Source organism: Hafnia sp. (genome assembly GCF_036648275.1).
GTDB classification, from domain to species: domain Bacteria; phylum Pseudomonadota; class Gammaproteobacteria; order Enterobacterales; family Enterobacteriaceae; genus Hafnia; species Hafnia alvei.
The window spans coordinates 1-42,843 of record NZ_JAVXIQ010000031.1; the positions used below are offsets into that span (position 1 = coordinate 1).

Consider the following 42,843-nt stretch of genomic DNA (forward strand, 5'->3'; position numbering starts at 1 on the left):
GGGAGATCGGCCTGTTGGTCAATATCGGTTATTTTTCCCAAAATCATAAAGCCATCCTTTTAATGTTTATTCTGGTTCTGTTCGGCAGCAAATAACGCGGCGCCAATCAGGCCTGCGTCATGTTTGTAGTGGGCAGAAAACACAGGGATATGAAACGGCGATGGCAATAAGGCAAGGCCGTTCTCGACCTGCTGACGATAATCTTGTGCCAAACCAACGCTGCCGCCTAGAACCACGCATTCCGTATCCAAAATGGCTTTAAGATTGGCGATCAGCTGGCAAATAGCCTGAGCTGAATGGGCTATAAGCCGCTGGGCTTGGTAGTTGCCGTTTTGTGCTGCGCTAAAAATCTGGCGCGCATCTTTTCCCAGCAATTCATTTTGAGCCGCGGCGGCAATCGCTCGGCCTGAAGCAATCGACTCTACGCATCCGGTGCGACCACAGCCGCAGCGAGGGCCGTTAGGATCGGCCTGCGTGTGACCGATGTGTCCTGCAAAAGCGTGAGGTCCGGTTAGGAGCTGGCCGTTGATAATCACGCCGCCGCCGACGCCGGTGGAAACCGTAATAAACGTGATGTGCTTAAATCGGTCTGCCAGATAGTGATATTCAGCCCATGCGGCGGCCTGCGCATCGTTTAATACCACACAGGGAAGTGCAGTTAATCGCTGTAGGGTTTGCTGCAATGGAAACTGATTGAGTCCACCGAGATTGTCGGGGTTAAGCGCGGTCAATATGCCTTGATCAATGATGCCGGTTGAGGCCACGGCCACGCGCTGCGCTTTACCTTGATAAGGCGCAACCAGCTGCGCTAAGGCTTCTTCCAAAGCCTGTGGTGATGAGCTGGCTGGTGTCGCGATTTCAAGACGCTGCGATATCTGACGGTTTACATCAATCAGCGCCGCGGCCAGTTTGGTTCCACCAATATCAATGGCGAGTATGTTCATCGTGCGCTCCGTCTAGCGTTTAACGGCGTGACTAAACCATTGGCATATATGCTCAATACGGGTAATCGCTGAACCTACGGTAACGGCCCACGCGCCGTGCTCAACGGCTTTAGCTGCAAGAGCAGGGGAGTTGTAACGACCTTCGGCGATCACTCGACAGCCTGCATGGCTGAGTGCTGACACCATCGTCAAATCCGGTTCCTCCGGTATGACTGGGCCGGTATAGCCAGATAGCGTGGTGCCAATAAACTCAACGCCTTTTTGCTGGCAGTTGAGTCCTTCCTCTACGGTTGAGCTGTCTGCCATCGCCAATAAACCATGCTGGTGGATGCGTGCAATAAGCGCGTCGATATCCACCGGGCGTGAACGGAAAGTGGCATCAAAGGCGATGATATCGGCTCCAGCCTCTGCTAGTGCATCGACGTCTTCGAGAAAAGGAGTAATGCGCACCGGTGAGTCGATGAGATCGCGCTTAACGATCCCGATGATCGGTACTGCAATATGCGGACGCACGGCATTCAGATTTTCAATTCCTTCAATGCGTATGGCAACCGCGCCCGCGGATACGGCGGCTTGTGCCATGGCCGCTACGATCTCTGGGCGATCCATTGGGCTGTTGGGCACTGGCTGGCAAGAAACAATCAATCCGCCCTGATCGCGCACGCATTGTTCTAAATCGGTTAAGAGTGACATTCTGCTCCATCCTGAAAATTTTTTTTGAAGTTAAACTCCAAAATACAATATGAGATGGAGCTATGCCGCTTCAAGTAAAAGGTGACTAAAACGTGAACAGCGTCATAAAGCAGAGGACAGACAGAATAAAAAACGGAGCCGAAGCTCCGTTGGGTTATGGGGAATTATGCGCTGATGACGTTCTACACTTCTAAATAGCTCATGATCCCTTCAGCCGCTTTACGGCCTTCCGCAATGGCGGTGACCACTAAGTCAGAGCCACGAACCGCATCGCCACCGGCGAAGATTTTCGGGTTGCTGGTCTGGAAGGCGTTATTGCTGCCTTCTGGTGCCACGATGCGCCCTTGTTTATCCAGAACTACATCATGTTCAGCCAGCCAGCTCATGGCGTGAGGACGGAAACCAAATGCCATTACCACGGCATCGGCATCCAGTATGTGCTCAGAGCCTGCGATAGGTTGAGCGCTACGACGACCCGCGGCATCAGGAGCACCCAGTTCAGTACGTATCATTTTCACCCCGCAAACGCGGCCAGCGCTGTTAAGCTCAACGCTGAGTGGTTGCAGATTGAACATGAACTCCACGCCTTCTTCTCGCGCATTTTTTACTTCGCGCTTTGAGCCCGGCATGTTTTCTTCGTCACGACGGTAGGCGCAGGAAACCTGCGTTGCACCTTGGCGAATAGACGTGCGCACGCAGTCCATCGCCGTATCGCCGCCACCGAGCACGACTACGCGCTTGCCTTCCATGCTAACGTAAGGTTCTTCTTCCGTGGCGGCGTAACCCATAAGCTGCTTGGTATTCGCAATCAGGAACGGTAGCGCATCGAATACGCCGCTGGCGTCTTCGTTCTCCAGACCGCCACGCATCGATTGATAGGTACCCACGCCAAGGAAAACGGCATCGTATTCATTGAGTAAGTCGCTAATCTGTACGTCTTTACCCACTTCCGTGTTCAAGCGGAACTCGATACCCATGCCGCTGAAGATTTCACGACGTTTGGTCATCACTTCTTTTTCCAGTTTGAAGGCCGGAATACCAAAGGTAAGTAGGCCGCCGATTTCTGGATGACGATCGAACACCACCGCCTGAACGCCGTTACGGGCGAGGACATCGGCACAGGCCAGCCCCGCAGGACCTGCGCCAATCACGGCAACGCGCTTGCCGGTTGGCTGCACGTGTGACATGTCGGGCTTCCAGCCCATCGCTAAGGCTTTGTCATTGATATAACGCTCAATGTTGCCGATGGTCACTGCGCCAAACTCGTCGTTTAAGGTGCATGAACCTTCGCACAAACGATCTTGCGGACAAACGCGGCCGCACACCTCAGGTAGGCTGTTGGTTTGGTGCGCCAGATCGGCGGCCTCCATAATCCGGCCTTCATTCGCCAGCTTCAGCCAGTTTGGTATGTAGTTATGAACCGGACACTTCCACTCACAGTACGGGTTGCCGCAAGACAGGCAACGATCGGCCTGCGATTTCGCCTGTGTTTCAGAAAAGGGTTCGTAGATTTCCACGAACTCGATCTTACGGATCTTGAGCGGTTTCTTTGGCGGATCTACGCGCTGTAGGTCAATAAATTGATAAACGTTCTGGCTCATATTCTTCTCCGCCCTTACTGCGCCTGTACCCGCAGCTCGGCTGCGGAACGACTACGGTGACCTAACAGTGCTTTTACATCGCTGGATTTTGGTTTGATCAAAGCAAACTTTGGTGCCCATTCAGGCCAATGTGCCAAGATCTCCTCGCCACGACTCGAACCGGTCAGTTGCACATGCTCGGTGATTAAACCGCGCAGATGCTCTTCGTGGATTGCCAGCTGTTCCATACCCAACACTTCAACCAGTTCTGGGTTAACACGTTTGCGGAATTCACCGTCCTCATCCAGTACGTAAGCGAATCCACCGGTCATGCCTGCGCCGAAGTTGATACCGGTGCGCCCCATGACGCAGACGATCCCGCCGGTCATATATTCACAACCGTTATCGCCGATACCTTCAACCACGGTAATAGCACCGGAATTTCGTACCGCAAAACGCTCACCGGCGCGGCCTGCTGCAAACAGCTTACCGCCGGTTGCACCATACAGGCAGGTGTTGCCAATGATGCTGGCTTCATGGCTACGGAAGGCGGAACCCACCGGAGGGCGAACTACGATCTTGCCGCCCGCCATGCCTTTACCAACGTAGTCATTGGCGTCGCCCGTTAGCGTTAGCTCTACGCCACCGGCGTTCCACACACCGAAGCTTTGACCGGCGGTGCCGGTGAACTGCGCCTTGATCGGATCGCTTGCTAGACCTTGATCGCCATGTTGTTCCGCAATGGCACCAGACAGCGATGCGCCAACGGAGCGGTCGGTATTGCGGATATCAAAGAAGACGGTTTTGCTTTGTTTGGCTTCGATATTGGCCTGTACCTGTGCCAATAATTCTTTGTTGAGCAAGCCCTTATCAAACGAGGGATTGCTTTCGGTGCAGTACACCGCTTTACCCGGTTTAGGTTCTGCCGTTTTCAGCAGCGCGGACAGATCCAGCTTGTTTTGCTTGGCGGTGAAACCGTCGAGCTCAAGCAGCAGATCGGTACGGCCAATCAGATCGACTAAACGGGTGACACCCAGCTCGGCCATCAGCTCACGGGTTTCGCGGGCGATGAATTGGAAGTAGTTCGCTACGCGCTCTGGCAAACCATGGAAGTGGTTGCGGCGTAGTTTTTCATCCTGAGTTGCCACGCCGGTTGCGCAGTTGTTGAGATGGCAAATACGCAGGTATTTGCAGCCAAGCGCCACCATCGGCCCCGTACCAAAGCCGAAGCTTTCTGCCCCTAAAATTGCGGCCTTGATAATATCGACGCCGGTTTTTAGCCCACCGTCGACCTGCAAGCGAATTTTATGACGCAGACCGTTGGCCACTAACGCCTGTTGAGTTTCAACCAACCCCAGCTCCCACGGGCAGCCAGCATATTTCACCGACGATAACGGACTTGCGCCTGTACCGCCGTCGTAGCCCGCGATGGTGATGAGATCCGCATAGGCTTTGGCAACGCCGGTAGCGATAGTGCCAACGCCTGGTTCAGACACCAGTTTGACGGAAATCAGCGCCTTTGGATTCACCTGTTTTAAGTCGAAAATCAGCTGGGCCAAATCTTCGATCGAGTAAATATCATGATGCGGCGGTGGTGAAATCAACGTTACGCCGGGAACCGAATAGCGCAGTTTGGCGATGTATGGTGTCACTTTGTCGCCCGGTAACTGGCCACCTTCGCCCGGTTTTGCGCCCTGAGCGACTTTGATCTGAATAACGTCGGCGTTGACCAAATAAGCAGGGGTTACGCCGAAACGACCTGAAGCCACCTGTTTGATTCGGGACACTTTATTGGTTTTGTAACGCGCAGGATCTTCGCCGCCTTCACCGGAGTTAGAAAAACCGCCTAAGCCATTCATGGCTTCAGCCAGTGCTTCATGGGCTTCTGGGCTTAGTGCGCCGATAGACATAGCCGCGGTATCAAAGCGTTTAAATAGCTCATTGGCAGGTTCAACGCTTTCGACGGGAACCGCATCGCCTTTCGGTGTGATTTTCAGCAGGTCGCGCAGCGTGGATACCGGACGTTCGTTCACCAACTTGGCATATTTTTGGTAGTCGCTGAACTCGCCGCTTTGTACCGCCGCTTGCAACGTATTCACCACATCAGGGTTGTACATGTGGTATTCGCCGTCATGAACGAATTTCAGCAGCCCGCCCTGATCTAACGGTTTACGTTTCAGCCATGCGCGTTTAGACAGGTTTTGCAGATCTTGCTGGAAATCACCGAATCCAGCGCCGCCGATACGACTAACCACGCCTGGGAAGCACAGGTTGCTAACGTCACGATGTAAGCCTACGGCTTCAAACAGTTTAGAACAGCGATAGGAGGCGATCGTTGAGATCCCCATTTTCGACATGATCTTGTACAGACCTTTGTTGATACCGTTGCGGTAGTTCAGCATCACTTCACGGTATTTTTTGTCGATAGCGTGGGAGTCAGCCAGCTTAGCCAACGTTTCATAGGCTAAGTAAGGATAGATAGCCGTGGCACCAAAGCCTAATAGAACGGCAAAGTGGTGCGGGTCACGTGCGCTGGCGGTTTCAACAATGATGTTGGCATCGCAGCGCAGATTTTTTTCGACCAAACGCTGTTGGATAGAACCCACGGCCATCGGCGCGGGTACTGGCAAGCGTTCTGCACTGATATTTCTATCTGACAGCACCAACAGTACGGCACCGTGGCGAACTTTTTGCTCGGCCTCTTCGCAGAGTGCATGAATTGCCTGTTGCAAATCGGTTTGCTGCGGATCGAACGTGAGATCAAGAGTATCCGCGCGATAATGTTCACTATCCTGCGTGGTGAGCTGAGTAAAGTCAGAGTACAACAGGATCGGCGATTTGAAGTTCAAGCGATGTGCCTGACCTTCCGCTTCGCTGAACACGTTCATTTCGCGGCCAATGCTGGTGGACAGCGACATCACATGCGCTTCACGCAACGGATCGATTGGCGGGTTGGTCACCTGCGCAAACTGCTGGCGGAAATAGTCATAAATGATGCGCGGACGGCTCGAGAGCACGGCAAACGGGGTATCATCGCCCATCGAGCCGGTGGCTTCTTGTCCGTTTTCGCCCAGCACACGCAGGATTTGATCTAACTCTTCGCTGCTATAGCCAAACTGTTTTTGGAACGTCAGCAGCTCATCGTCGCTCAGTTCACGTTTGCCGACCTGATCGTCTGGCAGATCTTCAAATGGAACGAGGCGCTTAACGTTGCGTTCCATCCACTCTTTATATGGATGGCGGCTTTTTAAATCATCATCGGTTTCGGCTGAATGCAGAATGCGTCCGCTACGGGTGTCGATCACCATCAGCTCGCCGGGGCCAACGCGGCCTTTTTCCAGCACTTCGTCTGGCTGATAGTCCCAGATCCCCACTTCCGACGCACAGGTGATGAGCTTATCTTTGGTGATGACATAGCGAGCAGGGCGCAGGCCGTTACGATCGAGGTTGCAGGCAGCAAAGCGGCCATCGGACATCACTATACCGGCAGGGCCATCCCACGGCTCCATGTGCATGGAGTTGAAGTCGAAAAATGCGCGCAGATCGGCATCCATATCTGGGTTGTTCTGCCATGCCGGTGGAACCAGCAGGCGCATGGAACGCACGATATCCATCCCACCGCTGAGCAGCAGCTCGAGCATGTTATCCAGCGAGCTGGAGTCCGAGCCGGTTTCATTAACGAAAGGCGCAGCGTCCTGAAGGTCTGGGATCAGCGGGGTTTTAAATTTATAGGTTCTGGCACGTGCCCATTGGCGGTTACCGGTGATGGTGTTGATTTCACCGTTATGGGCCAGATAGCGGAACGGCTGAGCCAGCGGCCAGCGCGGAACGGTATTGGTGGAGAAGCGTTGGTGGAACAGACAAATCGCCGATTCTAAACGCAGGTCAGCCAAATCGAGGTAGAAGCGCGGCAGGTCGGCAGGCATGCACAGACCTTTATAAATCGTCACCAGATTAGACAGGCTGCAAACGTAGAAATCTTTATCTTCAATACGCTTTTCAATGCGGCGACGAGCCACAAACAGACGGCGTTCCATATCGCGTGGACGCCAGCCCGCAGGCGCGTTAACAAATATCTGTTCGATGCGAGGCATGGAGGAAAGGGCGATTTCGCCTAACACATCCTCGTTGATAGGAACTTCACGCCAGCCGATAACCGACAGCGTTTCGTTTTGTAGTTCTTCCTCAACAATCCGGCGGCTGGCACGGGCTTCGTTTTCGTCTTGGCTGAGAAAGATCATGCCGACGGCGTAATTTTTGGCTAAACGCCAGCCACGCTCTTCGGCCACCATACGGAAGAAGCGATCGGGTTTTTGCAGCAGCAGACCGCATCCGTCGCCGGTTTTGCCATCTGCCAAAATCGCGCCACGGTGTTGCATACGCGCGAGCGCATGGATCGCGGTACGGACGACTTTGTGGCTTGGCTCACCTTCTATATGGGCGATCAGACCGAAACCACAGTTGTCCTTTTCAAGGGATGCATCGTATAGCATTTCTGTGAACCTCCCGAGGCTCTGCATTACTTTCCATCTTACTGCGAGTTGGATAGTGCATAACCATTCGGCACGCGCATCCGCCTCGGTTATTGCACTTTTGGCGTCTTTCCAGCAGTGGTCAATAACGTGTTTCGAGGGAGTCGTAAATGACTACATAAAAATGACGAGACATTAGCCCGTCTAGAAAAAGTCGTTAAAAAAACATTTAGCTTCCAGCGGTCTTTCAACTTATCTAGAAAGAGTACGTAGGTCAAATGTGGGGACGCTCACACTTTAGGAGATGCTGTTTTAATCCAATTACATGATTTTAAAATAAAAAACAGGTGTTTTTGCTGTTTCTGGAAGTCAAGCTAGGCCTAGCAAAATGTGAGCTGACTCACTGTAGTGCAAGGCTATTATTTATGCACCGTGCTAGAGCAATTCAGTTTAATAGTGAATTATATTGTAAAATTAAGTTTTCGCGTTGGTTATCACTATTTTTCATCTCAGCAACATCATTGTGTCAGTTGCTTGAAAATAATAAGAATTCTTTATTACCGATGCTTTGAATTTATTATCGTTAATAGTGATTTTTTATTCTCAATGACGATGGGGGATGGGATTGATCTCTATCAGCGCAGGCTATCGCGGTATGCGGTAGGATCTGCGCCCTCAGTTTTTTCGTGATGTGTACAGGCGACCTCCTAGATTATGCAGTTGCAGCAACTCGTGAATATGTTCGGTGCCGATCTTCAGCGCCGCTATGGTGAAAAAATTCATAAACTTACCCTTCATGGCGGTTTTAATTGCCCAAATCGTGACGGCACTTTAGGGCGCGGTGGCTGTACTTTTTGCAACGTCGCTTCTTTTGCCGACGAACAAATGCAGCGCCAGAGTATTGCTGAGCAGCTTGCCGCGCAGGCACGCAAGGTAAACCGAGCGAATCGTTACTTGGCTTATTTTCAGGCCTATACGAGTACTTATGCAGAAGTCTGTACGCTGAAGAACATGTATGAAGAGGCATTGCAGCAGGCAGATATGGTTGGGATTTGCGTGGGCACTCGCCCAGACTGTGTGCCGGATAGCGTGCTGGATTTGCTGAGCGAGTACCGTGATAAAGGCTATGAGGTGTGGCTCGAGCTTGGCTTGCAGAGCGCACAGGATAAAACCCTAAAACGCATCAATCGCGGGCATGATTTTGCCTGTTATCAAAAAACCACGCGTGCAGCGCGTGAGCGTGGTTTGAAAGTGTGTAGCCATCTGATTGTTGGTTTGCCCGGTGAAGCGAAAGATGAATGTATGCAGACGCTGGAGCGCGTGGTTGAAACCGGCGTTGATGGAATTAAGCTGCATCCGCTGCATATCGTTACCGGCAGCACCATGGCGAAGGCTTGGCAGGCGGGGCGCTTACGTGAACTCCCGCTGGAAGAGTATGTGAATATCGCGGGAGAAATGATCCGCCATACGCCGATGGATATCGTATATCACCGTATTTCCGCCAGCGCCCGCCGCCCAACGTTGCTAGCACCGTTATGGTGCGAGAATCGCTGGACGGGAATGGTGGAGTTAAATCGCTATATGCTGGAGTTTGGGGGGCAGGCTTCAGGTTTATAACGTGAGCGTCTTTAGGGCTACTGTGTAATATTCCGCCCGCCTGTTCATGCCGAGTTTCAATATCAGTGCTGTGTAGGCGTACGGGCAGAGACCACCAGCGCGTGGTCTCTGCACTCGCGCGCTTTTATCCGAGATGGCATCTTCGCTCCGGTTTGGTATCGCCCATCCAGGGCGCCCCAAACTCCGTCACGACATCCCTGTCGTGCCGGCTCTCCCTACGAATGCTTAAACTAAAAGCCGTCCACGCTTTTTGTTTTGATTTTGACCTTTCCGGCACGTTGTTCTTCAGCCGAAGGGAGGAATGTAGGCTAGGATTCGCCGACAGGGACGTCGGCGAAAGAACGGAGGAGCCAGGATGGCGATTGCCGTTCGTTCCGTTAAAGCCGGAATGACGATATGAGGGAACCTGCGAAGCAGGCTGAAAAACGGTGCCAAGCCGGGATGCAAGGCGGCGGCGATTGAGCCGCCTTGCTCGTACGCTTGCACTGTACTGATGTAAAAATTATGGCTTTTAAGCGTACGAAACCTTACACCGCTTTGGCAAAGTAGAACTTAACTTTTTGATATCCCATTTCAATCTCAGAAATCTCCCTTAACAATCGTTTTACGGTATGATTTAAAAGACCGTAATCCTAGGGAGTTGCACATGAAGCAAATTCGGGTATTAGCCCAGTACTACGTCGATTTAATGGTAAAACTGGGGCTGGTGCGCTTTTCCATCCTGTTGGCTTCGGTGCTGGTTATATTAGCTATCGTGGTGCAGATGGCTGTGACTATGCTTTTGCGCGGGCAAGTTGAGAGTATCGACGTTGTCCGCTCGGTATTCTTTGGTTTGCTGATCACGCCATGGGCCGTTTATTTTCTTTCCGTTGTCGTGGAACAGTTGGAAGAATCACGCCAACGCCTGTCTAAATTAGTGAATAAGCTGGAAGAGATGCGCTATCGCGATCTTGAGCTTAATCAGCAGCTAAAAAATAATATCGTTCAACTGAATCAGGAAATCGCCGAGCGTGTCAAAGCTGAAGAAGCGCGTTTGCAGGTGCTCGATACTTTACAGCACGAAATCGATCAGCGTGAACAAGCGCAAATCGAATTAGAACAGCAGTCGGCGCTGCTGCGCTCTTTCTTGGATGCTTCGCCCGATTTGGTTTACTACCGTAATGAAAATGAAGAGTTTTCTGGCTGTAACCGTGCCATGGAACTGTTGACGGGCAAGAGTGAGAAACAGCTGATCGGTTTACAGCCGGGTGATGTTTACGATGAAGATATCGCCAAAAAGGTCATTGAGACCGATGAGAAGGTATTCCGCCATAACGTCTCGCTGACCTATGAGCAATGGCTCGTTTATCCCGATGGACGCAAAGCCTGCTTTGAGCTGCGCAAAGTGCCGTTTTATGATCGCGTCGGCAAGCGCCACGGCTTAATGGGCTTTGGCCGTGATATCACCGAGCGTAAGCGTTATCAGGATGCGTTAGAAAACGCCAGCCGTGACAAAACCACTTTTATCTCCACCATCAGCCATGAGCTACGTACCCCGCTGAACGGTATCGTCGGCCTGAGCCGCATTTTGCTCGACACCGAGCTGAATCAAGAGCAGCTTAACTACCTTAAAACCATTCATGTCAGCGCCATTACCCTTGGCAATATTTTCAACGACATTATCGAAATGGATAAGCTGGAACGACGTAAGGTTCAGCTTGATAACCAACCAATAGATTTCACCGGTTTCCTGACAGATTTAGAGAACCTCTCTGGGCTGTTGGTACAGCCGAAAAAACTGGACTTCACCTTAGAGCCACAGCCTAATTTACCGCATAAAATTTTGGCAGACGGCACGCGACTGCGCCAAATCCTGTGGAATCTGATCGGTAACGCAGTCAAGTTTACCCAGAAAGGCGGCGTAAACGTGAAAGTGTGGCGTGAAAACGATGGGAAATTGTTCTTTGAAGTGAAGGACAGCGGCATCGGTATTCCGCAGGATGAACAAGATAAAATCTTTGCCATGTACTATCAGGTGAAAGATCAGAATGGTGGTAAACCCGCAACGGGCACCGGTATTGGTCTTGCGGTTTCCAAGCGTTTAGCGCAAAACATGGGCGGCGATATCGTGGTTCGCAGCACTCCGGGAGAAGGCTCATGCTTTACGCTCTCGATCGATGCACCTGTGGTCGAGGAAGCGCTATCGCCACAGCCGGAAGATGCTGAGTTACCGCTGCCGGCTCTGCATGTGCTGTTGGTGGAAGACATTGAATTAAACGTTATCGTGGCGCGTTCCGTGCTGGAAAAATTAGGCAATAGCGTTGATGTTGCGATGACGGGACAGCAGGCGTTGGATATGTTTACGCCGGGTGAATACGATCTGGTGCTGCTTGATATTCAGTTGCCAGATATGACGGGGTTGGATATCGCTCGCAATTTATGTGAGCACTACGATGATTTGCCACCGCTGGTGGCGTTAACGGCTAACGTGCTGAAAGACAAGAAAGAATATCTTGATGCTGGTATGGATGATGTATTGAGCAAACCGCTATCGGTTCCGGCTCTAACCGCCATGATCAAGAAGTTCTGGGATGAGGCGCCGAAGGCTAAGGAGAAAAAGGTGGAGAGTAAAAAAGTGACCCACAATACCGAAGACCTTTTAGATACTGACATGCTGCAACAGTACATTGATTTAGTCGGGCCGCAACTCATCTATCAAAGCGTTGAGATGTTTGAAAAAATGATGCCAGGCTATTTGGCGGTTCTTGAGTCCAATATGACCGCTCGCGATGAGAAAGGCATTACTGAGGAAGGTCACAAGATCAAAGGCGCTGCGGGGTCTGTGGGTTTACGCCATTTACAGCAGGTTGCTCAGCAGATCCAAACCTCATCATTACCTGCATGGTGGGACAACGTTCAGGAGTGGGTTGATGAGCTCAAACATGAATGGCGTCATGACGTGAAAGTGTTGAGAGATTGGGCGGATAAAGCGACCAAGAAATAGAAAAAATGACCCCAGCCTAGGCTGGGGTGCGCAACGACTGCGCCAACACCAGGGAAACAGGGTGTCTACGCTTAAGTTTTTCTAAAGGTATTGCCTTGAAGCAATTGCGTAAACATAACTTATGAGTTTCACGCGAAGCCGAACCAACATACCAACATGTTTTACTGCGTGTTAGTTGATTCATTAAAATGTGTGATGCAGCCTAGTGTTTCCTAATACAAACGTTTTAAGGATTGACTTAACTCTAGATAGTTACTAGGAAAATTCCAGTAAAAATGTTCCTTTGCATTGAGAAAAAGCAAACTGTTAAATATTTCTAATGCTTAGCATGCATACCTTTAACTTTGTTAAGTGTTGAATAAGTATGCTGAGTCACCATTTTTGGAGAAAGAAATGAAAAAAGTCGGTGTGGTTTTGAGTGGCTGTGGTGTTTTTGATGGTGCTGAAATTCATGAGTCGGTTTTAACTCTGCTGGCCTTGGATCGCGCAGGCGCTCAGGTTCACTTTTTTGCTCCGGATAAGCCTCAAATGCACGTGATTAATCATCTGACCGGTGATGAGAGCCACGAAAGTCGCAATGTGTTAGTGGAATCTGCGCGTATCGCACGAGGTGATATCAAACCGCTTTCCCAAGCTAACGCAGAAGAACTCGACGCGTTGATCGTTCCCGGCGGTTTCGGTGCGGCTAAAAACCTGAGTACGTTTGCCGTGCAGGGCGCTGAATGTTCCGTTGATGCCGATCTGCAACGATTGGTTCAACAGCTGCATCAGGCGGGTAAACCGCTGGGCTTTATGTGCATTGCACCAACCATGCTGCCTAAATTGTTAGGCGTGCATGTGCGTTTAACGATTGGCAACGATCCTGATACCGCTGAGGCCATCGATAAGATGGGCGGCGAACACGTTGTTTGCCCGGTGGATGATATCGTGGTTGATTTAGAGCAGAAAGTTGTCACCACACCTGCCTACATGCTCGCAAACTCTATCAGCGAAGCGGCAGCAGGGATTGATAAACTGGTTGCGCGGGTGCTGGAACTGACTGAATGAAGAAGCGGCGCAGGCAGGGAAATGGCTTGCTGATGCGACTGCGCTTTTGGGCGGTCAGAGCAGTTCTCGCCGTGGTTGGTCTGTGGGCTGCGGGGATTGTTATCTTTGCTTTTTTGCCGGTTCCATTTTCCGCGGTGATGGTTGAGCGCCAGTTGGGCGCTTGGCTTAGCGGCGATTTCGGCTACGTTGCCCATCAAGACTGGGTGCCGATGGATGAAATATCTCCCTATATGGCGTTAGCCGTGATTGCGGCTGAGGATCAAAAGTTTCCTCAGCATTGGGGTTTTGATCTTGGCGCGATTGAATCTGTGATCGACGGCGGCGACAAAGGGGATAAGCCCGTGCGCGGCGCATCAACGATTTCTCAGCAGACGTCTAAGAATCTGTTTTTATGGGATGGCCGCAGCTGGGTGCGTAAAGGATTAGAGGCTGGTCTGACGCTGGGCACCGAAGTGGTGTGGACTAAACGCCGCATATTAACCGTTTATTTGAATATAGTGGAGTTTGGCCCCGGCGTTTTTGGCGTTGAAGAAGCCGCCAGACGCTATTTCCATAAACCAGCCAGCCGCCTTACCGCATCTGAAGCCGCTCTTTTAGCCGCCGTATTGCCCAATCCGCATCGATTTAGTGCCAAGGCACCTTCCGGCTATGTGTTACGCCGGCAGCAGTGGATTTTACGCCAGATGAGACAGCTTGGCGGTGAAGGTTATCTGAAACAGAATAAGCTGTATTAGGATTGAGTTAACCGATCCGAGCCGACAAATAAAAAACCCCGTATCAACGGGGTTTTTTATTATTGTTTTTTTGACGTTACTTCAACACGGTAAATGCCGTGGTCACATGTTTAACGCCGCTAACCTGACTGGCGATTTTCGCCGCTGCTTGGCCTTCTTCCTGCGTGACCAAGCCCAGCAGGAACACTTCACCATTTTCCGTCGTTACTTTGACGTTAGACGATTTAACCGCATCGCTGGTTAACAGCTGGGAGCGAACCTTAGTCGTGATCCATGTATCGCTTGAGGCCGTGCCTAAGCTCACCGGTTTACCGGTACGGATTTCGTTGTAGACAGATGTTGTGCCGTCAACGCCCATGGCTATCTGTTTGGCTCGGGCGCCGAGATCTGCCGTTGGTGCCTGACCGGTTAAGAGAACGGTGCCTTGATAAGCGGTGGCAACAATACGAGCTTCTTTCTTCAGCTGTGCATCTTTGCCTAGCGCATTCGATACGCGAGCTTCGAGCGTACCATCATCGACCTGTGTCCCTACGCTGCGGGGATCGGTGGCGGTTTTCGTGGCCACGGCAGCACTGCCAACAACGGCAGCGGCGATACATCCCTGGAGCAATAGCGCACTCATTACAACGAATGCGATAGGAAAACAGCGGGTGAACGGGGAACGCTTAGTCATCGAGACTCCTTCAATCATCCTGATGGGGGAACAACGTATTATCAATTAAGTCACAAAGGCAGTTAACCGTAAGCATATGCATTTCTTGTATGCGTGCGCTACGGTGTGAAGGGATGCGGATTTCCACATCCTGCTGACCAAGTAAACCGGCCAGCTCGCCGCCGTCATAGCCTGTCAGTGCCACAATCGTCATATCGCGGGTTACCGCGGCTTCTACGGCTTTCACGATATCGCGGCTATTCCCGCGCGTTGAAATTGCCAGTAACACATCACCTGCATGGCCGAGTGCGCGAACCTGTTTGGCATACATTTCATCATGCAGTCGATCGTTGCCTATGGCAGTTAAGACCACGTTATCGGCATTTAGTGCAATCGCCGGTAAGCTTGGACGCTCGGTTTCGTAACGGTTGATCATGCTGGCGGCAAAATGCTGGGCGTTTGCGGCAGAGGTGCCGTTACCGCAGCAGAGAATTTTATTGCCGTTCAGTAATGACTGTACCAGCGTCATTGCTGCACGCGAAATAGCGTCAGGCAAGGCTTCAGCCGCAGCAATCTGAGTTTGAATACTTTCTGTAAAACAGCCTTTGATTCTTTCCAGCACGGTAAAATTGTCCATTGGTTCAAGGCGCGACGGGCGAAATTATTCGGCCGCTGCAAATGCGTTTGGCAACCATTGTAACTGGCTACCGGTGATTGCCAAAACATCAAAGCGACAATCCGTGGTGTCGAAGCTGCCACCGCGTTCCGCCAACCAGATTGCTGCGCTGTGCAACAACCGGCGTTGTTTGGTGTAACTGACTGACGCAGCAGCGTCGCCATAAAGAGAGGTGCGGCGATAGCGAACTTCAACGAAAACCCACGTTTCGCCATCGCGCATAATAAGATCTAACTCGCCGCCACGTAGCGTGACGTTGGCGGCGTAAAAATGAAGTCCGGCACGTTCAAGATATTGGCGCGCAATCATTTCATACTGCGCACCAATTTTGCGTCGGTCTACTTTTTTCCTACTTATTGCATCGGCACTATGCTTCCTGCACGGTACTGGAGCCATGGCAACTTCCTGTTGATGACGCAGTTGCTGTCTGCACTGAGAACACCGGTGGAGCCATTCAATTGGAAACCACCAATCTGGCGCATCTGCGAGAAGTGATTTGCCAGCACCCAAGCATCGGCACCCATGGCATACAGGCGAACCAGAGAGTAGTCATTTTTGAACTGAGCTGCGGCTTGCTGCAACAACGCTGGGTTGCTTCCCGCCAGCAACGGAATATCGCTGAACTGCAATCCGTCCATTTCTAAACGGAAATCAGGGCCAGAACCTGCTTGGTAGCTGCGTGAGCTCGCGTACAGGCCTAATCCGCTATGCGAACCGTTAGCCAGATCAATCATCGGCTTAATTAACGTTAGCTCTGCAGGCGTAGCGATGATGTATACCGCATCGACTTTACCGCTGGAGGTGGAAACCGCGCCAGCATCAGCCGGAGGCGCAGGAATAGTTAAACCAGCAATGGTAACGGATTGAGGCTGTGAGGCTGAGGCCACCATCACGGGTTGCCCAGTCATGCGAATACCTGTGCCGCCGTTAATCGACTGACGCAGTTCACCTGTTGAGCCAAAGCCCTGTTGTAACACGGTTGAACCACCCAGTTGCTGCCATTCCTGAGCAAAGGCTTTCGCTACGCGATCGCCTAATGAGCCACGTGGGGTCAAAATGAGCGGGGTACGTTTGCCTTGATCCCAAATATGTTTAGCCGCATCACGAGCTTCATTTTCAGGAGACAGCGCGAAGTAGCAGATATTGGGATTATTTTGCACCTGTTCTGGCTGATTCAGCGCCAGTACGTTTAACGGCGTGCTGCCAGCGGAGAGCTGATCGACGTTTTCTTTCAGCAGTGGACCAACGACTAACGTCGCACCGTCTTGCTTAGCCTGAGCTAGCAGGGCGGGCAGTGGCTGAGAGCTGGTGTCATACACTTTAATCTGCGCATTGCTGGCAGACGGCGGCACGATAGGGGCAACAGGCATGCCGTCAGCGTCGGTTTGTGCAGCAGCAGGCGTAGCTTCTGCTACGGGCGCGGCTCCGCTGGTGCTGACTGCGCCGTTAGCGTTAGGATCAGTGCTGGTTGGCTGGGCGGCGTTGGCATCGTCTGGGGCTGCCGCTGGCTGTGGCTGACTTGGCGCGCTTTGGGTGATAACGCCATTTTTAGCGGCGTTAAAACCTGCTTGGATCGCGTTAGCGAAAACCTGTGCCTGACCGTTTAGTGGTAACAGCAGGGCCACGCTTGAAGTTGATGCCTGTTTAAAATTCAGCACATTATCCAGCGCGGTTGGTAAGACTTTGGAGGCCGGATTGTTTGGATAGCGAGTTTGCCAATCTTTGATCGCGGCTTTTAGTAGGCTTGGATCTTGCTTGTTGTCTTGATACAGACGCAGCAGATCCAGCCAGCCTTGCAGAATATTTTCGTCGGCGTTAATCACCAGACTATTCAGGTCTGCCTGCGTTAGCTTAGTTAATGCAGCCCAAGTACCATTGATATTTTGCAGACGTTGTTTGTCATTGAGCAACGGCTCTTGAGCAATATAGGCGCGAATAACCGGCAATGAGGCTTTGCCTTGGCTGGCGTCGATCACCGCTTGGTAGTAGCGGGCTTTCTGGCTGTTAGACAGCGCGTCGACGTTTAACTTGGCTAAAATCGCCGAAGCGTTAGGCATGTTTTTTTGCGCGATGCTGAGCTCAGCGCTAACTAACTGCTGTTCCTGACGTTGGACATCAGTTAGCTCTTGCGGTAGTTTGCCCAGCAATTCCACCGCTTGTGGGAGCTTTCCTTCGCGGATCAGGGAACGAATGGCGAGTAATTGCCAGTCAGCCTTGTTATCATCGCTGCTCTGCTGCATTTGTTGCAGGTAGTATTCGGATGAAGACGTTGCTTCAGCCTGAATATCTGCCGCTGGTGTCTGTGGAGCTCGTCCCGGGCAACCCGCCATTAACATAGCGGCGAGTACGACGGGGATAATGCGTCCGGACTTGGTACGGACAATGAGTGAGGAAAGCATACTGTATCCAGTGCAGTTTTTTCAAAGATGCTCAATATTAAATCGGTAAACCGGATGAAACAATGAATCAAGACGATCAAGCTGTAATTTCTGCTGCAACGCTGTATGTCGTTCCTACGCCAATCGGGAATCGCGGTGATATTACCCAGCGAGCGTTGGATACTTTGCAAGCGGTCGATTTGATAGCAGCAGAAGATACGCGACACACTGGCCTACTGCTACAGCATTTTGCTATTAATGCCCGACTATTCGCTTTGCACGACCATAACGAACAACAAAAAGCAGACCAGCTTATTGCAAAACTTCAAGAAGGTCAGAGCATTGCGTTGGTTTCTGATGCGGGCACGCCACTGATTAACGATCCGGGCTATCACTTGGTTCGTCGCTGTCGTGAAGTGGGTATTCGCGTAGTTCCGCTGCCGGGTGCCTGTGCCGCAATTACCGCGTTGTGTGCGTCTGGCATTGCGTCCGATCGCTTCTGCTATGAAGGTTTTCTGCCTGCCAAAACAAAATCGCGTAAAGACACGCTTCAGGCTTTGTTAGAAGAGCCTCGCACGCTGATTTTCTATGAATCAACGCACCGTTTGATTGATAGCCTGAAAGATATGGTTGAAGTCATGGGGCGCGACCGCTACGTGGTGTTAGCGCGTGAGCTGACCAAAACGTGGGAAAATATCCACGGTGCGCCAGTCGGTGAGCTACTCGACTGGGTATTGGAAGATGATATGCGTCGCCGCGGTGAAATGGTGCTGATCGTCGAAGGCCATAAAGCCGATGAAGATGCATTACCAGCCGATGCACTACGTACATTAGCATTGCTGCAAAAAGAGCTGCCGTTGAAAAAAGCCGCGGCTTTAGCCGCCGAAATTCACGGCGTGAAGAAGAATGCGCTGTATAAATACGCGCTTGAGAATGCAGAGGGTGACAAATAGGGCGTAATGCCCTATTATCCGCCGCGGAGTTGACTAGACAGTCGCCGCTTCATTGCCGTCCCCTTCGGGGAGACAGATGGAGGGGAGGAAAGTCCGGGCTCCATAGGGCAGGGTGCCAGGTAACGCCTGGGAGGCGCAAGCCTACGACAAGTGCAACAGAGAGCAAACCGCCGATGGCCCACGCAAGTGGGATCAGGTAAGGGTGAAAGGGTGCGGTAAGAGCGCACCGCGCGGCTGGTAACAGTCCGTGGCACGGTAAACTCCACCCGGAGCAAGGCCAAATAGGGGTTCACAAGGTACGGCCCGTACTGAACCCGGGTAGGCTGCTTGAGCCAGTGAGCGATTGCTGGCCTAGACGAATGACTGTCCACGACAGAACCCGGCTTACCGGTCAACTCCCTCATTCGTTAAAAAGCCCCGTGAAGCATATGCTTGGCGGGGCTTTTTGCATTCAGAGATTTAATTACGGTTTCTTCGGGTCTTTTTCCATTGTGTCAGGACGTTCGGTGGTAGAATCATCATCGTTTTGATCCTCAGGATCTTCTTCCACCGGCGTATTTGCCGTCAGTAAATAGGTTGATTGTTGCCAACGTGAACGACGCGTTTGCAGCAGTGAGCGCGCCAAGATAATGCCAATCGCCAGCGACAGTAACATCATCAGACGCAGCAGGTTCGTGGTGTTATCCACCTGCTGAGATTCCGTGGCTAATACATGGGTATCCAGCGTTAAGCGCAGAAAGCCAATTGGGCCATCTTTAGCTTTAATCATTTGCACGATTTGATGATTGAAATAGCTGCCAGCGCGCTTTCCATCCAGTGCCAATCTGTCGCGAACGGCTACCTTTTCGCCGGAACGAGCAACCATGGTGCCATCAACGTCATACACACTGGCGTCTAAAATACGACTATGCTCTGTCAGTCGATTCAGTATCTGAGTAATTTTGTCGCTGTCGGGATCGTCATTGCCGGTATTCATCAACGGGATGAGGCGATCGGAAACCTGTTCGGCCAGCGTTTGTGCCAGTTCTTCAACCTGCTCAGAACGCGCCATTTGGTGGCTCAAACTGAAATAGGATGCTCCCTGCATCAAAAGCACCAATAAGGCCAAACAAATCAGCACAATAGCGGTGCGGTGTAGCCTGAATTTAATTTTAGCCTTAACCATAGCTAGCCCTATAAGACGTTTATTACTTTATGTTGCCAGAAGCCTTACCGATAGGATAGCTTGATGCTCGGTTTTGTGGTGGCGAATGAAGTCTTCCAAGGAGTAGTTGTTATGCCAAACAGTCTGACTTATTGCGATTTGCCAGCAGAAATTTATCGTTGGCCGGGTTTACCCCTTTCTCTCAGCGGCGACGAAGTCATGCCGTTAGATTATCGCGCAGGTCACACCGGATGGCTTCTTTATGGACGCAATCTGGATAAGACCGCGTTATGCGCCTTTCAGCGCCGCCTTGGTGCCGCCATGGTGGTGGTGACCGCATGGTGTATTGAAGATTATCAGGTGATCCGTTTAGCGGGAAACCTGCCGTCGCGGGCGAAAAAACTGGCCGATGAGCAAGGACTGGATATTGCTACGCTGGGTAAAATTCCGCATCTTCGCACGCCCGGTTTGTTGGTGATGGACATGGACTCCACCGCGATCCAAATTGAATGCATTGATGAAATTGCTAAGCTGGCCGGTGTGGGTGAAGAGGTTTCTGAAGTCACCGAACGTGCGATGCGCGGCGAATTAGACTTTAAAGCTAGCCTGCGGGAGCGTGTCGGTAAGCTGAAAGATACCGATGTTTCGGTGCTAGAAACGGTGCGTTCTTCGCTGCCGCTGATGCCTGGTTTGACGAGTTTAGTGCGTAAACTTCAATCGTTAGATTGGCATGTGGCCATTGCCTCCGGTGGTTTTACCTATTTTGCCGATCACCTCCGCGATCGTTTTGATTTAGTGGATGCGGTGTCCAATCATCTGGAAGTTAAGGATGGTAAACTTACTGGCAAAGTGATCGGCCCGATTGTGGACGCTCAGTACAAAGCTGAAACCCTAATAAAACTTGCCGAGAAATTGGAGATCCCGCTGTCACAAACCGTTGCGATTGGCGATGGTGCCAACGATTTAAAAATGATTCAAGCGGCGGGATTAGGTGTGGCGTTTCATGCGAAGCCGAAAGTTTATGCTCAGGCCTCGGTGGCTATTCGTCATGCTGATTTGATGGGCGTGCTGTGCGTGCTGAGTGCGAGTTTGAAGCACGAGGAGCGGTAATTTTCCGCCCTTTCAGCCTCCCCCTATCAGGGGGAGAAGCGCACGGTGTAGCTTCTCCTTTCTCTTTTATTTAAAGAGCGAGGCCATCGCTGCAAAGTCTGTATAAAAAAACAGTAATATTCTCCCATCTCCTGTTAGAATTCCCCCTATCAATTTGTGACTAAAACCGTTCTAGGAGTCTCCGTGGCGAAAGCAATTAAACGAGCCTTTGTTTGCAACGAATGTGGTGCTGATTACCCGCGTTGGCAGGGGCAGTGCAGCGCCTGTCAGGCGTGGAATAGCATTACTGAAGTGCGCTTGGCGGCTTCGCCAGCGGTGGCGCGTGCGGAACGGTTGTCTGGCTATGCGGGCGATGCCGGCGTTAGCAAAGTTCAAAAACTCTCGGATATCAGCCTTGAGGCGTTGCCACGCTTTTCAACCGGATTTGCGGAGTTTGACCGCGTATTAGGCGGCGGCGTGGTGCCGGGCAGTGCGATTCTGATCGGCGGTAACCCCGGCGCGGGGAAAAGTACGTTGCTGCTGCAAACCCTGTGTAAATTATCTCAGCAAATGAAAACGCTGTATGTCACCGGGGAAGAGTCATTGCAGCAGGTCGCGATGCGAGCGCATCGTTTGGGTCTGCCCACTGATGGCTTGAATATGCTGTCAGAAACCAGCATTGAGCAAATTTGCCTGATCGCGGAACAAGAGCAGCCGAAGCTGATGGTTATCGACTCCATTCAGGTGATGCACATGGCAGACATTCAATCGTCGCCGGGCAGCGTGGCGCAAGTGCGTGAAACGGCAGCGTATTTAACCCGTTTTGCTAAAACGCGCGGTGTGGCTATCGTGATGGTAGGCCATGTGACCAAAGATGGCTCGCTGGCGGGGCCGAAAGTGTTGGAACACTGTATTGACTGTTCCGTGCTGTTAGATGGAGACGCGGATTCTCGTTTTCGCACCCTGCGCAGTCATAAAAACCGTTTTGGTGCCGTGAACGAGCTGGGCGTATTTGCCATGACAGAACAGGGGCTGCGTGAAGTGAGCAACCCTTCGGCAATCTTCCTGAGCCGTGGCGAAGAGATTACCTCCGGAAGCTCTGTGATGGTGGTATGGGAAGGTACGCGCCCGCTGTTGGTTGAGATTCAGGCGCTGGTGGATACCTCGATGATGTCAAATCCGCGCCGCGTTGCGGTGGGGCTAGAGCAAAACCGTTTAGCGATTTTGCTGGCGGTATTGCATCGTCATGGCGGCTTGCAGATGGCGGATCAGGACGTTTTCGTTAACGTGGTAGGTGGCGTGAAAGTTACGGAAACCGGCGCAGATCTGGCGCTGCTGATGTCATTAGTCTCTAGCCTGCGCGATCGCCCGTTGCCGCAGGATTTAGTGGTATTTGGTGAAGTCGGGCTGGCGGGAGAAGTTCGCCCGGTGACCAGCGGTCAGGAGCGTATTTCTGAGGCGGCAAAACATGGCTTTAAACGTGCCATCGTTCCACATGCCAATATGCCGAAAAAACCGTTGCCGAATATGCAGGTTTTTGGGGTGAAAAAGCTGTCTGACGCCTTGGATGTTTTGCAAGATTTATGATGATAACGGCGGCACTTGTGCTACTTTTGTTTAGCTAACTAAACAGAGGAAGCGCGAATGTCGCAATTTGATTATCTAAAAACCGCCATTAAGCAAAAAGGCTGCACGCTACAGCAGGTGGCGGACGCTAGCGGAATGACCAAAGGCTACTTAAGCCAGCTGCTAAACGAGAAAATCAAAAGCCCGAGCGCACAAAAGCTTGAGGCGATTCACCGCTTCCTCGATATTGAATTCCCACGCAAGGTTAAAAGCGTCGGCGTGGTGTTTGGGAAGTTCTATCCCCTGCACACGGGCCATATCTATCTTATACAACGCGCATGTAGCCAAGTTGATGAGCTGCATGTGATTTTGTGCCATGACGAACCCCGCGATCGTGAGCTGTTTGAAAATAGCGCGATGTCACAGCAGCCAACGGTAAGCGATCGACTTCGCTGGCTGTTGCAGACCTTCAAGTATCAAAAAAATATTCGCATTCACTCCTTTGATGAACAGGGGATCGAGCCTTATCCCCATGGCTGGAAAGTGTGGAGCGATGGCATGAAGGCGTTTATGGCGGAAAACGGGATTACTCCGAGCGTGATTTACTCGGGTGATAGCCAAGATGCGCCGGTGTATCACGAGTTCTTTGGTATGGAAACTTTGCTGATTGATCCTGAACGTTCGTTTATGAATATCAGCGGTGGGCAAATCCGTCACGATCCCTTTCGCTATTGGGACTATATTCCTACCGAAGTGAAACCTTTCTTTGTCCGTACCGTGGCGATCCTCGGTGGTGAATCCAGTGGGAAATCGACGCTGGTCAATAAGCTAGCCAATATCTTTAATACCACCAGTGCTTGGGAATATGGTCGCGATTATGTTTTCTCACATCTTGGTGGCGATGAGATGGCGCTCCAATATTCTGATTATGACAAAATTGCCTTAGGTCACGCGCAATATATTGATTTTGCGGTGAAGTATGCGAATAAGGTGGCTTTTATCGATACCGATTTTGTTACCACTCAGGCGTTTTGCAAAAAATATGAAGGCCGTGAACACCCATTTGTGCAGGCGTTGATCGATGAGTATCGCTTTGATCTGATTATTCTATTGGAAAACAATACGCCGTGGGTGGCTGATGGCCTACGTAGTTTAGGAACTTCGACAGAACGCCGCGAGTTTCAGGATTTGCTTGAGCAGATGCTGCGGAAAAATAATATGGAGTTTGTGCGCGTTGAATCCTCTGACTACGACGAGCGTTTTCTGCGCTGCGTTGAACTGGTGAAACAGATGTTAGGGGAGAGCGGTGAGCGCTTTTAGTCCGTTAAAGGGATAAAGTCTGAGAGCCGCGTGACTTTATTATGTGATCTATTGTTATTAAGTGTGTGTTTCTCCGACAAGAAGTATTCCTTATTTGAATAACTTCGTTTTTTATATTTAAATTTATAATGCTTAAGCGGCTTTATTCTGTGTCATCTATGGTTTGAATCTGTTTGGTGTTTTTCTTCTAATTGATTAATATGGTTTTTTCAATGCGTTCAATACCCTTTTTTATATTGCGTGTATTGGCGGATTTATAGAGACAAAAATATCTGCTTTATTTCTCCTTTATTCCCTCTGCTTCTCCCCATCAACTAATTCTGTAGTGTGCTGTCATACATAATATTGAAACGGTCCATTTTAATTAATTGAGTTTCTGTGTTTGAGCGTGCGTTGTGATTAAACGCAGCACTATGCATTCAGAATATTGATTTCTGGAGAGTCAGAATGAATATGTCATTTAAACCGTCGATGATTGCGCTGCTTTGTGGCGTCGGTGCGGTTGCCGTTGCGGGTACAGTATTAGTGAAAAATGGGTATGTTTCGTGGCAACAACCTCAAGCCGCACAGACTCAGCCCGAAGCGCCAACGCCTGCTGTCGTAACGAAAACCTTTACCCAGCCGCAGCTTGATCAATTGGTTGCGCCAATAGCGCTTTATCCTGATCCCGTGTTGGCACAAATTCTGATGGCTTCTACCTATCCCTCTAACGTTGTTCAAGCAGTCCAGTGGTCGCGTGATAATCCGAAGGCACAGGGGGATTCAGCGGTTAAGCTGGTGGCGAATCAACCGTGGGATCCTAGCGTGAAATCGTTGGTCGCGCTGCCGCAGCTTTTAGCGTTGATGGGAGAAAATCCTGAGTGGGTGCAAAACTTAGGTGATGCTTTTTTAGCTCAACCTGATGATGTGATGAATACAGTGCAGAAATTGCGGCAGGCGGCGCAGAAGAATGGCTCGCTGACGTCAAATGCTCAACAGAAAGTGATTATTCAGCCAGCGAATACTACGAGTACCCCAAGCAAATCAACGACCGTGGTGGCGTCACAGCCGCAAACCATCATTATTGAGCCAACCAACCCGCAGGTTGTATATGTACCAAGCTACAACCCGAATGTGGTGTATGGCTCTTGGGCTACCCCCGCCTATCCGCCGGTTTATTTACCACCGCCTCCGGGGGAGCAATTTACCAATGGTTTGGTTTCCGGCATCGGGTTTGGTATTGGAGTGGCGACTACCTATGCTCTGTTTAGTAGCCTCGATTGGCATGATGACGATCACCACCACCACGATGACGATCATCACCACGACGATGGGTATCATGATGACGGCCACGGCGGGAATTACCATCAGGGCAATAACTACGTGAATAATAGCCATGTGAATATCAACGTTAATAACTATAACCACATTACCGGCGGGAACATCAGCGGGGCGACTCAATGGCAGCACAATCCGGCTTATCGCGCCGGCGTGCCGTATCACGATCCGGCGACGTCGCAGCACTTCATTTCTGGTACAACTCAGGCCAGCGTGAGCGGCAATTCGGCCAATAAAATTGATCTCAGCTCGCTGCATCAGCCAGTTGGGAATCAGCCGGTGTTATCGGGACAGACTCATTTATCGGCTAACCCAAATCTGACATCTAGCGACCAGCGCGCTAACGTACGTGGGCTTGATAACGGGGCTGCCCATATGAATAGCGCAGGCTTGCAACGTCAAAATGCGGAATCTGTGCTGCATAATCGTACTGAATCATCAATGCCGGTGCGCGCACCTATAAATCAGCATACCGCCGTAACCAGAAACCCCGTGGAACAGCATGTTGAGCGTGTGAGTCAGCCCAATATTCAGCATGTTAATGCTTCGCAAAATCATGCGTTGCAGAATGATTTTCAACAGCAGAAGCGGCAGCAACAGGTTCGACAACAACAGGGTCAGCAACAACAGGGCCAGCAACCAATAGTGCCGCGCTTTAATCAGCAGCAGCATGAGAACCTTTTTAGCGGTAACACAGGTGGGGCGCTGAATTGGCATTCGCAGCAAGAACGTGGAAATCAAGGTCACCCAATGATGCGTAGCCTGCCGCAACATAGCGTACCGGCGCATCCGGTGTTACCAGAACATAATAATTTGCAGGTGCATCAGCGCTAATGACCACGTCAGGCCTCTCCATGGGGAGAGGCCTGATACTGTGAATTAAAACTCAATCACCATCTTGCCACGCATCCGGCCTTCCGCGACTTTACTATGTGCTTTCTCCAGATTTTCGATAGAGAAACCGTGCAGGGTGTCGCTGAGCGTGCCCTGCAATTTCCCCTCATCAACTAACTTAGCCACCTGCTGAAGAATTTTGCCTTGCTCAGCGATATCTGGCGTATTGAACATGCTACGGGTGTACATGAATTCCCAATGCAGAGCCGCGCTTTTCATTTTTAAAGCAGACTGATCCAGCGGCTGGCTGTTTTCTACGATGGTACAGATTTGTCCCTGTGGGGCGATTAAATCGCAGATAGCGGCCCAGTGTCCGTCGGTATCATTCAAACAGAAGATGTAATCGACCTGTTTGATATCGTGCTTGGCAAGCTCGCCTTTTAGGTCATGCCAGTCAACGGTGAGATCGGCGCCACGATCGAGACACCATTGCGCCGACGAGGCATTTGAAGCCGTCGCAATCACTTTTACTTTTGCGTTTAAAGCGGCAAGTGAAATCGCCAAAGAGCCCACGCCACCTGCGCCGCCGATGATCAACAAGGTTTTGTCGGCATCAGCATCTTGAACTTTCAGGCGTTCGAATAAGCCTTCCCAAGCCGTTAGCGTGGTTAATGGCATAGCTGCGGCCTGCGCCCAGTTCATGCTTTGTGGTTTATGTGAAACGATCCGCGAGTCGATCAGCTGCTGAGTACTGTTACTGCCTGGGCGAGTAATGTCACCCGCGTACCAGACTTCATCTCCTACCTTGAATCCAGTGGCCTTGCTTCCAACGGCTAGCACCACGCCGCTGGCATCCCAGCCTAATACATGCGGCTGCTCCAACCCGTTTTTAATCAGGCTCTCGCGTACTTTGGTATCAACCGGATTTATCGAGACGGCTTTAACATCGACCAGCAAATCATAATCAGCTGGAGCGGAGATTTGTGGGTGAATAACGGTGAATTCTTTCGGGTTAGAAGGATCGACGGCGATAGCGGTAATAGTCATGGTAGGTCTCCAAAATAGAAACTGCGTTGAATGAAGTTAGTGTAGTTGAGCTGTTTTCCGATGATAAGATGGACAATCATTAACGCAGTGTTCTTTTATGACGAACAATGAGGCGAGATGTTTAATCAACTACAGGACATGGCGTTGTTTGCGCTGGTGGTGGAGTGTGGAAGTTTCACGGCCGCAGCACAGCGAGCCGGGCTACCTAAATCCAGCGTTAGCCAGCGAGTCAGCAATTTAGAACAGCAGCTTGGCCTGCGGCTGCTAAATCGCACTACCCGGCAACTCAATCTTACCTATGCAGGGGAGCGCTATTTGGTGCATTGCCGTGAAATGATCCAAGCCGCTGAGCGCGCGGATCTTAGCTTGCAACGTCTAAAAGAGAACCCTAGCGGACGCCTGCGGATCACTGCACCTGCGGGCATTGCGGTGACGCTATTGGCGCATGTGTGTAGTGATTTCCGCGCAAGTTATCCAGACGTAAGCTTGGAAGTTTACGTTTCAGACGTGATGAACGATCTGGTTCAAGATGGATTTGATTTCGCACTGCGTACGGGGAAGCCGCAGGATTCTTCGCTAGTGGGACGCCGTCTGGGGTATTCTCCGCGCTATCTTTTGGCCTCTCCGACTTATCTTTCGCGCTTTCCGCCGCTTGAACATCCTAAACAGTTGGAACAACACCAGTGTATCGCGCACCGTGCATGGCATGAGTGGGTGTTACAGCGTAAAGGGGAATTCTATCGCTGGGAGCTGCCAATGGATCATGCCGCCGATAATTTGTTGTATGTGCGGGAGTGCGTATTGGCTGGGGCTGGGATCTCATTATTGCCCGCATTTTTGTCGCAGGATTTGGTCGATCAAGAGCGTTTGGTGCGTGTATTACCCGGTTGGGAAGCGGAGGGAAATGAGCTGTATCTGGTTTATCCAAGTCGCAAGCTGAACTCGCCGGCGCTCGACCGATTCATTGAGGTTGCATTAAATCATCGCGCTTTTGCTCAATACAATCAGGCGCTACGCGATTAGCTGGCAGGCGGTGAGGGAGATAAAAGGCTCCCTTTGACAGTAATGCCGTTTGCTAAAGCTCGATTTTAGGGGGAGCACACCGATGGGGTCGTAGCGGCGTAAGCCGCCGGAGCGCCCCGCGGTGTGGTAGACCCGTGTATCTCGATCTTTTGAACGACATTACTCCTCGATAGGAGCCTTAATCACAGAGACTAAAACTATTTAGTCATCTTCTTGTACTTAATACGGTGTGGTTCTAATGCTTCAGCGCCCAGAGTACGTTTTTTGTATTCTTCGTATTCGGTGAAGTTACCTTCGAAGAATTCAACTTTACCTTCATCCTGATAATCCAGAATGTGGGTGGCGATACGGTCAAGGAACCAACGGTCATGGGAAATAACCATCGCGCAGCCTGGGAATTCCAACAGGGCGTTTTCTAAGGCGCGTAGGGTTTCGATGTCGAGGTCGTTGGTCGGTTCATCGAGCAGCAACATGTTACCGCCAACCTGCAGCAGTTTCGCTAAGTGCAGACGACCACGTTCACCACCGGACAGTTCGCCAACGCGTTTGCCTTGATCGACGCCTTTAAAGTTAAAGCGGCCAACATAGGCGCGGCTTGGCATCTCAAAGTTACCGATGCGCATGATGTCTTGGCCGTTAGAGACTTCTTCCCAAACGGTTTTTTTGTCATCCATGCTGTCACGGAACTGATCTACTGATGCCAGCACGACGGTTTCACCGAGATCGATATTGCCGGAATCTGGCTGTTCTTTGCCGGAAATCATACGGAACAGGGTAGATTTACCCGCACCGTTCGGGCCGATAATACCCACGATGGCGCCTTTCGGCAGCGCAAAGGAGAGGTCTTCAATCAGCAGGCGGTCGCCGTAAGATTTTGACAGGTTCTGAACTTCCAGCACTTTGTCACCCAGACGAGATCCTGGTGGAATGAACAGTTCGCTGGTTTCGTTACGCTTTTGATACTCAACGTTGTTGAGTTCTTCAAAGCGAGCCAAACGCGCTTTACCTTTAGACTGACGGCCTTTCGCGCCCTGACGCACCCATTCCAGCTCTTTCTCAATGGATTTACGACGAGCGGCTTCAGCCGAGGCTTCTTGCGCCAAACGCTGATCTTTTTGCTCCAACCAAGAAGAGTAGTTACCTTCCCATGGAATACCTTCACCACGGTCAAGTTCGAGGATCCAGCCTGCAACGTTATCCAAGAAGTAACGGTCATGGGTAATCGCCACCACGGTGCCTTCGTAGTCGTGCAGGAAGCGTTCCAGCCATGCCACGGACTCGGCGTCCAAGTGGTTGGTTGGTTCGTCGAGCAGCAACATGTCTGGTTTTTCCAGCAGCAGACGGCAAATTGCCACGCGGCGACGTTCACCACCGGACAGGTTAGCAATCTGTGCATCCCAGGCAGGCAGACGCAGTGCATCGGCAGCACGTTCTAACTGGTTATCCAAATTATGGCCGTCGTGAGACTGAATAATCGCCTCCAACTCGCCCTGTTCTTTAGCTAACTTATCAAAGTCCGCATCAGGATCGGCATACAGCGCATACACTTCGTCCAAACGGGTCAGTGCGCGTTTCACTTCGCCAACGGCTTCTTCAACCGCTTCACGCACGGTTTGGTCTGGATTAAGTTTTGGTTCCTGCGGCAGATAACCGATTTTGATCCCCGGCTGTGGGCGGGCTTCACCTTCGATTTCTGTATCAATGCCGGCCATGATGCGCAGCAGCGTTGATTTACCTGCGCCGTTTAGACCCAGAACACCAATTTTGGCTCCAGGGAAGAAACTAAGGGAAATGTCCTTCAAAATGTGACGCTTCGGCGGAACAATCTTGCCGACGCGGTGCATAGTATAGACGTATTGAGCCACGGCTATATACTCCTTGATTTATAAGGGTTTTACCTCTATCTCACAGATTCATGGGCGAGAGGCGGGGCATAAGCATTTAAATGACGTTCTGTCATTGGCGCGACAGGGCATTTTATGAAGGCGGAGTTTAGCCCGTTTTCGATTTTTATCCCAGCCATCGTCGCATGACAGGGGTGTTTAACGCGTAAATTTTGTAGGTTAAGTTATGCAAATATAGGGCATTTGGTGTTTATTTCATCGTTCAGATAAATGTTGCGTTAAGAATTTTCTTTCCTGCAGGCCGCGCCCGTGTTGGATTCTCCCCAAAATTACTACGGTTTATTCAAGAAGATTCAAAAATAGGTGTTGCTTATAAACCTAAGGCATGAGTAAATAGCGTCATCGGTTTGGAACACAGACCTTATGTGAAAGCAGTTTTAGTAAAGCAGTCCTCAGTTCAAGCGTTATCCTTAGATACCTCTTCTTCTCGTGAGTCTCCTCCTAAGTGCCCCCATAAGCTAGCTCTGACGACGAACCTCGTTCGCTGCAATAATGTGGCTTAAAAAATTGAAAGGAAGTATCTAATGTCTAATAAAATGACTGGTTTAGTAAAATGGTTCAACGCTGATAAAGGTTTCGGCTTCATTTCTCCTGCTGACGGCAGCAAAGATGTATTCGTACATTTCTCTGCAATCCAGAGCGATAGCTACAAATCTCTGGACGAAGGTCAGACCGTTGAGTTCACTATCGAGAATGGCGCTAAAGGCCCAGCAGCAGCTAACGTAGTAGCTCTGTAATCTCTATAGTTTAGTATTGTTTACGATAGCGATGACGGCATAGACCTGAGCAGTTAAAGAATACTGAAAAGAAAAACCCGCCTTGAGCGGGTTTTTTTATGCCCAAAATTCACTATCCCTTTGTTTTCCCTTCACGGTTGTTTATGTTAGTTGCTAGGCAACCTAAACGTAAAAGTTGTGAAGAAAGGCAGGGGCTAATGGAATGCTCTGCTAAAATCGCTGTCTATGAGTGGTATCGGTTTAAAGCGAGGAAAGGTGAGATGGTCATGGCGGACAATTGGCGTGCTTGGGGTATAGGTTTATGTTTAGTCGCTGTGTCCGGGAGCAGTTTTGCTGACTCTTTGGATGCTCAGCGTCAGCGTTATTTACAGGTAAAGCAGGCTTGGGACAGCAATCAGATGATGACGGTGAATCAGCTGATGCCAACGCTGCGCGATTATCCACTTTATCCTTATCTAGAATACCGCCAGCTAACACAGGATCTTGGTCAGGCTACGACGATTGAGATTAAAGATTTTATTGCTCGTAATCCGACCTTGCCTCCCGCTAAATCATTGCCGTCTCGTTATGTGAATGAGCTCTCTCGTCGCCAGGATTGGACTGGATTATTGGTGTTTAGCCCTCAGGCTCCCAAACCTATTGCGGCTCGCTGTAATTATTACTATGCCCAATACGCAACGGGCCATCAGCAAATAGCATGGGATGGCGCTCGTGATATCTGGCTAAGCGGCCAGTCACTGCCTACCAACTGCGACAAATTATTTGATGCGTGGAAAGCCTCTGGCGATCAGACGCCGCTGACCGTGCTTGAACGTATGCGTTTGGCGCTGAAGAAAGGCAATAACGGGCTGGTTAGCTTCTTAGCCAAGCAGCTTCCGCCTGATTATCAAACTATGGGCGATGCGCTTGCTAGCCTTCAGGCCGATCCTCGCAATGTCGAGGCATTTGCGCGTAGCGTGGGGCCAACCGATTTTACCCGCGACGCGACTGAAATCGCATTCTCCAGCTTGGCGCGTCAGAACGCTGATGAAGCACGCGCGATGCTTCCAACCTTGGTGCGATTGCAAAAAATTGGCGATAAACAGCGTCAGGCCATGGAAGATAGTATTGCGTGGCGCTTGATGGGCAGTGACGCCACCACCGATGATATTCGGTGGCGAGATAATGTGATTAAAAACAGCAACAGCGCTTCACTGATTGAACGCCGTGTGCGGTTAGCGTTAGGAAACGGTAATAAGCAGGAAATCCGCACATGGTTGGCTTTATTGCCCCAAGACGTGCGTAATAAAGACGAATGGCGCTACTGGAATGCGAGCGTCATGATTGAGGATGGCAAACGTAGCGAAGGTGAAAGCATCCTGCGTTCGTTGACTCAGCAGCGCGGATTCTATCCGATGGTGGCGGCTCAAAAACTGGGTATCACATATCCATTGCAGGTTGAGGTTGCGGATAAGCCATCTTCTAAGCTTACCAACGATCCTGCGATCGATCGTATCCGTGAACTGATGTATTGGAACATGGATAACACTGCGCGGAGCGAATGGGTTTCTCTCATTAGCAGTAAATCTAAACCGGAGCAGGCGGCTTTAGCGCGTTATGCGTTTGAGCAAAACTGGGCCGATCTCAGCGTTCAGGCGACGATCACCGCGAAGCTATGGGATCATTTAGAGGAACGTTTCCCAATGGCATGGCCGCAGCAATTCCGCCAAGCAACAGAAGATAAGGGAATTTCTCAGTCCTATGCGATGGCTATCGCACGCCAAGAAAGTGCTTGGAATCCAAAAGCTCAGTCACCGGTTGGGGCTAGTGGGTTGATGCAGGTGATGCCTAAAACCGCTGAGCACACGGCGCAAATGTTTAATTTGAGCAACTACGTCAACAGCAGCCAACTGCTCGATCCTATTACCAATATTCAGATTGGCACCAGCTATCTGGAATATGTGTATCAGAGTTTGGGGCGTAACCGTATTTTATCGAGTGCAGCTTATAACGCGGGGCCGTCTCGCGTGACTACGTGGCTCGGAAATACCGGCGGTCGCGTGGATGCAGTCGCCTTTATCGAGAGCATTCCTTTCTCGGAAACCCGTGGTTATGTGAAGAACGTCTTGGCTTATGACGCCTACTATCGTTACTTCATGAAGCGCCCAACCAAAATCCTGACCGATGCAGAATGGGAGCGCCGTTACTGATTTCTGTTCTGGATATCTTTGACTGCGCCAAGTTTATGGTATGCTGCCGTACTAGTTAATGAGTATTTTCTCACCAAGAGTATGGCAGCTAATCATGACAACGCGATCCCTGAATGATCCCGCGCTCAGCGCACAAGAAAATGATGACTGGCAACGTTTTGTTGAATTGCTACGGCAGGCGTTTGCCGAAGATTTACAAGGCCCGATGTTACAGCTTTTTTTGACGCCGGACGAAAGAACAGCATTGGCGACGCGGGTACGAATTATTGAAGAGTTGATGAAAGGCGAGATCAGCCAGCGTGAACTGAAAAGCCAGCTAGGCGCAGGCATTGCAACCATCACTCGCGGATCGAATAGTTTGAAAACAGCGCCCGCAGATCTGAAACAATGGTTAGAACAGCAGTTACTGACTGATAAATAGTATGGCGTTAAGTGAATTTCTATGCGATGGCTCGTTTGGGAGCCATCGTCAGATCGCTAGAGCGTCTAGTAAGGCGTATCGCTATTTTGTTTCTGCACGCTTCTGGAAGATTTCATTATGAAAAGGGACCAGAGCTAAAACTAACGCTTGGTGATAAACACTGGTGCGTGTCAGTACGCCGTTGGTAAAGACACCGATAGCGCCTTCGCGGCGGCCGATATCATTTGTTCCAGTAATCGCCTTCATTTCACTGCCTAAGGCTTTACCTTCTGCGATGCCTTGCAGGACAGATTCCGGCAGCATCAGGCTTGCTGAACGAGATTCTCCACGCATATGATGATTCTCAATCGTCATCCATGCGAAAGTCATATTCTCTTCAATACCCGCTTCAACACCGACCCAAAAATCAGCTTCCGGGCAAACTTGACGTGCGCACATTACTCTGTGGCGTGAGCCGGTTCGCGTTTCGTGATTTCCAATGGGTTGTTCGGGGACTCCACTATCAACTTCAATGCCTTCAATGCGATACTGGTCAGGACCAAAAACATCATCGAACGCCAGAGAAATAGCCTTAATTTTTGCGGGGTTGGTAGTTGCTGCTACAACATGGTACATAGTATTTCCAGCTTCCTATTAGCGCATTTCTCGCAGTATACGGAAAAAGTACATGACACAGGTATATCTTATTCGCCACGGTGAAACCGAGTGGAACGCAGAACGCCGGATTCAGGGACAATCCAACAGCCCATTGACCGAGTTAGGAGAACTTCAAGCGCGTCAGGTTGCGGCACGTTTGAGCCAGATGGGGATCACGCATGTGATTGCCAGCGATCTGGGGAGAACTCGCCAAACTGGGCAGGCCATCGCTGATGCCTGTGGATGTGAGCTCATTCTTGATTCGCGCCTGCGTGAACTGCATATGGGCGTATTAGAAGAGCGCTTGCTTGATTCGCTTTCCCCTGAGGAAGAGAAATGGCGTAAGCAGATGGTTGATGGTACGCCAGATGCGCGTATCCCCGAGGGAGAAAGCATGGCTGAACTGGCCACGCGCATGCGTGCCGCGTTGAATAGCTGCCTTGATTTACCCGAGGGAAGTCAGCCCGCATTGGTGAGCCACGGGATTGCCTTGGGCGCGTTGTTAGGGACTATTTTAGGGTTACCGCCACACGCAGAGCGACGTTTGCGCTTGCGTAACTGTTCGCTATCACGGGTAGATTATCAGCAAAGCCCTTGGCTGGCGCCAGGATGGGTGGTTGAAAGTGCAGGTGATATCCATCATCTGGATAGACCTGCACTTGATGAGATCCAGCGTTAATCTTCTTCGCGACGGGTCGGAATCAGATACTCGCAGCAGATATGTTTAGGTGGTCGCTGCGAGGAATCCGTCTGTGGATGGAAGCGCTCGATATCGTAACCTTTACGACGCACCAGATTTAGCGTTGGTAATGTGGTGCCGTAAAGGTTCAGGATAAATTCCTGGAATCCTTCAGCTGGGCCGTTATAGCAAAACTGGGCATATTCGCCGCCGAGAAGAGTTATCGACTGCACTTCTTTCGTGACATCAGGTGGCAAATGCTCAATTTCTAGCGCGGTGGTATACAACACTTCTTGCTCATCATCTTTATCTAAACTTGGGCGAGAGTGGTGTAATCCATACAGAACCGGCGGGATGTTTTTCACATCGTGCAGGAAATCGTGCCAGAATTGGCTACGCAGTTCGGTACGGACTTTGCTGATTTGCTCCAGCGTGCAGGTATAACATTGCGTGATACCCACCAAGGATATGCTAGGCAGCGTTATAAACTCAGGTTGAATCAAATTGCTCAGACCCAAACGAATCGGTGGGCACATTCCGTAAGCATGCCAATCTTCCGCGCGGCGATAAAGCGCAGGAGTTTGATTAAACTGCTTCTTAAAGGCGCGAGTGAACGTCTGCTGTGAGTCAAAACGGTATTGCAGTGCGATATCTAAAATTGGGCGACTGGTTAGTCGAAGTGCCACGGCGGCCTTAGATAAACGGCGTGCGCGTATATAGGCACCAATGGCTTGACCAGTGACTTCCTTGAACATCCGTTGCAGGTGCCATTTAGAATATCCCGCTTTGGCTGCGACGTTATCGAGCGATAGTGGTTGGTCTAAGTGTCCTTCCAACCAGCTTAACAGGTCACGAATAATACTGGCCTGATCCATATAGCATCCTCAAAAGCAGTAATGAACGTAAACAGCAACTAAGCGGCATAATAGCAACTTTTTAGGCCTTAGACTTATATTAAGGTTTTTTCAGCGCAAAGAGTGCTATGCAGGTGTGAGCCGTGCTGTAAGATTTAGAACTTTTATATACTATGTAATTACGTTCGTTTTATTAATAACTGGCGTGATTATAATTATCCGAGGTAGCTAGGTGAACAAATTTTTTGTAGGGTTATGTTTCACAATGACTGCGATGATGTCTGCAGCCCATGCAGAACAGATCGGTTCCGTTGATACGGTGTTTAAAATTCTGGGTCCTGACCACAAAATTGTGGTTGAGGCATTTGACGATCCAGACATTAAAAATGTGACTTGCTACATTAGCCGAGCGAAAACTGGCGGTATTAAAGGTGGTTTAGGATTAGCAGAAGATACTGCTGATGCCGCGATCTCTTGCCAGCAGGTTGGGCCAATCGCAATAAGCGAAAAGATTAAGAATAAAAAATCTGATGGGGAAGTTGTTTTTCGTAAACGCACTTCATTGGTGTTTAAAAAATTACAGGTGGTACGTTTTTACGATCCCGCTCGTAACGCTTTAGTCTATTTGACGTATTCCGATAAAGTTGTGGATGGTTCTCCGAAGAACGCCATCAGCGCAGTGCCTATTATGCCTTGGGCTACTGCCGAAACGAGCGTTCCAGCTGCCGCTGCGGCACAGTGATTTAACGTTGAATCATCTAGTTACAAAAAGGCCGACATTACTGTCGGCCTTTTTTACTTCTCATACTATCGGCTTTAGCGTTTGATTCGCGCCAGTAAGAAATCTTCGATTTCACCGGTTTTAATCATTTGCTTATCGCCGCTGCGACGATGCTTATATTCAATTTCATCGCTGTCGAGATTACGGTCGCCGATAACGATGGTATGCGGTACACCAATCAGTTCCATATCCGCAAACATCACGCCTGGACGCTCTTTACGGTCATCCATAATCACGTCGATGCCTTTTGCGCGCAGGCTATCGTACAGAGACTCTGCCAAATCTTTCACGCGGAAAGACTTATGCATATTCATTGGCAGAATAGCGACTTGGAACGGTGCAATAGCGTCTGGCCAGATAATGCCACGGTCGTCATGATTCTGTTCGATTGCGGCAGCAACAACGCGTGTTACCCCAATTCCGTAGCAGCCCATCGTCATTAACTGGTTACGGCCATCTTCGCCTTGGACAGTGGCTTTCAATGCTTCGGTATATTTAGTGCCGAGCTGGAAGATATGGCCAACTTCGATGCCGCGTTTGATCAGCAACGTGCCTTTGCCATCTGGGCTTGGATCGCCTGCAACCACGTTACGGATATCGGCAACCTGTGGCAACGGCAGATCGCGTTCCCAGTTGATGCCAAAGTAATGTTTGCCGTCAATGTTAGCGCCTGCGCCAAAATCACTCATCATGGCAACGGTGCGATCAACGACGACTGGAACGGTCATATTGATTGGGCCTAATGAGCCTGGACCCGCATTTACGACAGCACGAATTTCTGCTTCGGTTGCAAACGTCAGTGGGCTGGCAACCATTTCCAGTTTTTCAGCTTTCACTTCGTTCAGTTCGTGATCGCCACGAACCAGCAGAGCCACTAACGCATGACCGCTCTCTTTGGTGGCATGAACCAGCAGAGTTTTAACGGTTTTTTCAACCGGCAGATTAAACTGTTCGGTTAATTCAGCGATGGTTTTGGCGTTTGGTGTATCAATGATGCGCAGTTCTTCCGTTGGCGCAGCGCGTTCACCTTTCGGTGCTACGGCTTCGGCCAATTCGATGTTTGCTGCATAGTCAGATTCGTTGGAGAAAATGACATCATCTTCACCGCTTTGTGCCAGCACTTGGAATTCGTGGGAAGCGCTACCGCCAATAGAACCGGTATCCGCTTGAACTGGGCGGAAATCCAAATCCATACGACTAAAGATTTTGTTATAAGCAGCAAACATCTTGTCGTAGGTTTCTTGCAATGATTCCTGAGAGGTATGGAAAGAATAAGCATCTTTCATCAGGAATTCACGCGAACGCATAACGCCAAAACGTGGGCGAACTTCATCACGGAATTTGGTTTGAATCTGGAAGAAGTTTAGTGGTAGCTGCTTATAAGAGCTGATCTCATTGCGCACCATATCGGTGATAACTTCTTCGTGGGTTGGACCCAATACAAATGGACGTTCGCCGCGATCGACGAAGCGCAGCAGCTCAGGACCATACTGTTCCCAACGACCGCTTTCCTGCCACAGATCCGCAGGCTGAACTACGGGCATGGACACTTCGATTGCGCCGGCGTTGTTCATCTCTTCACGGACGATGTTTTCAACTTTTTTCAGAACACGCAGACCGGTAGGCATCCAGGTATACAGACCGGAGGCGAGTTTACGGATCATTCCGGCACGTAGCATCAGTTGATGACTGATAACTTCGGCGTCGGCTGGAGTCTCCTTCAGAGTGGAGAGCAGATATTGGCTTGTACGCATGTGTATTGTTCCGTTAGAACGCAATATGTATCAGACCGTCGGGAAAGGCGGCCAAAATAAAGAAAAGTGGCTTAGTTTACCAGTGACGGCGAGTTGTCAAAAGAGAAGGGCATGAAATTCTAGACTGAATTCAGGTCGATCACTTCGGTTATGCCATTTTTCACCTGCCAACGCACGTTAAAATCGAGCAGATGCACGGCATAAATGCGATCTTCGCTCTCTCCCTTGCGGTAGGCCGGACGAGGATCCTGCGCCAGCACCTGCTGGATAAATCGCTGCAGATGAGGATAGCGCTGCTGGTGTTGACCGATTTGCTGTTGGGCAACTTCCGAGAAACTGACGGGCATATCTGCCAGAGGCGCGTCTTGAGCAAAACCACCGCGAGCCTGAGGTTGGCTTTCAGCAAAAGGCAGGTAAGGCTTGATATCGATGATCGGCGTGCCGTCGACCAAGTCGAGGCTACCCAGCTTCAATATAACTTTGCCGCCTTTAGTCTCTACAGATTTTAGCTCAACTAATGACATACCAATCGGATTCGGGCGAAACGTGGAGCGCGTGGCGAAAACGCCCATGCGCGCATTTCCCCCTAGGCGAGGTGGGCGAACCGTTGGACGCCATCCACCTTCCATCGTTTGATGAAAGACAAAAACGATCCACAAATGGCTAAACTCTTCGAGACCACGCACCGCTTCGGGCTGGTTATAAGGCGCGATGAGTTCAAGTTCGCCACCGCCATCTTCAATGAGCCCCGGCTGTCGAGGGATAGCAAATTTCTCTTTATAAGGAGAGCGAATGAGCCCGATAGTATCGAAGGTAAACTGATTCATTGCTTCGAAACATTGAGCGCAGAGCCTTTGCACATAGCTTGTTGGTAGCAACCTTGTGCATCGGTGACGACTTGGCATTGATGCAGTAACACTGCGTTGGCCTTCATTGTTGAAGCTTTAATTTGCATACGCTTGCGCGCCGTGGCCAGATTCGGGGGTGAGTCTTGCTCTGTTGCTTGGCAAACAGTGCCTGTTACTTCGCCTAAATCACGGAAAGGCTTACCGACCAAGTCTTCGGCATTGTCATACACTTTTACCGGACGCGGTTTGGGCTGAGTCGGCTTGGTGGTTTTTGTTGTGCTTACCTGTGCTTTTGCCGGTTCAACGGGCGTGGTATTTTCTGATTTCGAGTGCAGTAAAGAACAGCCGGACAAAGCCAAAGTGGCAGCGAGCAAGCATAAAGGTAATGCACGCATAAATGTTTCCTGATTTTTATAAAAGTGAGTGCTATTGAATCAAGGTATGGCAGAAATGACAAGACGGGCATTCGCCCGTCTTGAAGATATTACGTACTATAACAGCGCGAGGCAATTACCAGCCTTTAACTGCACCACCGTTAAAGATTTTATTGGCAGCGTTGTAAACTTCGTCAGATTGATAAGCCTGAACGAATTTCTTCACGTTCTCTGCATCTTTATTGTCTTCACGAGCCACGATCAGGTTTACGTATGGAGAATCTTTATCTTCAACGAAGATACCGTCTTTGGCTGGAGTCAGGCCAATTTGGCTTGCATAGGTGGTGTTGATAACCGCCAGAGCAATTTGTGCATCGTCCAGTGAACGTGGCAATTGTGGTGCTTCCAGCTCAACCAGCTTAAGTTTTTTCGGGTTCTCGGTCACGTCCAACACGGTTGGCAGCAAGCCAATGCCGTCTTTTAGTTTAATCAGACCCACTTTTTGCAGCAGTAACAGTGAACGGCCAAGGTTAGTTGGGTCGTTTGGTAAGGCAACCTGAGAGCCATCTTGCAGTTCGCTCAGAGATTTAATTTTCTTCGAGTAGCCCGCAATTGGGTAAACGAAGGTGCTACCAACTGGAACTAGTTTGTAGCCACGATCTTTGATTTGCTGATCCAGATAAGGTTTATGCTGGAAAGCATTCGCATCAATATCGCCTTTGCTCAATGCTTCGTTAGGCAGAACGTAGTCGTTAAATGTAACCAGCTCAACGTCCAGACCGTATTTGTCTTTGGCAACTTTCTGTGCAACTTCGGCAACCTGCTGCTCAGCCCCGACAATAACGCCTACTTTAATATGGTTTGGATCTTTTTCTTCCTGACCACAGCCCGCCAGCGCCAGAGAACCCAGAAGTGCGCCAACGACAGCAATCGACTTAAACTTTAATGACATACCCTTATCCTTCTTTTGACTTGTTCTTGAGACATTGTTGTTGAGACGTTGTTTTTGAAACATCGTGTGGCGCACCATAGCGAGCGCCGTTTTTATTATTAGACTGCTTTATTTGCGGCTGACCGCTTTAACAATGCGATCGCCACTAAACTGGATCAGATACACTAAAATCACTAAGAATACTAATACCGTATTCATCACGGTTGCGTTATATCCGATATAACCATACTGATAACCAATCTGTCCTAGACCGCCAGCACCGACTGCACCGCCCATTGCGGAGTAGCCCACTAAGGTAATCAATGTGATGGTTGCCGCATTGACCAAGCCTGGAAGCGCTTCCGGTAATAAAATTTTGTTGATGATCTGCATCGGCGTTGCGCCCATGGCTCGTGAAGCTTCAATCAGCCCTGTCGGAATTTCCAGTAGCGCATTTTCAACCATACGAGCGATAAACGGCGCTGCACCAACGGTCAGTGGCACTAATGCTGCCTGTAAACCGATAGATGTTCCTACGATGACGCGGGTAAAAGGAATCATCCACACCAAGAGAATAATGAACGGTATGGAACGGAAGATGTTAACCAATGCGGAAAGCAGGTTATACAGCTTGGCGTTTTCCCAAATTTGTCCCGGACGCGTTATATAAAGAAGCACGCCGACAGGGAGACCGATAACAAAGCCAAAGAAGCCAGATACAAAGGTCATGACGACGGTTTCCCAAATGCCTCGGCCCATTAACCACATCATTGCCTCAGACATAACCCAGTACCTCTACTTTTACCTGATGATTCTTGAAAAACTCAATAGCAGATAACGCATCTGCGTCATCACCGTGCAGCTCGGCTAACATCACGCCAAATTTAACGCCGCCGGCATAATCCATTTGAGAACTTAAAATACTAATATCGACATTGAAACGACGAACGGCCTGAGAGATTAGCGGTGCGTCAACGGACTGACCGGTAAATTCAAGGCGCAGCAGCGGTTGTGTATCCGGTTTACGATCTGGCGTCATGCGAGCAGCAAAATCGTCTGGAATATCTAAATGCAGCGTGGAATGAATGAACTGCTGCGCGAGCGGTGTTTTCGGATGAGAGAACACTTCGCCAACGGTGCCTTGCTCAATCAGTTGACCATCGCTAATCACGGCCACCTGATCGCAAATACGCTTTACGACGTCCATTTCGTGAGTGATCAGAAGAATTGTCAGCCCCAAACGGCGGTTAATGTCTTTCAGCAGTTCCAAAATAGAGCGCGTGGTTGCAGGATCAAGTGCGCTGGTGGCTTCATCACACAGCAGGACTTTTGGGTTGCTCGCTAATGCACGGGCAATCGCCACGCGCTGTTTCTGCCCGCCAGACAGATTCGCGGGATAGGCATCCCGTTTATCGCTAAGGCCGACCAGATCTAATAGTTCGCTGACGCGACGCGTGATTTCGCTGCGCGGCGTGTTATCTAACTCCAGCGGCAGGGCGATGTTCCCTGCAACAGTACGCGATGAGAGCAGGTTAAAGTGCTGGAAGATCATGCCGATCTGACGGCGCGCTTTAGTCAGTGCGCTTTCGGAAAGCGCAGTCATATCCTGATCGCCAACCAAAACGGTACCGCTGGTCGGGCGTTCGAGCAGGTTTACGCAACGAATCAGTGTACTTTTACCGGCACCGGAAGAACCGATGACGCCATAAATTTGCCCGGCAGGGACGTGTAATGACACGTCTGACAGCGCTTTAATCTGGCGCTGGCCCTGCTGAAAAACCTTGGTGATATTTGTAAGTTTAATCATTTTTATATTTTTACTTTTGGTGTTGCCCGTGGCAGATAAAAAGCAAACTTTGGGAAAGCCCAAAGTATTAAACTGGATGTTAAGGCGTCTAGACGTCTAAGTCAACAGGTGTCGAGTGCGCTAGAGACTCTCCCTTTCATGTAAATCGTGCGATACTGAGCGGTATCTAACGCCATAAGGAGTGAATATCTGTGGCCCAGCTTGTTCCCGCAATTTTTTTAGATCGTGATGGCACGATTAACGTCGATCACGGATATGTTCATGAAAGCGATAACTTCCAGTTTATAGATGGTGTCATTGACGCCATGGCTGAGCTGAAAGAAATGGGGTATGCCTTAGTATTGGTCACGAACCAGTCCGGTATTGCTCGCGGTATGTTTACCGAAGATCAGTTTATGCATCTCACCGAATGGATGGATTGGTCTTTGGCCGATCGCGGCGTTGACTTGGACGGCGTCTACTATTGTCCGCATCACCCTGAGGGAACGGTAGAAGAATTCCGTCAGACATGTGATTGCCGCAAGCCGCAGCCAGGTATGCTGCTATCCGCTAAAGAAGAGTTAAATATCGATATGAGCGCTTCTTATATAGTAGGCGATAAAATCGAAGACCTATTGGCGGGTGAAGCAGCTAGCGTGGGAACCAAAGTATTGGTGCGCACAGGTAAACCCGTCACGCCAGAAGCAGAGGCCAAGGCGGATTTAGTGATAAAGAGCCTTGCTGACTTGCCAAAAGCGATAAAACAGCGGGTTTAGTGCACTAAATGGCTGAAAATAAGCCAAACAGAAAAAAAATTGCAATTAGGGGTTGTCAGCCCGCGAGAACTCCCTATAATGCGCCTCCATCGACACGGAACATG

At 50.3% G+C, this 42,843-nt stretch carries 34 protein-coding genes, 1 other RNA gene and 1 pseudogene; 17 read left to right on the top strand and 19 right to left on the bottom strand.

The features are described 5' to 3' along the window. Positions 1-59 precede the first annotated feature (59 nt). The 4 genes from nanK to gltB all read right to left on the bottom strand — a co-directional run bounded on the left by nanK (position 60) and on the right by gltB (position 7,710). Positions 60-944 carry an N-acetylmannosamine kinase gene (gene nanK, locus RSC70_RS18480; protein ID WP_332543137.1) on the bottom strand — a complete coding sequence of 295 codons (885 nt, stop codon included), beginning with the start codon at positions 942-944 and terminating at the stop codon, positions 60-62. Between the two features lie 12 nt (positions 945-956). Then, a complete protein-coding gene (locus RSC70_RS18485; protein ID WP_332543138.1) occupies positions 957-1,637 on the bottom strand; it encodes an N-acetylmannosamine-6-phosphate 2-epimerase in 681 nt (226 codons plus the stop codon). A gap of 182 nt (positions 1,638-1,819) precedes the next feature. Beyond that, the gene (locus RSC70_RS18490) at positions 1,820-3,238 is read right to left on the bottom strand and encodes a glutamate synthase small subunit (RefSeq protein ID WP_332543139.1); all 1,419 of its coding nucleotides are present in this window, start codon (positions 3,236-3,238) and stop codon (positions 1,820-1,822) included. Positions 3,239-3,252: 14 nt separating this feature from the next. Beyond that, entirely contained in the window at positions 3,253-7,710 is a 4,458-nt protein-coding gene (gltB, locus tag RSC70_RS18495; RefSeq protein WP_130987518.1) for a glutamate synthase large subunit, read from the bottom strand. A 693-nt stretch (positions 7,711-8,403) separates the two neighbouring features. Here gltB and RSC70_RS18500 point away from each other — a divergent pair. The 4 genes and pseudogenes from RSC70_RS18500 to mtgA all read left to right on the top strand — a co-directional run bounded on the left by RSC70_RS18500 (position 8,404) and on the right by mtgA (position 14,070). Further along, positions 8,404-9,306 (top strand): TIGR01212 family radical SAM protein, encoded by a 903-nt coding sequence (locus RSC70_RS18500; protein WP_332543140.1) that lies wholly within the window; start codon positions 8,404-8,406, stop codon positions 9,304-9,306. A gap of 646 nt (positions 9,307-9,952) precedes the next feature. Next, positions 9,953-12,374 (top strand): annotated as a pseudogene (arcB, locus tag RSC70_RS18505) (aerobic respiration two-component sensor histidine kinase ArcB). 308 nt (positions 12,375-12,682) lie between these two features. Beyond that, complete coding sequence (gene elbB / locus RSC70_RS18510) at positions 12,683-13,336, top strand: isoprenoid biosynthesis glyoxalase ElbB (RefSeq protein WP_040046159.1); 654 nt, start codon at positions 12,683-12,685, stop codon at positions 13,334-13,336. Next, on the top strand, positions 13,333-14,070 hold the full coding sequence (mtgA, locus tag RSC70_RS18515; RefSeq protein ID WP_103008472.1) for a monofunctional biosynthetic peptidoglycan transglycosylase: 738 nt from the start codon (positions 13,333-13,335) through the stop codon (positions 14,068-14,070). The genes elbB and mtgA overlap by 4 nt, the downstream gene beginning before the upstream one ends. A 76-nt stretch (positions 14,071-14,146) precedes the next feature. Here the strand turns inward: mtgA and dolP are convergent, their stop codons facing one another. From dolP to RSC70_RS18535, 4 genes are read right to left on the bottom strand one after another with little or no spacing between them, the layout of a single operon-like run. Then, positions 14,147-14,743 carry a division/outer membrane stress-associated lipid-binding lipoprotein gene (gene dolP / locus RSC70_RS18520; RefSeq protein WP_046360437.1) on the bottom strand — a complete coding sequence of 199 codons (597 nt, stop codon included), beginning with the start codon at positions 14,741-14,743 and terminating at the stop codon, positions 14,147-14,149. Positions 14,744-14,753: 10 nt separating this feature from the next. Then, positions 14,754-15,344, bottom strand: coding sequence for a DnaA initiator-associating protein DiaA (gene diaA / locus RSC70_RS18525; protein WP_025801152.1), 591 nt, complete (start codon positions 15,342-15,344; stop codon positions 14,754-14,756). A 39-nt stretch (positions 15,345-15,383) separates the two neighbouring features. Next, complete coding sequence (locus RSC70_RS18530) at positions 15,384-15,794, bottom strand: YraN family protein (protein WP_046360466.1); 411 nt, start codon at positions 15,792-15,794, stop codon at positions 15,384-15,386. Further along, the gene (locus RSC70_RS18535) at positions 15,752-17,797 is read right to left on the bottom strand and encodes a penicillin-binding protein activator (RefSeq protein WP_332543141.1); all 2,046 of its coding nucleotides are present in this window, start codon (positions 17,795-17,797) and stop codon (positions 15,752-15,754) included. Before RSC70_RS18535 ends, RSC70_RS18530 begins: the two co-directional genes overlap by 43 nt. 62 nt (positions 17,798-17,859) lie before the next feature. Between RSC70_RS18535 and rsmI the strand changes: the two genes are divergently transcribed. Both rsmI and rnpB read left to right on the top strand, forming a co-directional pair. Beyond that, positions 17,860-18,729 (top strand): 16S rRNA (cytidine(1402)-2'-O)-methyltransferase, encoded by an 870-nt coding sequence (gene rsmI, locus RSC70_RS18540; RefSeq protein WP_040046162.1) that lies wholly within the window; start codon positions 17,860-17,862, stop codon positions 18,727-18,729. Between the two features lie 25 nt (positions 18,730-18,754). Further along, positions 18,755-19,132: RNase P RNA component class A (gene rnpB, locus RSC70_RS18545), an RNA gene on the top strand. A gap of 60 nt (positions 19,133-19,192) precedes the next feature. Here the strand turns inward: rnpB and RSC70_RS18550 are convergent. Further along, the gene (locus tag RSC70_RS18550; protein WP_131392157.1) at positions 19,193-19,894 is read right to left on the bottom strand and encodes a YtjB family periplasmic protein; all 702 of its coding nucleotides are present in this window, start codon (positions 19,892-19,894) and stop codon (positions 19,193-19,195) included. 111 nt (positions 19,895-20,005) lie between these two features. Here RSC70_RS18550 and serB point away from each other — a divergent pair, with 111 nt between their 5' ends. From serB to RSC70_RS18570, 4 genes are all read left to right on the top strand, one after another. Further along, on the top strand, positions 20,006-20,983 hold the full coding sequence (gene serB, locus RSC70_RS18555) for a phosphoserine phosphatase (protein ID WP_025801157.1): 978 nt from the start codon (positions 20,006-20,008) through the stop codon (positions 20,981-20,983). Positions 20,984-21,166: 183 nt separating this feature from the next. After that, positions 21,167-22,549: a DNA repair protein RadA gene (gene radA / locus RSC70_RS18560; protein ID WP_046459233.1), complete on the top strand. Its 1,383-nt coding sequence runs from the start codon at positions 21,167-21,169 to the stop codon at positions 22,547-22,549. Between the two features lie 57 nt (positions 22,550-22,606). Then, complete coding sequence (nadR, locus tag RSC70_RS18565) at positions 22,607-23,848, top strand: multifunctional transcriptional regulator/nicotinamide-nucleotide adenylyltransferase/ribosylnicotinamide kinase NadR (RefSeq protein WP_025801159.1); 1,242 nt, start codon at positions 22,607-22,609, stop codon at positions 23,846-23,848. Between the two features lie 447 nt (positions 23,849-24,295). Then, positions 24,296-25,999 carry a DUF3300 domain-containing protein gene (locus RSC70_RS18570; protein WP_332543142.1) on the top strand — a complete coding sequence of 568 codons (1,704 nt, stop codon included), beginning with the start codon at positions 24,296-24,298 and terminating at the stop codon, positions 25,997-25,999. A gap of 45 nt (positions 26,000-26,044) precedes the next feature. On the opposite strand, the gene RSC70_RS18575 is transcribed toward RSC70_RS18570, so the two are convergent. Further along, positions 26,045-27,046 (bottom strand): zinc-binding alcohol dehydrogenase family protein, encoded by a 1,002-nt coding sequence (locus tag RSC70_RS18575; RefSeq protein ID WP_332543143.1) that lies wholly within the window; start codon positions 27,044-27,046, stop codon positions 26,045-26,047. Between the two features lie 117 nt (positions 27,047-27,163). Between RSC70_RS18575 and RSC70_RS18580 the strand changes: the two genes are divergently transcribed. Beyond that, positions 27,164-28,069: a LysR family transcriptional regulator gene (locus RSC70_RS18580; protein ID WP_332543144.1), complete on the top strand. Its 906-nt coding sequence runs from the start codon at positions 27,164-27,166 to the stop codon at positions 28,067-28,069. Between the two features lie 197 nt (positions 28,070-28,266). On the opposite strand, the gene ettA is transcribed toward RSC70_RS18580, so the two are convergent. Next, positions 28,267-29,934, bottom strand: a complete 1,668-nt coding sequence (gene ettA / locus RSC70_RS18585) for an energy-dependent translational throttle protein EttA (protein ID WP_332543145.1) — start codon at positions 29,932-29,934, stop codon at positions 28,267-28,269. Between the two features lie 563 nt (positions 29,935-30,497). On the opposite strand from ettA, the gene cspE reads away from it, so the two are divergent. The 3 genes from cspE to trpR all read left to right on the top strand — a co-directional run bounded on the left by cspE (position 30,498) and on the right by trpR (position 33,320). Then, the gene (cspE, locus tag RSC70_RS18590; RefSeq protein WP_025801164.1) at positions 30,498-30,710 is read left to right on the top strand and encodes a transcription antiterminator/RNA stability regulator CspE; all 213 of its coding nucleotides are present in this window, start codon (positions 30,498-30,500) and stop codon (positions 30,708-30,710) included. Between the two features lie 260 nt (positions 30,711-30,970). Beyond that, positions 30,971-32,899 (top strand): murein transglycosylase, encoded by a 1,929-nt coding sequence (sltY, locus tag RSC70_RS18595; RefSeq protein WP_332543147.1) that lies wholly within the window; start codon positions 30,971-30,973, stop codon positions 32,897-32,899. A gap of 94 nt (positions 32,900-32,993) precedes the next feature. Then, positions 32,994-33,320, top strand: coding sequence for a trp operon repressor (trpR, locus tag RSC70_RS18600; protein WP_043489340.1), 327 nt, complete (start codon positions 32,994-32,996; stop codon positions 33,318-33,320). Between the two features lie 81 nt (positions 33,321-33,401). On the opposite strand, the gene yjjX is transcribed toward trpR, so the two are convergent. After that, positions 33,402-33,935 (bottom strand): inosine/xanthosine triphosphatase, encoded by a 534-nt coding sequence (gene yjjX, locus RSC70_RS18605; protein ID WP_040046168.1) that lies wholly within the window; start codon positions 33,933-33,935, stop codon positions 33,402-33,404. Positions 33,936-33,987: 52 nt separating this feature from the next. Here yjjX and gpmB point away from each other — a divergent pair, with 52 nt between their 5' ends. Continuing rightward, entirely contained in the window at positions 33,988-34,635 is a 648-nt protein-coding gene (gpmB, locus tag RSC70_RS18610) for a 2,3-diphosphoglycerate-dependent phosphoglycerate mutase GpmB (RefSeq protein ID WP_025801168.1), read from the top strand. Here gpmB and robA read toward each other — a convergent pair. Next, a complete protein-coding gene (robA, locus tag RSC70_RS18615) occupies positions 34,632-35,510 on the bottom strand; it encodes an MDR efflux pump AcrAB transcriptional activator RobA (RefSeq protein WP_025801169.1) in 879 nt (292 codons plus the stop codon). The two genes, gpmB and robA, sit on opposite strands and share 4 nt — an antisense overlap. 244 nt (positions 35,511-35,754) lie before the next feature. On the opposite strand from robA, the gene creA reads away from it, so the two are divergent. Then, positions 35,755-36,231 (top strand): protein CreA, encoded by a 477-nt coding sequence (creA, locus tag RSC70_RS18620; protein WP_046360381.1) that lies wholly within the window; start codon positions 35,755-35,757, stop codon positions 36,229-36,231. Between the two features lie 74 nt (positions 36,232-36,305). Here the strand turns inward: creA and proS are convergent, their stop codons facing one another. The 6 genes from proS to metN form a co-directional block, all read right to left on the bottom strand. Then, positions 36,306-38,024, bottom strand: coding sequence for a proline--tRNA ligase (gene proS / locus RSC70_RS18625; RefSeq protein ID WP_025801171.1), 1,719 nt, complete (start codon positions 38,022-38,024; stop codon positions 36,306-36,308). Between the two features lie 119 nt (positions 38,025-38,143). Next, a complete protein-coding gene (gene tsaA / locus RSC70_RS18630) occupies positions 38,144-38,851 on the bottom strand; it encodes a tRNA (N6-threonylcarbamoyladenosine(37)-N6)-methyltransferase TrmO (protein WP_130970819.1) in 708 nt (235 codons plus the stop codon). After that, entirely contained in the window at positions 38,848-39,267 is a 420-nt protein-coding gene (rcsF, locus tag RSC70_RS18635) for an Rcs stress response system protein RcsF (RefSeq protein ID WP_282808101.1), read from the bottom strand. Before rcsF ends, tsaA begins: the two co-directional genes overlap by 4 nt. 115 nt (positions 39,268-39,382) lie before the next feature. Beyond that, positions 39,383-40,198 carry a MetQ/NlpA family lipoprotein gene (locus RSC70_RS18640; protein WP_025801174.1) on the bottom strand — a complete coding sequence of 272 codons (816 nt, stop codon included), beginning with the start codon at positions 40,196-40,198 and terminating at the stop codon, positions 39,383-39,385. Between the two features lie 108 nt (positions 40,199-40,306). Next, the gene (locus RSC70_RS18645; RefSeq protein ID WP_332543146.1) at positions 40,307-40,960 is read right to left on the bottom strand and encodes a methionine ABC transporter permease MetI; all 654 of its coding nucleotides are present in this window, start codon (positions 40,958-40,960) and stop codon (positions 40,307-40,309) included. Beyond that, a complete protein-coding gene (gene metN / locus RSC70_RS18650; RefSeq protein ID WP_025801176.1) occupies positions 40,953-41,984 on the bottom strand; it encodes a methionine ABC transporter ATP-binding protein MetN in 1,032 nt (343 codons plus the stop codon). Before metN ends, RSC70_RS18645 begins: the two co-directional genes overlap by 8 nt. Positions 41,985-42,175: 191 nt before the next feature. Between metN and gmhB the strand changes: the two genes are divergently transcribed. Then, the gene (gene gmhB, locus RSC70_RS18655) at positions 42,176-42,739 is read left to right on the top strand and encodes a D-glycero-beta-D-manno-heptose 1,7-bisphosphate 7-phosphatase (protein ID WP_040046173.1); all 564 of its coding nucleotides are present in this window, start codon (positions 42,176-42,178) and stop codon (positions 42,737-42,739) included. Positions 42,740-42,843 lie beyond the last annotated feature (104 nt).

What these genes read in the sequence shown, in the direction of transcription:
- nanK (WP_332543137.1), bottom strand. Translation starts at nt 944, where the DNA reads ATGAACATACTCGCCATTGATATTGGTGGAACCAAACTGGCCGCGGCG.
- RSC70_RS18485 (WP_332543138.1), bottom strand. Translation starts at nt 1,637, where the DNA reads ATGTCACTCTTAACCGATTTAGAACAATGCGTGCGCGATCAGGGCGGA.
- RSC70_RS18490 (WP_332543139.1), bottom strand. Translation starts at nt 3,238, where the DNA reads ATGAGCCAGAACGTTTATCAATTTATTGACCTACAGCGCGTAGATCCG.
- gltB (WP_130987518.1), bottom strand. Translation starts at nt 7,710, where the DNA reads ATGCTATACGATGCATCCCTTGAAAAGGACAACTGTGGTTTCGGTCTG.
- RSC70_RS18500 (WP_332543140.1), top strand. Translation starts at nt 8,404, where the DNA reads ATGCAGTTGCAGCAACTCGTGAATATGTTCGGTGCCGATCTTCAGCGC.
- elbB (WP_040046159.1), top strand. Translation starts at nt 12,683, where the DNA reads ATGAAAAAAGTCGGTGTGGTTTTGAGTGGCTGTGGTGTTTTTGATGGT.
- mtgA (WP_103008472.1), top strand. Translation starts at nt 13,333, where the DNA reads ATGAAGAAGCGGCGCAGGCAGGGAAATGGCTTGCTGATGCGACTGCGC.
- dolP (WP_046360437.1), bottom strand. Translation starts at nt 14,743, where the DNA reads ATGACTAAGCGTTCCCCGTTCACCCGCTGTTTTCCTATCGCATTCGTT.
- RSC70_RS18530 (WP_046360466.1), bottom strand. Translation starts at nt 15,794, where the DNA reads ATGGCTCCAGTACCGTGCAGGAAGCATAGTGCCGATGCAATAAGTAGG.
- RSC70_RS18535 (WP_332543141.1), bottom strand. Translation starts at nt 17,797, where the DNA reads ATGCTTTCCTCACTCATTGTCCGTACCAAGTCCGGACGCATTATCCCC.
- rsmI (WP_040046162.1), top strand. Translation starts at nt 17,860, where the DNA reads ATGAATCAAGACGATCAAGCTGTAATTTCTGCTGCAACGCTGTATGTC.
- RSC70_RS18550 (WP_131392157.1), bottom strand. Translation starts at nt 19,894, where the DNA reads ATGGTTAAGGCTAAAATTAAATTCAGGCTACACCGCACCGCTATTGTG.
- serB (WP_025801157.1), top strand. Translation starts at nt 20,006, where the DNA reads ATGCCAAACAGTCTGACTTATTGCGATTTGCCAGCAGAAATTTATCGT.
- nadR (WP_025801159.1), top strand. Translation starts at nt 22,607, where the DNA reads ATGTCGCAATTTGATTATCTAAAAACCGCCATTAAGCAAAAAGGCTGC.
- RSC70_RS18570 (WP_332543142.1), top strand. Translation starts at nt 24,296, where the DNA reads ATGAATATGTCATTTAAACCGTCGATGATTGCGCTGCTTTGTGGCGTC.
- RSC70_RS18575 (WP_332543143.1), bottom strand. Translation starts at nt 27,046, where the DNA reads ATGACTATTACCGCTATCGCCGTCGATCCTTCTAACCCGAAAGAATTC.
- RSC70_RS18580 (WP_332543144.1), top strand. Translation starts at nt 27,164, where the DNA reads ATGTTTAATCAACTACAGGACATGGCGTTGTTTGCGCTGGTGGTGGAG.
- cspE (WP_025801164.1), top strand. Translation starts at nt 30,498, where the DNA reads ATGTCTAATAAAATGACTGGTTTAGTAAAATGGTTCAACGCTGATAAA.
- sltY (WP_332543147.1), top strand. Translation starts at nt 30,971, where the DNA reads ATGGTCATGGCGGACAATTGGCGTGCTTGGGGTATAGGTTTATGTTTA.
- trpR (WP_043489340.1), top strand. Translation starts at nt 32,994, where the DNA reads ATGACAACGCGATCCCTGAATGATCCCGCGCTCAGCGCACAAGAAAAT.
- yjjX (WP_040046168.1), bottom strand. Translation starts at nt 33,935, where the DNA reads ATGTACCATGTTGTAGCAGCAACTACCAACCCCGCAAAAATTAAGGCT.
- gpmB (WP_025801168.1), top strand. Translation starts at nt 33,988, where the DNA reads ATGACACAGGTATATCTTATTCGCCACGGTGAAACCGAGTGGAACGCA.
- robA (WP_025801169.1), bottom strand. Translation starts at nt 35,510, where the DNA reads ATGGATCAGGCCAGTATTATTCGTGACCTGTTAAGCTGGTTGGAAGGA.
- creA (WP_046360381.1), top strand. Translation starts at nt 35,755, where the DNA reads ATGACTGCGATGATGTCTGCAGCCCATGCAGAACAGATCGGTTCCGTT.
- proS (WP_025801171.1), bottom strand. Translation starts at nt 38,024, where the DNA reads ATGCGTACAAGCCAATATCTGCTCTCCACTCTGAAGGAGACTCCAGCC.
- tsaA (WP_130970819.1), bottom strand. Translation starts at nt 38,851, where the DNA reads ATGAATCAGTTTACCTTCGATACTATCGGGCTCATTCGCTCTCCTTAT.
- rcsF (WP_282808101.1), bottom strand. Translation starts at nt 39,267, where the DNA reads ATGCGTGCATTACCTTTATGCTTGCTCGCTGCCACTTTGGCTTTGTCC.
- RSC70_RS18640 (WP_025801174.1), bottom strand. Translation starts at nt 40,198, where the DNA reads ATGTCATTAAAGTTTAAGTCGATTGCTGTCGTTGGCGCACTTCTGGGT.
- RSC70_RS18645 (WP_332543146.1), bottom strand. Translation starts at nt 40,960, where the DNA reads ATGTCTGAGGCAATGATGTGGTTAATGGGCCGAGGCATTTGGGAAACC.
- metN (WP_025801176.1), bottom strand. Translation starts at nt 41,984, where the DNA reads ATGATTAAACTTACAAATATCACCAAGGTTTTTCAGCAGGGCCAGCGC.